General features: G+C 55.6%; 49 protein-coding genes, 2 rRNA genes and 1 riboswitch (2 of these 52 only partly in view). Of the genes, 32 read left to right on the forward strand and 19 right to left on the reverse strand.

What is annotated here, in order from left to right; genetic code table 11:
- From AC6I8J_RS01235 to aceK, 6 genes are all read left to right on the forward strand, one after another.
- Positions 1-130, forward strand: a 23S ribosomal RNA gene (locus tag AC6I8J_RS01235) (it extends 2,778 nt beyond the left edge of the window).
- A 91-nt stretch (positions 131-221) separates the two neighbouring features.
- A 5S ribosomal RNA gene (rrf, locus tag AC6I8J_RS01240) occupies positions 222-337 on the forward strand.
- 179 nt (positions 338-516) lie between these two features.
- Positions 517-1,446, forward strand: a complete 930-nt coding sequence (metA, locus tag AC6I8J_RS01245) for a homoserine O-acetyltransferase MetA (protein ID WP_010252696.1) — start codon at positions 517-519, stop codon at positions 1,444-1,446.
- A gap of 263 nt (positions 1,447-1,709) precedes the next feature.
- Positions 1,710-3,308 (forward strand): malate synthase A, encoded by a 1,599-nt coding sequence (aceB, locus tag AC6I8J_RS01250; RefSeq protein ID WP_253420713.1) that lies wholly within the window; start codon positions 1,710-1,712, stop codon positions 3,306-3,308.
- A 17-nt stretch (positions 3,309-3,325) separates the two neighbouring features.
- Positions 3,326-4,627 (forward strand): isocitrate lyase, encoded by a 1,302-nt coding sequence (aceA, locus tag AC6I8J_RS01255; protein WP_480344064.1) that lies wholly within the window; start codon positions 3,326-3,328, stop codon positions 4,625-4,627.
- Positions 4,628-4,689: 62 nt separating this feature from the next.
- Positions 4,690-6,438, forward strand: a complete 1,749-nt coding sequence (aceK, locus tag AC6I8J_RS01260; RefSeq protein WP_222924731.1) for a bifunctional isocitrate dehydrogenase kinase/phosphatase — start codon at positions 4,690-4,692, stop codon at positions 6,436-6,438.
- On the opposite strand, the gene iclR is transcribed toward aceK, so the two are convergent.
- On the reverse strand, positions 6,413-7,240 hold the full coding sequence (iclR, locus tag AC6I8J_RS01265) for a glyoxylate bypass operon transcriptional repressor IclR (protein WP_222924730.1): 828 nt from the start codon (positions 7,238-7,240) through the stop codon (positions 6,413-6,415). The genes aceK and iclR overlap by 26 nt on opposite strands.
- A 194-nt stretch (positions 7,241-7,434) precedes the next feature.
- Here iclR and metH point away from each other — a divergent pair, with 194 nt between their 5' ends.
- On the forward strand, positions 7,435-11,118 hold the full coding sequence (gene metH / locus AC6I8J_RS01270; protein ID WP_497825009.1) for a methionine synthase: 3,684 nt from the start codon (positions 7,435-7,437) through the stop codon (positions 11,116-11,118).
- Between the two features lie 320 nt (positions 11,119-11,438).
- Here metH and AC6I8J_RS01275 read toward each other — a convergent pair whose 3' ends face one another.
- From AC6I8J_RS01275 to pgi, 5 genes are all read right to left on the reverse strand, one after another.
- The gene (locus AC6I8J_RS01275) at positions 11,439-13,529 is read right to left on the reverse strand and encodes a YjbH domain-containing protein (RefSeq protein ID WP_222924728.1); all 2,091 of its coding nucleotides are present in this window, start codon (positions 13,527-13,529) and stop codon (positions 11,439-11,441) included.
- The gene (locus tag AC6I8J_RS01280; protein ID WP_161733487.1) at positions 13,529-14,272 is read right to left on the reverse strand and encodes a capsule biosynthesis GfcC family protein; all 744 of its coding nucleotides are present in this window, start codon (positions 14,270-14,272) and stop codon (positions 13,529-13,531) included. Before AC6I8J_RS01280 ends, AC6I8J_RS01275 begins: the two co-directional genes overlap by 1 nt.
- A complete protein-coding gene (locus AC6I8J_RS01285; RefSeq protein ID WP_161733489.1) occupies positions 14,269-14,916 on the reverse strand; it encodes a YjbF family lipoprotein in 648 nt (215 codons plus the stop codon). Before AC6I8J_RS01285 ends, AC6I8J_RS01280 begins: the two co-directional genes overlap by 4 nt.
- A 196-nt stretch (positions 14,917-15,112) precedes the next feature.
- Positions 15,113-15,370 carry an exopolysaccharide production protein YjbE gene (yjbE, locus tag AC6I8J_RS01290; protein ID WP_161733491.1) on the reverse strand — a complete coding sequence of 86 codons (258 nt, stop codon included), beginning with the start codon at positions 15,368-15,370 and terminating at the stop codon, positions 15,113-15,115.
- Positions 15,371-15,936: 566 nt separating this feature from the next.
- A complete protein-coding gene (gene pgi, locus AC6I8J_RS01295; RefSeq protein ID WP_161733493.1) occupies positions 15,937-17,583 on the reverse strand; it encodes a glucose-6-phosphate isomerase in 1,647 nt (548 codons plus the stop codon).
- A gap of 391 nt (positions 17,584-17,974) precedes the next feature.
- Positions 17,975-18,167, forward strand: a riboswitch (Lysine riboswitch).
- A 113-nt stretch (positions 18,168-18,280) separates the two neighbouring features.
- On the opposite strand from pgi, the gene lysC reads away from it, so the two are divergent.
- From lysC to panS, 3 genes are all read left to right on the forward strand, one after another.
- Positions 18,281-19,633, forward strand: a complete 1,353-nt coding sequence (lysC, locus tag AC6I8J_RS01300) for a lysine-sensitive aspartokinase 3 (RefSeq protein WP_497825010.1) — start codon at positions 18,281-18,283, stop codon at positions 19,631-19,633.
- 239 nt (positions 19,634-19,872) lie between these two features.
- Positions 19,873-20,565, forward strand: a complete 693-nt coding sequence (gene aqpZ / locus AC6I8J_RS01305) for an aquaporin Z (protein ID WP_161733497.1) — start codon at positions 19,873-19,875, stop codon at positions 20,563-20,565.
- Positions 20,566-20,748: 183 nt separating this feature from the next.
- Positions 20,749-21,666: a ketopantoate/pantoate/pantothenate transporter PanS gene (gene panS / locus AC6I8J_RS01310; RefSeq protein WP_161733499.1), complete on the forward strand. Its 918-nt coding sequence runs from the start codon at positions 20,749-20,751 to the stop codon at positions 21,664-21,666.
- 86 nt (positions 21,667-21,752) lie between these two features.
- Here panS and AC6I8J_RS01315 read toward each other — a convergent pair whose 3' ends face one another.
- The 6 genes from AC6I8J_RS01315 to AC6I8J_RS01340 form a co-directional block, all read right to left on the reverse strand.
- Positions 21,753-23,378 carry a Na/Pi cotransporter family protein gene (locus tag AC6I8J_RS01315; RefSeq protein ID WP_161733501.1) on the reverse strand — a complete coding sequence of 542 codons (1,626 nt, stop codon included), beginning with the start codon at positions 23,376-23,378 and terminating at the stop codon, positions 21,753-21,755.
- 110 nt (positions 23,379-23,488) lie between these two features.
- Positions 23,489-24,481 (reverse strand): ABC transporter ATP-binding protein, encoded by a 993-nt coding sequence (locus tag AC6I8J_RS01320; protein ID WP_497825011.1) that lies wholly within the window; start codon positions 24,479-24,481, stop codon positions 23,489-23,491.
- Between the two features lie 2 nt (positions 24,482-24,483).
- Positions 24,484-25,269 carry an ABC transporter permease gene (locus tag AC6I8J_RS01325; RefSeq protein ID WP_161733505.1) on the reverse strand — a complete coding sequence of 262 codons (786 nt, stop codon included), beginning with the start codon at positions 25,267-25,269 and terminating at the stop codon, positions 24,484-24,486.
- An 11-nt stretch (positions 25,270-25,280) separates the two neighbouring features.
- Positions 25,281-26,126 carry an ABC transporter permease gene (locus tag AC6I8J_RS01330; RefSeq protein WP_161733507.1) on the reverse strand — a complete coding sequence of 282 codons (846 nt, stop codon included), beginning with the start codon at positions 26,124-26,126 and terminating at the stop codon, positions 25,281-25,283.
- Positions 26,123-26,935, reverse strand: coding sequence for an alkaline phosphatase family protein (locus AC6I8J_RS01335; protein ID WP_260059110.1), 813 nt, complete (start codon positions 26,933-26,935; stop codon positions 26,123-26,125). The genes AC6I8J_RS01330 and AC6I8J_RS01335 overlap by 4 nt, the downstream gene beginning before the upstream one ends.
- Before the next feature lie 20 nt (positions 26,936-26,955).
- Positions 26,956-28,017, reverse strand: a complete 1,062-nt coding sequence (locus tag AC6I8J_RS01340; RefSeq protein ID WP_161733511.1) for an ABC transporter substrate-binding protein — start codon at positions 28,015-28,017, stop codon at positions 26,956-26,958.
- A 206-nt stretch (positions 28,018-28,223) separates the two neighbouring features.
- Between AC6I8J_RS01340 and AC6I8J_RS01345 the strand changes: the two genes are divergently transcribed.
- The 4 genes from AC6I8J_RS01345 (at position 28,224) to ubiA (ending at position 30,906) form a co-directional block, all read left to right on the forward strand.
- Entirely contained in the window at positions 28,224-28,931 is a 708-nt protein-coding gene (locus tag AC6I8J_RS01345; RefSeq protein WP_497825012.1) for a UTRA domain-containing protein, read from the forward strand.
- Positions 28,932-29,001: 70 nt separating this feature from the next.
- A complete protein-coding gene (psiE, locus tag AC6I8J_RS01350) occupies positions 29,002-29,412 on the forward strand; it encodes a phosphate-starvation-inducible protein PsiE (protein ID WP_013359769.1) in 411 nt (136 codons plus the stop codon).
- Between the two features lie 86 nt (positions 29,413-29,498).
- Entirely contained in the window at positions 29,499-30,011 is a 513-nt protein-coding gene (gene ubiC, locus AC6I8J_RS01355; protein ID WP_161733513.1) for a chorismate lyase, read from the forward strand.
- Positions 30,012-30,039: 28 nt separating this feature from the next.
- Positions 30,040-30,906, forward strand: a complete 867-nt coding sequence (gene ubiA / locus AC6I8J_RS01360) for a 4-hydroxybenzoate octaprenyltransferase (RefSeq protein ID WP_202604921.1) — start codon at positions 30,040-30,042, stop codon at positions 30,904-30,906.
- Positions 30,907-31,241: 335 nt separating this feature from the next.
- Here the strand turns inward: ubiA and plsB are convergent, their stop codons facing one another.
- The gene (plsB, locus tag AC6I8J_RS01365; protein WP_497825627.1) at positions 31,242-33,665 is read right to left on the reverse strand and encodes a glycerol-3-phosphate 1-O-acyltransferase PlsB; all 2,424 of its coding nucleotides are present in this window, start codon (positions 33,663-33,665) and stop codon (positions 31,242-31,244) included.
- A gap of 128 nt (positions 33,666-33,793) precedes the next feature.
- Here plsB and AC6I8J_RS01370 point away from each other — a divergent pair, with 128 nt between their 5' ends.
- The 4 genes from AC6I8J_RS01370 (at position 33,794) to AC6I8J_RS01385 (ending at position 36,685) form a co-directional block, all read left to right on the forward strand.
- Positions 33,794-34,162 (forward strand): diacylglycerol kinase, encoded by a 369-nt coding sequence (locus AC6I8J_RS01370; protein ID WP_161733515.1) that lies wholly within the window; start codon positions 33,794-33,796, stop codon positions 34,160-34,162.
- A gap of 105 nt (positions 34,163-34,267) precedes the next feature.
- The gene (gene lexA / locus AC6I8J_RS01375; protein WP_013359774.1) at positions 34,268-34,882 is read left to right on the forward strand and encodes a transcriptional repressor LexA; all 615 of its coding nucleotides are present in this window, start codon (positions 34,268-34,270) and stop codon (positions 34,880-34,882) included.
- 100 nt (positions 34,883-34,982) lie between these two features.
- The gene (gene dinF / locus AC6I8J_RS01380) at positions 34,983-36,305 is read left to right on the forward strand and encodes an MATE family efflux transporter DinF (RefSeq protein WP_497825013.1); all 1,323 of its coding nucleotides are present in this window, start codon (positions 34,983-34,985) and stop codon (positions 36,303-36,305) included.
- 167 nt (positions 36,306-36,472) lie between these two features.
- Complete coding sequence (locus tag AC6I8J_RS01385; RefSeq protein WP_013359776.1) at positions 36,473-36,685, forward strand: CsbD family protein; 213 nt, start codon at positions 36,473-36,475, stop codon at positions 36,683-36,685.
- Between the two features lie 89 nt (positions 36,686-36,774).
- Here the strand turns inward: AC6I8J_RS01385 and zur are convergent, their stop codons facing one another.
- Positions 36,775-37,296: a zinc uptake transcriptional repressor Zur gene (zur, locus tag AC6I8J_RS01390; RefSeq protein WP_285086705.1), complete on the reverse strand. Its 522-nt coding sequence runs from the start codon at positions 37,294-37,296 to the stop codon at positions 36,775-36,777.
- A 451-nt stretch (positions 37,297-37,747) separates the two neighbouring features.
- Between zur and AC6I8J_RS01395 the strand changes: the two genes are divergently transcribed.
- From AC6I8J_RS01395 to pspG, 3 genes are all read left to right on the forward strand, one after another.
- The gene (locus AC6I8J_RS01395) at positions 37,748-38,998 is read left to right on the forward strand and encodes a conjugal transfer protein TraF (RefSeq protein ID WP_161733521.1); all 1,251 of its coding nucleotides are present in this window, start codon (positions 37,748-37,750) and stop codon (positions 38,996-38,998) included.
- Positions 38,999-39,104: 106 nt separating this feature from the next.
- Positions 39,105-40,097 (forward strand): tRNA dihydrouridine(20/20a) synthase DusA, encoded by a 993-nt coding sequence (dusA, locus tag AC6I8J_RS01400; RefSeq protein WP_161733523.1) that lies wholly within the window; start codon positions 39,105-39,107, stop codon positions 40,095-40,097.
- 178 nt (positions 40,098-40,275) lie between these two features.
- Positions 40,276-40,542: an envelope stress response protein PspG gene (gene pspG, locus AC6I8J_RS01405; RefSeq protein WP_161733525.1), complete on the forward strand. Its 267-nt coding sequence runs from the start codon at positions 40,276-40,278 to the stop codon at positions 40,540-40,542.
- Between the two features lie 222 nt (positions 40,543-40,764).
- Here the strand turns inward: pspG and AC6I8J_RS01410 are convergent, their stop codons facing one another.
- Positions 40,765-41,748, reverse strand: a complete 984-nt coding sequence (locus tag AC6I8J_RS01410; RefSeq protein WP_161733527.1) for a quinone oxidoreductase — start codon at positions 41,746-41,748, stop codon at positions 40,765-40,767.
- Positions 41,749-41,844: 96 nt separating this feature from the next.
- Here AC6I8J_RS01410 and dnaB point away from each other — a divergent pair, with 96 nt between their 5' ends.
- The 6 genes from dnaB (at position 41,845) to AC6I8J_RS01440 (ending at position 46,810) form a co-directional block, all read left to right on the forward strand.
- Entirely contained in the window at positions 41,845-43,251 is a 1,407-nt protein-coding gene (gene dnaB / locus AC6I8J_RS01415; RefSeq protein ID WP_010252197.1) for a replicative DNA helicase, read from the forward strand.
- Positions 43,252-43,380: 129 nt separating this feature from the next.
- Positions 43,381-43,860 (forward strand): Lrp/AsnC family transcriptional regulator, encoded by a 480-nt coding sequence (locus tag AC6I8J_RS01420; RefSeq protein WP_161733529.1) that lies wholly within the window; start codon positions 43,381-43,383, stop codon positions 43,858-43,860.
- A 240-nt stretch (positions 43,861-44,100) separates the two neighbouring features.
- Positions 44,101-44,715 carry a YitT family protein gene (locus tag AC6I8J_RS01425; RefSeq protein ID WP_033734896.1) on the forward strand — a complete coding sequence of 205 codons (615 nt, stop codon included), beginning with the start codon at positions 44,101-44,103 and terminating at the stop codon, positions 44,713-44,715.
- 40 nt (positions 44,716-44,755) lie between these two features.
- Positions 44,756-45,949 carry an amino acid aminotransferase gene (locus tag AC6I8J_RS01430; RefSeq protein ID WP_161733616.1) on the forward strand — a complete coding sequence of 398 codons (1,194 nt, stop codon included), beginning with the start codon at positions 44,756-44,758 and terminating at the stop codon, positions 45,947-45,949.
- 121 nt (positions 45,950-46,070) lie between these two features.
- The gene (locus tag AC6I8J_RS01435) at positions 46,071-46,490 is read left to right on the forward strand and encodes a secondary thiamine-phosphate synthase enzyme YjbQ (protein WP_161733533.1); all 420 of its coding nucleotides are present in this window, start codon (positions 46,071-46,073) and stop codon (positions 46,488-46,490) included.
- Entirely contained in the window at positions 46,490-46,810 is a 321-nt protein-coding gene (locus AC6I8J_RS01440; protein ID WP_161733535.1) for an MmcQ/YjbR family DNA-binding protein, read from the forward strand. The genes AC6I8J_RS01435 and AC6I8J_RS01440 overlap by 1 nt, the downstream gene beginning before the upstream one ends.
- 52 nt (positions 46,811-46,862) lie before the next feature.
- On the opposite strand, the gene AC6I8J_RS01445 is transcribed toward AC6I8J_RS01440, so the two are convergent.
- Positions 46,863-47,927 (reverse strand): NAD(P)-dependent alcohol dehydrogenase, encoded by a 1,065-nt coding sequence (locus AC6I8J_RS01445; protein ID WP_161733537.1) that lies wholly within the window; start codon positions 47,925-47,927, stop codon positions 46,863-46,865.
- A 232-nt stretch (positions 47,928-48,159) separates the two neighbouring features.
- Positions 48,160-50,988 (reverse strand): excinuclease ABC subunit UvrA, encoded by a 2,829-nt coding sequence (gene uvrA, locus AC6I8J_RS01450; RefSeq protein ID WP_161733539.1) that lies wholly within the window; start codon positions 50,986-50,988, stop codon positions 48,160-48,162.
- Between the two features lie 225 nt (positions 50,989-51,213).
- Here uvrA and ssb1 point away from each other — a divergent pair, with 225 nt between their 5' ends.
- Positions 51,214-51,768, forward strand: coding sequence for a single-stranded DNA-binding protein SSB1 (ssb1, locus tag AC6I8J_RS01455; RefSeq protein WP_161733541.1), 555 nt, complete (start codon positions 51,214-51,216; stop codon positions 51,766-51,768).
- Between the two features lie 69 nt (positions 51,769-51,837).
- Here the strand turns inward: ssb1 and AC6I8J_RS01460 are convergent, their stop codons facing one another.
- On the reverse strand, positions 51,838-52,359 hold the full coding sequence (locus tag AC6I8J_RS01460) for an isochorismatase family protein (protein ID WP_260059107.1): 522 nt from the start codon (positions 52,357-52,359) through the stop codon (positions 51,838-51,840).
- Between the two features lie 119 nt (positions 52,360-52,478).
- Here AC6I8J_RS01460 and AC6I8J_RS01465 point away from each other — a divergent pair, with 119 nt between their 5' ends.
- Both AC6I8J_RS01465 and AC6I8J_RS01470 read left to right on the forward strand, forming a co-directional pair.
- Positions 52,479-53,306 carry an AraC family transcriptional regulator gene (locus AC6I8J_RS01465; RefSeq protein WP_260059106.1) on the forward strand — a complete coding sequence of 276 codons (828 nt, stop codon included), beginning with the start codon at positions 52,479-52,481 and terminating at the stop codon, positions 53,304-53,306.
- 77 nt (positions 53,307-53,383) lie between these two features.
- Entirely contained in the window at positions 53,384-54,343 is a 960-nt protein-coding gene (locus tag AC6I8J_RS01470) for a DMT family transporter (RefSeq protein WP_161733548.1), read from the forward strand.
- 923 nt (positions 54,344-55,266) lie between these two features.
- On the opposite strand, the gene AC6I8J_RS01475 is transcribed toward AC6I8J_RS01470, so the two are convergent.
- Positions 55,267-55,662 (reverse strand): transposase, encoded by a 396-nt coding sequence (locus AC6I8J_RS01475; protein ID WP_013359793.1) that lies wholly within the window; start codon positions 55,660-55,662, stop codon positions 55,267-55,269.
- A gap of 524 nt (positions 55,663-56,186) precedes the next feature.
- Here AC6I8J_RS01475 and AC6I8J_RS01480 point away from each other — a divergent pair.
- Together AC6I8J_RS01480 and AC6I8J_RS01485 are read left to right on the forward strand one after the other, a co-directional pair.
- Entirely contained in the window at positions 56,187-57,443 is a 1,257-nt protein-coding gene (locus tag AC6I8J_RS01480; RefSeq protein WP_013359794.1) for an oligosaccharide flippase family protein, read from the forward strand.
- Positions 57,444-57,451: 8 nt separating this feature from the next.
- Positions 57,452-57,671, forward strand: partial view of an ATP-grasp fold amidoligase family protein gene (locus AC6I8J_RS01485; protein ID WP_440829828.1) — the start only. Its footprint extends 731 nt past the window's final position; only the first 220 of its 951 coding nucleotides appear in the window; the start codon lies at positions 57,452-57,454; its stop codon lies beyond the right edge, outside the window.

Genomic DNA, 57,671 nt, shown 5'->3' on the forward strand with positions numbered 1-57,671 from the left:
GAGATGAGTTCTCCCTGACTCCTTGAGAGTCCTGAAGGGACGTTGAAGACTACGACGTTGATAGGCCGGGTGTGTAAGCGCAGCGATGCGTTGAGCTAACCGGTACTAATGACCCGTGAGGCTTAACCTTACAACGCCAGAGGCGTTTTTGAGAGACACGATTTTCAGCCCTGTTCCGGATATTCTGCGTGGCCTTACGGGCGGCGCGGAGACAGAATTTGCCTGGCGGCTTTAGCGCGGTGGTCCCACCTGACCCCATGCCGAACTCAGAAGTGAAACGCCGTAGCGCCGATGGTAGTGTGGGGTCTCCCCATGCGAGAGTAGGGAACTGCCAGGCATTATATAAGTGAAGAAGCCCCGCACGCGAGTGCGGGGCTTTTTTACGTCTGTTGTTTGCCACGTTAAGCTGAAACATTTTCATTTTCTGCATCAAACCTCGACAATCTCTGCTGATCACTATAATGTTGGGCATCCAGATGTCTAAACGTTTATATGGTTGCGAGAGGTGAGCAGGTTATGCCAATCAGGGTTCCCGACGAATTACCGGCAGTGAATTTTTTGCGTGACGAAAATGTCTTTGTGATGACATCGTCGCGCGCCAGTGTTCAGGAGATCCGCCCGCTTAAAGTGCTCATACTGAATCTGATGCCGAAAAAGATCGAAACGGAGAATCAGTTTCTGCGTCTGCTTTCCAACTCGCCCTTACAGATCGATATTCAGCTGCTGCGCATCGACAGCCGCGAGTCACGCAATACGCCCACTGAGCACCTCAACAACTTCTACTGCAATTTTGAAGATATCCAGCATGATAACTACGATGGCTTAATCGTGACAGGTGCACCACTCGGGCTGGTTGATTTTAATGATGTCGCTTACTGGCCACAGATTCAGCGCGTTCTGCACTGGGCAAATGAGCATGTCACCTCAACCCTGTTTGTCTGTTGGGCGGTTCAGGCCGCGCTTAACATTCTGTATGGCATCCCCAAGCAAACCCGGCATAACAAACTGTCTGGCGTCTATGAGCATCAGATACTGCATCCCCATGCGTTACTGACCCGTGGTTTTGATGATAATTTCCTCGCACCGCACTCACGCTATGCTGATTTTCCCACTCATTTGATTACGGATTACACCGATCTTGAGCTGTTTGCTGAATCGGAACAAACCGGTGCCTATCTGATGGCGAGTAAAGACAAACGTCTGGTGTTTGTTACCGGTCACCCGGAATATGATGCCCTGACATTGTCTGGTGAGTATCATCGCGATTATGAAGCGGGGGTGAATCCGGAAGTCCCTTATAACTATTTCCCGCAGGATAATCCGGTATTGCCACCCCGCGCCACCTGGCGCAGTCACGGCAATCTCCTGTTCTCGAACTGGCTCAACTACTACGTTTACCAGATCACGCCGTTCGATCTGCGTCACATGAACCCAACGCTGGAATAGTCCCGTCTGAAGATCAACGGAACCGTGTTAGCCGATGGCAACACGGTTTTTTTTCGCCTTCATAACGTTAAATGAAAGCGATTCCTTTAATGGATGAAAATTTTATTTTTGATAAAACATAAGGATAAGTTGATTTTTATTTAAAAATGGAAATAGCTTTTGATTTATAAAAATAAATGATTATGCTCTGATCCTGTCGCTCACAAAACGAACACCGTGTGGATCCGCTGCATTCGATCCTTTGAATACAGGAGAAAGCCAGCATGACAGACTCAGTGATCAGCCATACCCTCTCTTTCAGCCAGCCCTTTAATCATGCCGAACAGCAGCTGTTAACGCCCGAGGCCGTCTCTTTCTTAGAGGGGCTGATTGCACGCTTTGCACCACAACGCGACGTGCTGTTGTCGGCTCGCCAGCAACGTCAGCGTCGATATGACGAGGGCTATCTTCCAGACTTCGATATGGAAACCGCTTCCATAAGAGCCAGCGCGTGGCGTATTCAACCCATTCCGGCAGATTTAAAAGATCGTCGGGTTGAGATCACCGGTCCACCCGAGCGAAAAATGGTGATTAATGCCCTGAATTCAAACGTAAAGGTTTTTATGGCCGACTTTGAGGATTCGCTGTCACCGGAGTGGTCAAAGCTGATTGACGGGCAGCTTACTCTGCGCGAAGCAGTGCTGGGTACGCTGAGTTACACCAGCGACACTGGCAAAATTTATCAGCTCGGCGCTAATCCAGCGGTGCTGATGTGTCGGGTTCGCGGCCTGCATCTGTCAGAAAAACATGTCAGCTGGCAGGGCGAGGCGATTCCGGGTGGGCTGTTTGATTTCGCGCTCTATTTCTTCCACAACGTCCGTCCTTTACTGGCTAAGGGCAGCGGACCTTACTTCTATCTGCCTAAGACTGAGAGCTGGCAGGAGATCGCATGGTGGCGTGAGATCTTCAGCTTCAGCGAGGATCAGTTCGATCTGCCGCGCGGCACGATCAAAGCGACAGTGCTGATCGAAACCTTACCCGCCGTGTTTCAGATGGATGAGATCCTGTGGAATCTGCGCGATCACATTGTGGGCCTCAATTGTGGCCGCTGGGACTACATCTTCAGCTACATCAAAACCCTGAAACAACATGCGGATCGCGTACTGCCGGATCGCCAGTCTGTCACCATGTCTCAGCCGTTTCTGGATGCTTACTCGCGCCTGCTGATTAAAACCTGTCATCGCCGGGGCGCTTTTGCGATGGGCGGGATGTCTGCGCTGATCCCCGCTAAAGATCCGACGCGCAATGCCTGGGTGCTGCAGCGCGTAACGGAAGATAAAGAGCGGGAGGCGGACAACGGGCATGACGGCACCTGGATTGCGCATCCGGGCCTGGCAGATACCGCCATGGCGGTCTTCAATGCTGCGCTGGGTGACCGGCCGAATCAGCTGCATATTCTGCGCGAAGAAGATGCCCCCATCACGGCGGAGCAGTTACTGGCGCCCTGCCAGGGCGAGCGCACTGAAGCCGGAATGCGCGCCAATATCCGCGTCGCACTGCAATATCTTGAAGCGTGGATTAGCGGCAACGGCTGTGTGCCAATTGACGGACTGATGGAGGATGCCGCGACTGCTGAGATCGCACGCACCTCAATCTGGCAATGGATTCGCCACCAGCAAATGCTGAGCAGTGGCCAGCAGGTCACGGCCGAACTGTTTCTGCGCTGGCTGAATGAAGAGCTGCATCTGCTGCAAAACGCGCTGGGCGAAGCCCGTTTTAGTGCCGGTCGCTATGACGACGCGGCACAGTTGATGGCGCAGATCACTACCGAACGCGAGCTGGTTTCCTTTCTTACCCTGCCAGGCTACCGCCTGATCCCCTGAACAGAGGAGCTATTGCCATGACACGTACTCAACAGATAGATCAACTGGAACAACTCTGGCAGACCGCACGCTGGCAGGGCATTACCCGCCCTTACAGCGCAGCAGAGGTTGTCAATCTGCGCGGTTCTGTTCTTCCCGCCTGTACGCTGGCAGAGCGCGGTGCGGAAAAATTATGGACGCTGCTGAACGGGGAGGCGAAGAAAGGGTACATCAACAGTCTGGGTGCGCTCAGCGGCGGGCAGGCACTGCAGCAGGCCAAAGCGGGCATTGAAGCAATTTACCTTTCTGGCTGGCAGGTGGCTGCGGATGCCAACGTGGCAGGGCAGATGTATCCCGATCAGTCTCTCTACCCGGTGAACTCGGTGCCGGAAGTGGTGACCCGCATTAATCAGACCTTTCAGCGTGCCGATCAGATTCAGTGGTCCAGTGGCATCGAAAAGGATGACAGCCGGTACACCGATTTCTTCCTGCCGATTGTTGCCGATGCGGAAGCCGGTTTTGGCGGCGTACTCAATGCGTATGAGCTGATGAAGGCGATGATTCAGGCGGGCGCGGCTGCGGTCCACTTCGAAGATCAGCTGGCGGCGGTAAAAAAATGCGGTCACATGGGCGGTAAAGTGCTGGTACCGACTCAGGAAGCGATTCAGAAACTGGTGGCGGCACGGCTGGCTGCGGATGTAATGGGCGTACCCACCGTGCTGCTGGCCCGCACTGACGCCGACGCCGCTGACCTGATTACCTCAGACTGCGATGAATACGATCGTCCCTTTATCCCTGGTGACCGGACGGCAGAAGGCTTTTTCCGCACCCACGCTGGCATTGAACAGGCGATCAGCCGCGGGCTGGCCTATGCACCTTATGCTGACATCCTGTGGTGCGAAACCTCGACGCCGGATCTGGCGATGGCACAGCGCTTTGCCGACGCCATTCATGCGCGCTTCCCGGGCAAACTGCTGGCTTACAACTGCTCACCGTCGTTCAACTGGAAGAAGAACCTCGACGATCGCACCATCGCGAAGTTCCAGCAGGCGCTCAGCGACATGGGCTATCGTTTCCAGTTCATCACGCTGGCGGGCATCCACAGCATGTGGTTCAACATGTTCGATCTGGCGCATGCCTACGCCCAGGGCGAAGGCATGCGTCACTACGTGGAAAAAGTGCAGCAGCCTGAGTTCGCTGCCCGCGATCGCGGTTACAGCTTCTCGTCACATCAGCAGGAAGTGGGCACCGGTTATTTCGATCAGGTGACCAACATCATTCAGGGCGGTAAGTCTTCAGTCACCGCGCTTACCGGTTCGACCGAAGAGCATCAGTTCTGACGCTTCTTCTATGACGGATTCCCCGCCCGCACCACGTGGGCGGTCATTGACCGGAGCTGACTATGCCGCCACGCGAATCTCTGATCGCCCACACTATCCTGCAGGGTTTTGATGCGCAGTATGGCCGCTTTCTGGATATTACGGCCGGGGCGCAGCAGCGGTTCGAGCAGGCGGATTGGCAGGCAGTGCAGCATGCCATGAAGGCCCGCATTCATCTCTATGATCATCACGTCAGCCTGGTGGCCGATCAGCTGCGGGTGCTGAATGGCGCGGCCAGCTGGGATGAGATTTTCTGGCTGCGGGTCAAGGATCACTATCAAAGCCTGCTGCCTGGCTATCCACGGCATGAGATCGCTGAAAGCTTCTTTAACTCGGTTTACTGCCGGTTGCATGGACATACTGACCTGCAACCGGATCGGCTATTTATCTTCAGCTCTCAGTCCCAGACCGCACCAATCACACCTTTGAGGCCGTTGTCGCGCCATTATCAGCCGGAGCGGGGCTGGCGGGCATTAGTGGATCAGGTGCTGGGAGATTTACCGCTGACGCTGCCGTGGCAGCACCGCGCGCGCGATGTCGGCTGGATTGTCCGCCACCTGCAGTCGTATTTCCCCCGGCTGGATCAGGGCTGGCTGGAGGTCAACAGTGAACTCTTCTATCGCAACAAAACCGCCTGGCTGGTGGCGCGCCTGCATCTGCCGGAGGGCATTTTTCCCTGTCTGCTGCCGATACAGCGCACTGAAAGTGGCGAGCTGTGGATCGACACCTGCCTGACCGATGTGAATGACGCCAGCATTGTCTTTGGTTTTGCCCGTGCCTATTTCATGGTGTATGCCCCGGTGCCTGCGGCGCTGGTGGCCTGGCTGCAACCGATTCTGCCCGGCAAAACGCTGGCGGAACGCTATATGGCGATTGGCTGCCAGAAGCACGGTAAAACCGAAAGCTATCGCGAATATCTTCAGGCGCTGGCAGAGAGTGAGACGGCCTTTGAGATCGCGCCTGGCGTGCGGGGCATGGTGATGCTGGTCTTCACGCTGCCGGGCTTTGACTGGGTGTTCAAGGTGATAAAGGATCAATTCGCGCCGCAAAAAGAGGTGACGGAAGCGCAGGTCCGCGCCTGTTATCAGCAGGTCAAAGAGCACGATCGCGTGGGTCGGATGGCGGATACGCAGGCGTTCGAGCAGTTTGTGCTGCCACTGTCGCGTATCTCACCGGCGCTGCTGACGGAACTCCACGCCTGCGTGGCAGAAAAGCTGCATATCGAAGGTGATCGCCTGATCATTCGTCACCTGTGGCTGGAGCGTCGTATGCAGCCGCTTAACCTCTACCTGGCGCAGGCCAGCGACGCTGAGCGACGACACGCCATTGAAGAGTATGGCCACGCGATTAAACAGCTGGCAGCCGCCAACATATTTCCTGGCGACATGCTGTTTAAAAACTTCGGCATAACCCGTCATGGCCGGGTGATTTTCTACGATTACGATGAGATCCGCCCGATGCAGGCGCTGAATTTCCGCGAGGTGCCCGCGGCGCGCTATGAGGAAGATGAACTTAGCGCTGAGCCGTGGTACAGCGTCGGACCGGATGATGTCTTCCCGGAAACCTTCCGCTATGCGTTATGCAGTGAAGCCGCGACTGGCGCCTTACTGCTACAACTGCATCCGGAGATATTCGACGCCCGCTGGTGGCGCGCGCAGCAGCAGCGCCTCGCTCATGGCCATGTTGAAGAGGTCATCGCCTGGCGGCAGACGCAGCGTTTCAGCGTCTGCTACGCGTCAGAGGCTATTAACGGCCGCTGTACGCCAGCGTAACCTGACGCGCTTCGCGGATGACCAGCGCACCTAATTCCGTAATCCGATCGTCTGTCATGCGAGCGATAGGGCCGGAAATCGAGAGCGCGGCAAACGCCTCGCCATGTTCATCGTAGAGGGGCGCGGCGACACAGCGCAGTCCAAGTGCATGCTCTTCATCATCCAGCGAAAAGCCCGCTTTGCGTACCTGCGCCAGATTCTCTTTCAGGCTCTGCGGCGACATCAGGGTCTTCGGCGTGTAGTAATGCAATCCTTTCTGATGCAGCAGGGTGGTAACCTGTTCATCACCCAGATGCGCCAGAAACGCTTTGCCTGCGCCTGACGCATGCATCGGCAGCTTGCCGCCTATCGGCGCGGACATCCGCATCAGCTGGGTGCACTGTACCTGATCAATGATCACCGCCTGGTGGTCACTGAGATCCAGCACCGCCAGATTTACCGTTTCACCGGACTGCTCCATCAGGCTCCGCAGCACCGGGTGGACCAGCGCCAGCAGATTCCGGCTTTGCAGGAAACTGCTGCCGACCACAAAGGCATGCGCGCCGATTGTCCACAGTCCGAGATCGCCCACCTGACGGACAAAACCCTGCTGTTGCATGGTGCTGAGCAGGCGATGCGTGGTGGAGTTGGGCAGGCCCGCCTGCTGTGCCAGCTCGGTCAGCGCCACGCTGCCATGTGAGTCAGCAATCAGCTCCAGCAATGTCAGGCCGCGCGTCAGCGATTGAACCTGACCGCCCGCAGGTGCGGCGACAGGGGTGCCGCGGGGTTTCTTACCGCGTTTAACGGGAACGGGCGTTGCCATCGTTGTCTCTCCTTTTGCATTGTGGAAATCATTTTCGTTTTAATCACGCCGTTTGCAAATGCTGGTTTTCTGGTCAGACCTGTGAAGCCGTGACCTGCACCTGTCGCAGAAGAGGTTACTTTGTCGCCAGAGAGGCTTGTGCCAGAATGAAAAACAGGGTTTTCCGCCAGCAGACTGACGTGAATGGGGCAACAGTGAGCACTAAAATCGACGCGCTACATCAGCAGCTCGCACAACGCATTATGGTGTTGGATGGCGGCATGGGCACCATGATCCAGAGCTACCGGCTGGAGGAAGAGGATTATCGCGGCAGCCGTTTTGCTGACTGGCCCTGCGATCTCAAAGGCAACAACGATCTTCTGGTACTGAGTAAACCGTCGGTGATCCGCGAGATCCACGACGCTTATCTGGCTGCCGGTGCGGATATCCTCGAAACCAACACCTTCAACGCCACGTCGATTGCGATGGCGGATTACCAGATGGAAAGCTTGTCGGCGGAGATCAATTTCGAAGCGGCCCGGCTGGCGCGCGTCTGCGCCGATGCGTGGACGGCGAAAACGCCGGATCGTCCGCGTTACGTTGCGGGTGTGCTCGGCCCGACTAACCGCACCTGCTCGATCTCACCCGACGTTAATGATCCTGCTTATCGCAACGTCACCTTTAATCAGCTGGTGGAGGCGTACCGCGAATCGACTCGTGCGCTGGTGGAGGGCGGTGCTGACCTCATCATGATCGAAACGGTGTTCGATACGCTGAATGCCAAAGCGGCTGTCTATGCGGTGAAGACCGAGATGGACGCGCTGGGTGTGAAGCTGCCGCTGATGATCTCCGGCACCATCACTGACGCCTCCGGCCGGACGCTCTCCGGTCAGACCACTGAAGCGTTTTACAACTCCCTGCGTCATGCCGAACCGCTCTCTTTTGGCCTGAACTGCGCGCTGGGACCGGATGAGCTGCGTCAGTATGTGGCGGAGCTGTCGCGCATCGCCGAGGGCTACGTCACTGCCCATCCCAATGCGGGTCTGCCCAATGCCTTTGGCGAATACGATCTCGATGCGGCACTGATGGCGGAGCAGATTAAGGAATGGGCCACCTCGGGCTTCCTGAACATTATTGGCGGCTGCTGTGGCACTACGCCGCAACATATTGAAGCTATGGTCGCGGCGGTTGAAGGCGTCGCGCCGCGCAGGTTGCCGGTGATTCCGGTGGCCTGTCGCCTTTCCGGTCTGGAGCCGCTGAACATCACCGCTGAGTCGCTGTTTGTTAACGTCGGTGAGCGCACCAACGTCACCGGCTCAGCAAAATTTAAGCGGCTGATTAAAGAAGAGAAGTACAACGAAGCGCTGGAGGTAGCGTTGCAGCAGGTGCAGAGCGGCGCACAGATCATCGATATCAACATGGATGAAGGGATGCTCGACGCCGAGGCGGCGATAGTGCGCTTCCTGAATCTGATTGCGGGTGAACCCGATATTGCCCGCGTGCCGATTATGATCGACTCCTCGAAATGGGCGGTGATTGAGAAAGGGCTGCAGTGCATTCAGGGCAAAGGAATTGTGAATTCGATTTCGATGAAAGAGGGGGAAGCGGCCTTTATCCATCATGCGCGCCAGGTCCGGCGTTACGGCGCGGCGATGGTGGTCATGGCATTTGACGAAGTGGGCCAGGCAGATACCCGCGCCCGTAAAATCGAAATCTGTCGCCGCGCTTACCGGATCCTGACCGAACAGGTCGGCTTTCCGCCGGAAGATATCATTTTTGATCCCAACATCTTTGCGGTTGCCACCGGCATCGACGAGCACAACAACTACGCGATGGATTTCATCGGTGCCTGTGAAGACATCAAGCGTGAACTGCCCCATGCGATGATTTCCGGCGGCGTCTCCAACGTCTCGTTTTCCTTCCGTGGCAACGACCCGATGCGTGAAGCGATACACGCGGTGTTCCTCTACTACGCCATCCGAAATGGCATGGATATGGGCATCGTCAACGCAGGCCAGCTGGCCATCTATGACGATCTGCCGGCAGAACTGCGCGAGGCGGTAGAGGATGTGATCCTTAACCGACGGGATGATGGCACCGAGCGGCTGCTGGCGCTGGCGGAGAAATATCGTGGCGGCAAAAGCGAGGGTGCGCAGGACAAGCAGCTCGCCGAGTGGCGCAGCTGGGACGTGGTGAAGCGGCTCGAATATTCGCTGGTCAAGGGCATCACGGAGTTTATCGAGCAGGATACCGAAGAGGCGCGCCAGCAGGTGCCCCGTCCGATAGAGGTGATTGAGGGGCCGCTGATGTCCGGCATGAACGTGGTCGGCGACCTGTTCGGCGAAGGCAAAATGTTCCTGCCGCAGGTGGTGAAATCGGCGCGCGTGATGAAGCAGGCGGTGGCGTATCTGGAGCCGTTTATCGAAGCCAGCAAAGAAGCAGGGCGCAGCAACGGTAAAATCGTGCTGGCCACCGTCAAAGGCGACGTGCATGACATCGGCAAGAATATTGTCGGCGTGGTGTTGCAGTGTAATAACTACGAAATTATCGACCTTGGCGTGATGGTGCCGGGCGAGAAAATCCTCAAAACAGCGCGTGAAGTGAAGGCAGACATCATCGGCCTGTCAGGGCTGATTACGCCGTCGCTGGATGAGATGGTCAATATGGCGAAAGAGATGGAGCGTCAGGGCTTTACCTTACCGCTGCTGATTGGCGGCGCGACCACCTCGAAGGCGCATACTGCCGTCAAAATTGAGCAGCACTACAGCGGCCCGACGGTCTACGTGCAGAACGCCTCTCGCACCGTTGGCGTGGTGTCGTCGCTGCTCTCCGCCACATTAAAAGACGATTTTGTCGCCCGAACGCGCAAAGAGTACGAAACCGTGCGCATCCAGCATGCACGTAAAAAGCCGCGCACGCCACCGGTCTCGCTACAGATGGCGCGCGATAACGCCACTTCAATTGACTGGGAGAGTTACACACCGCCGGTGCCGCATCGACCTGGTGTCAGTCAGGTGGAGGCCAGCATTGCCACGCTGCGCCACTACATCGACTGGACGCCGTTCTTTATGACCTGGTCGCTGGCGGGTAAATATCCCCGTATTCTGGAGGATGAGGTGGTGGGTGAGGAGGCGCAGCGTCTGTTTGCCGATGCCAGTGCGATGCTCGACAGATTAAGTGAGGCGTCGCTGCTGAAGCCGCGTGGCGTGGTCGGTATTTTCCCGGCTAACCGGGTTGGTGATGATATCCATATTTACCGTGACGAGCGACGCGATGAAATTTTGTGTGTGAGTCATCACTTACGTCAGCAGACCGAGAAAACCGACTTCGCTAACTATTGTCTGGCGGATTTTGTGGCCCCAAAAACCGCCGGAAAAGCGGATTATCTCGGCGCGTTCGCAGTGACAGGCGGACTGGAGGAGGATGCGCTGGCGGAGGCCTATGATCGTCAGCACGATGACTACAACAAGATTATGGTGAAAGCGCTGGCTGACCGTCTGGCGGAAGCCTTTGCTGAATATCTGCACGAGCGGGTGCGTAAGGTGATTTGGGGCTTTGCGCCCAACGAAAATCTCAGCAATGAAGCGCTGATTCGCGAAAATTATCAGGGAATACGTCCGGCGCCAGGCTATCCGGCCTGCCCGGATCACACTGAAAAAGCTGCCATCTGGCGTCTGCTGGCAGTGGAAGAGCAGACCGGCATCAAACTGACCGAATCCTTTGCCATGTGGCCGGGCGCGGCGGTGTCCGGCTGGTACTTCAGCCATCCTGACAGCCGCTATTTCGCCGTGGCGCAGATTCAGCGTGATCAGGTGGAAGATTACGCAGCACGCAAAGGGATGTCGGTCACGGAAGTGGAGCGCTGGCTGGCGCCGAATCTCGGCTACGATGCGGATTAAATAAAAAAGCGGCCGGGGGCCGCTTGAAGGGAGGGGAATCAACTCGGGCCCTGTCAGCTGTGATATCGAGCCAGCGCAGGAAACACGGTCAGATTCACCCTGTTTCGGCTTTTTTTCAGCGGTCTGAAGCGTTCAGATGGTCGCCTGAAACGCGCCGGAGTCAAAGCGATGGGAGCATACGCCCGGACTAAAGCATCGCGGGCCAGGGATGGCCCGCGCTGAGCATGCCACGGATGGCGTTTTTGCGTCTTTACGCAGGGCGTTTGCTCCCTGAGCCTGCTTCTGTAAACAGCGTTGAGCGGCCCGAAAGCCGCCTCTGCTTAGTTAAAGCGCGCGTCGCGATCGGACGTCAGATCATACAGCTGGTACTTACGACCCAGCATCTGACCGCCATCACGCGTCAGCGGCACCCAGTTGACCTGCGCGCGACCGCGTGTTGGCGTCACGGTGAACAGATCCATCGGCACGGAGATATAGAAGCCTTTGGTGAAGTCACCCTCGCCATACTCTTCCGACGACACGTTGGTTTTGGTGGCATAAACACCGACCATCACGCCGCTGTCGAAGCGCTTCGACACATCGACCGTCACGCCTTTATCTTTTGCCAGATACTGTCCTACGCTGGTTTTCACCAGCACATCCTGCATGAACCACGGACGCCAGTAACCGGTCAGGTTGCCGGTGGTCGCTTTATAGCGGTTAAACTGCATCATATTGTCCCAGTCACGCTGACGGACGTAGTTGGCATCGACACCTACCGCCCAGTTCGCATCGACCGGACGATAAAGCAGCTCGCCGCCCACGCCGCCGTACATCGTCTCCAGATAGCCGCCGTAGACCTGACCATAGAAGCCGTTACCGAGGTGGCCCATATAGTTCGCCTGCAGATCATTGACATAAACGTTGTTCTCAACGTAATCGCGGATATGAGTACGCACGCGCGGCAGCGAAGAGTCCGCCGGTGCGCCGTTGTAGTTGAACTTGTCGTAGTTGTTGGCGAGGTTACCAAACAGACTGCCGCCCACCAGCAGGTGATCCGTCAGCCAGTAATCCGCATTGGCCATGACGCCAACCTGATACATGTAGAAGCTTTCCGGGCCACCCACCGACTGATTCAGCACCGGCGACAGGCTGTAGTTCAGCCGATCTTTACGGATAAACATACCCTGCTCAGTGTTACCCGGATCGATCGGTTCTTTGCGGGTCTGTTGCAGCGGCTGCTCGTGGCCCAGCGGGTAGCCTTCCAGCTCGTTACGCAGACTGGCAACTTTCGTTTCAGTGGTCACCTGCGGCATGTTAAAGCGCGACTCGGTCACATTAATGGTGTCGATGCCGTCCGGCAGGTGGTTCATGATAATGCGATTAGCGCGATCCACCCCTTCACGGGTATCACGGTACTTCGTCTGCTCGCCTGACACATACAACGTGTGGCCCTGAGTCTGAATCCGCGGACCATCAAGACCCGCGTTGTATTTCAGATCGGTCAGCTGAGTGCCGACTACCGTCGGCTCCAGCAACGGCGGCTGCGGCTGTGGATTATAGGCCGGCTTCTCGCTGTCGATGTGCGCCTGACGCAAATCATTGAAGTTGGTACGGATGGTGACACCAAACATAAACGTATTGCCGCGTTCGTAGCTGGCGTTGATGTCAGCCCAGTCGGTCACACGATAAATCGCGCCGACGTTGAGCTTGCTGCGCTGATCAAGGCGGCCAGCAAAGTCATTCTGGTAGTCGTTGCCCTCATACTCCATCTTGAGTCGCAGCGGCTGCCAGGGCGTCTGATACTCCACGCCGCCGAAAAATGCTGTCGGACCGTGGAACATCTGCGAGCCATTGATGGAACCCGCTTCGCCTACCTGTGGACGCTGGCAATAGCTGTCGCTGTAGGAGCAGAACGGGTTCTTCACGGTGCCGCTATTGCCGAGATAGCCCCAGCCGAGGCCCAGGGTGAAGTCGAATGGTCCCCAGGCTTTGGTTCCCACCACATATTCACTGTCGAACAGGCCGGTACCACCGAGATCGCGCGTTCCCACCGCCACTTCCGGCAGCCAGAAGCCTTCCTGCCACAGACGCAGTTTCAGGTCGAAGGCTTTATCCTTATAGCTCTGCGTGCCGCTGAATTCTGACACCGCACTGTACTGCCGGGTGCGCACGTCGGTATAACGCACGGTCGTCTCAAGCCAGGGAAAGAGCTGCAGTGACGCAGAGTAGTAGCGGTACTGATCGTTGTCGCGCGCATTGAGGCTGAACTCGCCTTCTCTGGACATGCGCGCTGTCGGCACCTGCATCAGGCCCACACCACCGAAATCAGATTGTGACGGGCCCACCGGCGCGGGGAAGGTGTCGGCCTGCGCCTGACAGGCTGCCGCCACGGAAACAGCCAACAGGCTGAAGAGATAACGTTTTTTCATCAGTCTGGTATCCGGTGAGTCAGTACGGAAAGGATGCGATCGTTCAGATCTTCATAGCTGCCTGGCAGGCTCCATGAGGAAAAGCCGAGCCAGATAACGCTGCCTGGCTCCACTTCCGCGTGGCGATGATTCCAGTATGCAACCGGCACCTGCTGTGTGGCGCCGGAAGGCGCAATCACCGTGACAAAATTGCGTTCTGCGCCGGAGAGTGACGGGTGACCCTCCAGATAGTCGCGTACTGATTTACCCGGCTGCCAGCTCACTTTGCCTGCACCGCTTAATGCGCCGAGCAGCAGCACTGAATCGGATGGCGCCTGCAGCCAGAGGTCATAGCTACCTTCCAGCCGACGGTTGTCCGCCGGATGGAGACGGATCCAGTCCGGGTCAAGCGGGGTGAACTGGCGACCTGTCACGTTGATGGCGCTCAGCTGGCGGATGACCTCAGCAATGGCCGCCGCCCTATCGCCACTGCTGTCAGCACGCCAGGCACGTAACGCGCCCAGCGTCTGTTGATATTGCTGCTGTGCGACGGCGCTGGCACCGCGCTCGGCAATAACGGTACGGCGCCAGTCCGTGTTGGTCTGCAGCGGAGGCAGTGTCACCAGCTGTGACAGATCCGCGATCTGGCTCAGCTCAGCCTGACCGCCGTTGTGCGGAGCATGAACGATAACCTGCGCAGTCGCCTGCGCTTCTGCGGCGCTGAACAGGCTCAGCCCGGCCAGCAAAATAGTGATTTTTTTCATGATTTCGCCGGCTTCAGAATAGTGATATCGACAGGGAAGGCATCGGCCGCCAGCATCTGATGGGCCTGCACCACATCACCGCTGCTGTTGTCGATCCAGAAGGTGTTCTCCCACTCGCGGTTACTGCTGTCGATGCTTACCTGCTCATGCCAGACACGGCACGGAATGCGGTTGCCCGCCACGGTCAGCACTTCGTCGGTGCCACGCTGGAAGGTGGAGCGCACGGTCGCGCCGCGAACCTTGCCCTGCTCGGTCCACTGCACAATGCGGGTCCAGCCTGCGCCATTGCTGATATGCAGGCTGTCAGCAAGCGGATCCTGTTGCAGATTGCTGACGCTCAGCAGGTTATCCGGTAAGCCCAGGGTTTTAACCAGGCGGCCGTGCTGTGTCACCAGCATCGCCTGATCCTGCGTAACCCATTTCTGCTGCCCCTTCTCGTTGTAGCCCAGCACCACAAAAATGCGCGGACCCTCATTCAGACGAGCATAGAGACTGGCATAGGGAAGATTGTTGACCTGTTGATCGGTGACGGTCACGTCATCCGGACCGTTAACCGCGAGCAGCAAAGTCTGTTCAAGACCTTTTTGCGTTTGTGTACAGGCCTGCAGCAGCAGGCAAGCGAGCAGCAGAGGAAGTCGGCGCACTGTGTGTCCCTGATAAGTCATGCCAAAGTAAAAAATAACCACACAGGCGTGTGGTTATGTTTAAAGGTGCTCTGCCCGTCACGGCTGGCTGCAGAGATACAGGTTACGTGGCTTAGCGTCATCACTTACCGAAGTCAGTGTTTCAGCCGCAGCCCGTTTGCTGTAAATCAGCAATCAGACGGGAGACGGGCATCCATCAACGAGTGGTGCTCGTCGTGGTCGTGGTTGTTGTACCGGTATTTGCACCGTCACCACCGCCAGAAGCAGCAATGCCGAGCCCGACCAGCGCGCCAAGTGCGCCGACACCGACAGCCGTGGACGTGCCAGCAGAGATTGCTCCCGCCTGCGCGCCAGCTGCAGTACCTGCTTCACCTGCTTCCTGCGGCGCAGCAAATGCGCTGGAAGAAGCGGCAACGAGGATCAGGGCTGCACCGGCAACCATAGTTTTTTTCATAACAACGTTTCCTGCATTGAGTGAATGAAGGATCTCTGACCGGCGACAAGGGCAATACAGACAGGCTGCAGCCAAAGCGACGGACAGTCCCATTGCGGGCGCGTTCATTATAGGGCAACAAAATATCAGAGTTCAGTGCCATAAAAACCAGGGTAAATAGCGGGGCAATTGCGTGATTTAATCAGCTGAATTGGGGATAACTACTTTTTAAATCGGAGGTTTTCTGGTTGATACCCTATATTTCGCTACAGGTAAGGCGAATGCAAAGCGGAATGTTCTTTTTTAGTTATATCTGGTACGGAATAAGAATAATCAGAATTTACTCAGAAGGGCTTAAATTAAATATGGCTATAAATCAATAGCTAACCCTGTTGTCCGTTAGTTTTTAGGTCCATTTTATACTGGATATCACACTGTTTTATCGCCAGATGTTCAGAATTATCTTAGGGTATTTTAAGACTTTTCCCGCACTGGCGTGAATGACAAAATCGATAATCAGGCCACCTGGATGGAAAAAGAGACAAAAAAAGGGCGGCAACGTTGCCGCCCGATGAAATTAACGCCGATTAACGCCAGGATTTATAGCGGTTAATTAAGGCATTAGTGGAACTGTCATGAGAGGTAATTTCGTCCTCATTTTCCAGTTCCGGCAGAATACGGTTCGCCAGCTGCTTACCTAACTCCACACCCCACTGATCGAAGGTGAAGATATTCAGGATGGCACCCTGCGTGAAGATTTTGTGCTCGTACAACGCAATCAGCGCACCCAGGCTGTACGGCGTAATTTCACGCAGCAGAATGGAGTTAGTCGGGCGATTACCTTCAAACACCTTGAACGGCACAATGTGGGCTACAGATTCTGCCGATTTGCCGGCATCGGTAAACTCTTTCTCCACGACGTCGCGTGACTTACCAAACGCCAGCGCTTCGGTCTGGGCAAAGAAGTTAGAGAGCAGCTTCGGATGGTGGTCCGCCAGCGCGTTATGAGTAATCGCCGGGGCAATGAAGTCACACGGAACCAGTTTGGTCCCCTGATGGATCAGCTGATAAAACGCGTGCTGACCGTTGGTGCCAGGTTCGCCCCAGATAATAGGGCCAGTCTGGTAGTCCACCGGATGACCGTCGCGATCCACATACTTGCCGTTTGACTCCATATTTCCCTGCTGGAAATAGGCGGCAAAGCGGTGCATGTACTGGTCGTAAGGCAGAATCGCTTCGGTTTCGGCACCAAAGAAATTGTTATACCAGATGCCAATCAGCGCCAGCAGCACCGGCAGGTTCTGCTCCGCCGGGGTAGAGGCGAAGTGCTGGTCCATGGCATGTGCGCCGCTCAGCAGTTGCCCGAAGTTATCGAAACCAATCGAGAGAATGATCGACAGGCCGATCGCTGACCACAGTGAATAGCGGCCGCCAACCCAGTCCCAGAATTCAAACATGTTATTGGTGTCGATACCGAATTCACCCACCGCTTTGGCGTTAGTCGACAGGGCAGCAAAGTGTTTCGCTACGTGCTGTTGATCGCCTGCGGTTTTCAGGAACCAGTCGCGCGCACTGTGGGCGTTGGTCATGGTTTCCTGGGTGGTGAAGGTCTTCGATGCGACCAGGAACAGGGTGGTTTCCGGGCTGAGATCTTTCAGCGTTTCGGCGATGTGGGTGCCGTCTACGTTAGAGACAAAATGCATGTTCAGATGGTTTTTGTACGGGCGCAGTGCTTCCGTCACCATAAACGGGCCAAGATCGGAGCCGCCGATACCGATGTTCACTACGTCGGTGATCGCTTTACCGGTATAGCCTTTCCATTCGCCGCTGATGATGCGCTCTGAGAAGCCTTTCATCTTGTCCAGCACAGCGTTGACCTCTGGCATCACATCTTTGCCATCCACCAGAATCGGCGTGTTACTCCGGTTACGCAGTGCGACGTGCAGCACCGCACGATCTTCGGTACGGTTAATCTTCTCACCCGAGAACATAGACTTAATGGCACCGCTGAGATCGGTCTCTTTAGCCAGCGCCTGTAACTTATCGAGGGTTTCCTGGGTGATGCGGTTTTTGGAGAAATCCACCAGCATCTGATCATCAAAGGTGGCAGAGAATTTGGCAAAACGATCGGCATCCTGGGCGAACAGATCGGCAATTTCTACCGATTTCATCTGCTCAAAATGCTGTTGCAGCGCTTTCCAGGCTGCGGTTTGTGTCGGATTGATATTTTTCATGGCAACACTCTTGTTGATATTAAGAACCGTCATTCCATCGGAGGCACATCATGCCCGTTTAGCGTTTCAGTATGACCACACTTGTAACTGAAAGGAAAAATTTTGTCAGCGCACGCCGCGCAGACGAGGTAAACGCTGCGGTCTGTCGTCAGCATTCACTGGCGCGAACAGCCTGAGAATGGCAGCAGTATCACGCGCTAAAGTGTGACGCGAAAGTCTGCGCAAAACGTTGTGCCGTGTCAGGGATTGTTGCAGGGGCTGAACCCATTAAGCACTGTAGCCGCTGCGGCGCAGGGCAATTTGTTTTCTGATGCGGCTCTGCGGCCATCGCTGACATTGACAGCAGGTCCAGAAAAGGCTAGATCTATGCGCCTACTTGCGCACCTGTGTGCAAGCCAGAAGAGGCGCGTCGCCCAGGCAGTGTGTTGGAGGAACCGTATCCGGTGAAAACACATCATGGGGAGCGACGCCGAGGTGGGTCAGCACGCGGTGTGCTGCCTGTCGGCTACAGGGGCTGAATCCTCTGGGTTGTCACCAGAAACGTCTGCAGTCGACGTTTTGCAAGGTGGGGCGCTTCTGGGTGACTCGTCTATCCGATCTTGTCCGCCCGTTTCTGCTCTTTCCTTGTGCCTGGCTGAAAGCATGTTTCTCGACCCTTTCATCGGCGAGAACAAGATAACCTGACACGAGGTCCTACATGTCTCAAACTCTGATAGTGGCAAAATTTGGCGGCACCAGCGTAGCCGATTTTGAAGCGATGAACCGCAGCGCCGATGTGGTGTTGCAGGACGCCAGCACGCGTCTGGTAGTGCTCTCTGCCTCGGCAGGCATTACCAATCTTCTGGTTGCGCTGGCTGAAGGCCAGCAGGCACCCCAGCGCGCTGCTCTGCTTGATGATATCCGCCGTATCCAGTACGCCATTGTCGATCGCCTGCAGCGTCCGGACGTGATCCGCGATGAAATTGATCGGATGATCGACAATATCAGCATGCTCTCAGAAGCGGCGTCACTCGCCACCTCAAATGCCCTGACCGATGAACTGGTCAGCCACGGCGAGCTGATGTCTTCACTGCTGTTTGTTGAAATTCTGCGTGAACGTCAGGTGAATGCAGAGTGGTTTGATGTTCGCAAAGTGATGCGCACCGACGATCATTTTGGCCGGGCAGTCCCGGATGTTCAGGTGCTGGCGGAGCAGGCGACGGCGCAGTTACAACCACGTATCGCGCAGGCGCTGGTGATAACTCAGGGCTTCATTGGCAGCGAAAGCGAAGGGCGCACCACCACCTTAGGGCGTGGCGGCAGTGATTATACCGCCGCGCTGCTGGGCGAAGCGCTGAACGCGGCGCGCGTCGATATCTGGACGGATGTGCCGGGTATCTATACCACCGATCCACGCGTGGTGCCGACGGCGAAGCGTATTGATGAAATCACCTTTGAAGAAGCCGCTGAAATGGCGACGTTTGGTGCAAAAGTCCTGCATCCGGCGACGCTGCTGCCCGCCGTGCGCCGGGGTATTCCGGTCTTCGTCGGATCCAGCAAGGATCCGGCAGCGGGCGGCACCCGCGTCTGCAACGAAACCCGCAACCCGCCGCTGTTCCGGGCGCTGGCGTTACGCCGTAAGCAGACGCTGTTAACGCTGCACAGCCTTAACATGCTGCATACGTTTGGTTTCCTCGCCGAACTGTTTAACATTCTGGCGCGTCATAACGTCTCCGTTGACCTGATAACTACCTCCGAAGTCAGTGTGGCGCTGACGCTGGACACTACCGGCTCGACCTCAACCAGTGCCAGTCTGCTGACCCAGGCGTTGCTGACTGAACTCTCGTCGCTGTGCCGGGTAGAAGTGGAGGAAGATCTGGCGCTGGTGGCGATTATCGGCAATGAGCTGTCAAAAGCGTGTGGTGTTGGCAAAGAGGTGTTTGGTGTGCTCGATCCGTTCAACCTGCGGATGATTTGCTATGGTGCCAGCAGCTACAATCTCTGCTTCCTGGTGCCGGGCAATGATGCGGAAAGCGTAGTCCGTACGCTGCACCGCAATCTGTTCGAGTAAATTTATCTGCTGTTCAGGCCGCGTCTGCGCGGCCTGAACAGTGGCAAAAAAGGTTCAGTTCGTCCTGATCTCCCTGTGGTTTGCTTCTTCCAGACAGTTCCATCAATACAAAGGCTTATTGCCACTATTGCCAAATGGCAACCCCTTTCTTTGCGCATTTCGTGTACCGGCGTTGCGCTCCCTTTCCTCAGATTTATAATCCCGCCGCTGAATCCATTCACCTAAAGTTAGGAAATATCATGAAAAGGTTAGTCGCAGAGGCGCTGGGGACTTTTGTACTGGTCGCAGGCGGTTGTGGTAGTGCCGTACTGTCAGCGGCGTTCCCGGAACTGGGCATTGGCTTCATGGGCGTGGCGCTGGCTTTCGGGCTGAGCGTGCTGGTCATGGCGTATGCGGTCGGTCACATCTCAGGCGGTCACTTTAATCCGGCAGTTACCCTGGGATTAGTGGCAGGCGGACGTTTCTCCGCCTCGCAGGCCATTCCTTACATCATCGCGCAACTGGTGGGCGGCATTGCGGCTGGCGCGGTGCTTTATCTGATCGCCAGCGGTAAAGGCGACTTCAGCGCAGCGGCCAGCGGCTTTGCGGCGAACGGCTACGGTGAACACTCACCGGGTGGCTTCAGTTTGCAGGCAGGCATGATCACTGAGGTAGTGATGACGGCTATCTTCCTGATTGTGATCATGGGCGCTACCAGCGAACGCGCGCCAAAAGGCTTTGCCCCGATTGCGATTGGCCTGGCGTTAACCCTGATCCACCTGATCAGCATTCCGGTGACTAACACCTCTGTTAACCCGGCACGCAGCACCGCAGCAGCCCTCTTCCAGGGTGACTGGGCGATCTCTCAGCTGTGGATGTTCTGGTTGATGCCGATTATCGGTGCCGTGGTTGGTGGTTTGATCTACCGCGGTTTAGAGGAAAAAGCAGCGTAATTTCGTCGATATTCAGCGGATCGGCAGCAGTCGATCCGCATTTTCCTGTCTCGCCCCATCTTCGCCTTACGCCATGATAATGAAATGTTATGATCCCGCCTTCGTCACGGCAGTCGTTCCTGCATGATGACGCTCTATGGCAAATCTGCACTAAACATAACATTCTTATAAGGAAGTCTGGCTATGCTCGCCACGTTAACCCGCCTGTTCCCGCTCTGGGCCGTGCTGCTGTCTGTCGCCGCCTATTACTCTCCAGGTACCTTTCTCGGCATCGGACCCTGGGTCACTTATCTGCTGATGCTGATTATGTTCGGCATGGGTGTCACCCTGAATATCGACGATTTCAAACGGGTGCTGACCCGGCCTGCGCCGGTGATTGCCGGCACCTTTCTGCACTATCTGGTGATGCCGTTAGCCGCCTGGGGGCTGGCAAAACTGTTCCATATGCCGCCCGATCTGGCCGCCGGTATGATTCTGGTCGGCTCAGTTGCCAGCGGCACCGCCAGCAACGTCATGATCTATCTGGCGAAAGGGGATGTGGCGCTGTCGGTAACCATTTCTTCCGTCTCCGCGCTGGTGGGCGTGTTCGCCACGCCGCTGTTAACCCGCTTTTATGTGGATACCCACATTCAGGTTGATGTGGTGGGCATGCTGCTGAGCATCGTGAAGATCGTCGTGATCCCGATTAGTCTTGGACTGATCATTCATCACAGCATGAACAGCGTGGTTCGCCGGGTGGAGCCGTGGCTGCCTGCGTTTTCGATGGTCTGCATTCTGCTGATCATCAGCGCGGTGGTGGCAGGCAGTCAGAGCTTTATCGGATCGGTGGGTTTGATGGTGATCGCGGCGGTGATCCTGCATAACGCGATTGGCCTGCTTGGCGGCTACTGGGGCGGCAAACTGTTTGGCTTTGATGAGTCAACCTGCCGTACGCTGGCACTGGAGGTCGGCATGCAGAACTCCGGTCTGGCGGCGACGCTGGGCAAACTCTACTTCTCGCCGCTGGCGGCATTGCCGGGCGCACTCTTCTCGGTGTGGCACAACCTGTCAGGTTCACTGCTGGCGGGTTACTGGTCCGGAAAGCCGATTAAGAAGAAGTAACCGTGGCGGCGCATTATTGCGATGCGCCGCTTCTCACTGCTGTTACGCCGGACGATTGCTCCGGCGTAACTGTCTGTTCACACGCTTTATTCATAATCCCGTTCATCGTCGGGCTGGTCCAGCACGGTATAGGCCACGCTGCAGAAGAGGGAATTCAGGCGCTTCATATCGCCGAGTAAACCAAGGTGCAGCGAGCTGGTCTCAATGCTCTGCACGTTCTGCTGATGCAGGCGATCAACGTGGGCATGAGAGTAGCGGCGAATCATCAGGCGGAAGCGATGTTTCGCGCGGCGCAGTCGCCTGGCGCTGGTGACATCGTGCGACAGAAATACCGACAGGCTCATTCTGAGGTTGGCGATTAACAGCTCCTGCAACTCCTGCAGCTCCTTTAAGCCCTCTGCAGAAAACGCACGGCCCGCTGCCAGCGACTTGTCAGCGACATCGCCGCTCATCCGCTCAATAATGTCACCGGCCTGCTCCAGATTCAGCGACATCTCAATGATTTCACCCCAGCGGCGCGAATCCTCTTCCGGCAAATCCTCTTTGGGCATCCGCGCCAGATAGAGTTTGATGGCGGTATAGAGCACATCGACATCATCATCAAGCCGCCGCACCGTGCGCTCCTCGCGGGACTCACCATGTATGACTTTATTAAACGCTTCCAGCATCTGTTCCAGCACGTCACCCATGCGCAGCGCTTCGCGGGCGGCATTCACCAGCGCCAGCGCCGGGGTATCCAGCGCGCTGCGATCGAGGTGCTTTGGCTTAAGCTGCAGCGCGTTGTCGACGTCGTCGGCAATGAGTCGACGGCAGAGGCGCGCCATCAGGTCAGCAAACGGCACCATCGCCACACAGCGGATCAGGTTGTAAAACACATGGAAGAAAATCACTAACTCTTCATCGTTGACCGGCAGCTTATCGAGCCAGGTCGCCACAATATCGACAAACGGCAGGATCAGGACGCAGCCAATGAACTTGAACAGCAGGCTGCCGAGCGCTACGCGCTTACCGGCAGCATTCGAGCTGCTGGCGTTGATCATCGCCAGCAGACCGCTACCGAGATTGGCACCGATCACCAGACAGAGCGCGACCTTGAACGAAATCACGCCGGTTGCAGTCAGTGTCGCGGTGATCAGCACCGCGGCCAGACTGGAGTAACTGATAATGGCAAACACTGCGCCCAGCAGCGCATCGAGCATCACGTCGCCCGTCAGGCTGGAGAAGAGCACCTGCACACCCGCGGCCTGAGTAATCGGACGCGCCGCTTCGACAATCAGCTGCAGCGCCAGCAGTATCAGGCCCAGGCCGATACTGGCGCGGCCTAACTGACCCGCACGGGTCTGTTTGCGGCTGAGGAAGAACACCACGCCAAAGAAGATAAACAGCGGTGAGAGCCAGGAGAGATCAAAGGTCAGAATACGGGCCATGATAGCGGTACCGACATCCGCGCCCAGAATCACCACCAGTGCGGGCGTCAGGCTGACCAGATTCTGCGCCACAAACGAGGTGACCAGCAATGTCGTGGCGTTGCTGCTCTGCACCAGCGTGGTCACGCCGATACCTGCCAGAAACGCCATCGGTTTTTTTTCGATGCTGCGGCTCAGCACGCGGCGCAGATCGGCACCGTAGACCCGCATGATGCCGGTTCGCACGATATGCGTGCCCCAGACCAGCAGGGCCACTGCAGAAAGTAAATTAAGCAGGGTTAACACGGGGTATCGCTCCTCGTTTGTCAGGCTTCAAACAGCACAGACTGCCAGCCTGACAGCGAGAGCAATCTGTGAAGGGGATTGCCGTGCTATGCGTGATTTTTTCCTGTGTTTTAAGCCACCTGGCGCAAAGTCGACAGCTCTAATTGTAGACCAATCTTCCTGCCAGCGGGATGCAAATCCGCCGCCGATCGATTAAGTACATCGACCGAAAGCTCCACGTCATGCGCCCGGATACGGTAGCGGATGACGTTGCCCAGCAGGCTGTGGCTGAGGATTTCCGCAGGAATACCCTGGCCTGGCACGGTAAACAGCATCGATTCCGGGCGAATAGCCACCTGACTGTGGAAAGGCTGGCCGGTCAGCCGCGTCGCCTGCTCGGCACTCAGCAGATTGTAGTTGCCAATAAATCCGGCGGCAAAGAGATCGACCGGCTGTGTATAGAGCGCTTCGGCATCGCCGTTCTGGACGATTTTGCCCCGGTTCATTAGCACGATGCGATCGGAGAGCGTCAGCGCCTCCTCCTGATCGTGGGTCACGAAGAGGGTGGTGAGATTCAGCTCGCGCTGAATGCGCCGGATTTGATCGCGCAGATGGCGACGGATACGTGCATCCAGCGCCGACAGCGGCTCATCCAGCAGCAGCAACCGCGGACGCGTGACCAGTGAACGCGCCAGCGCCACGCGCTGACACTGGCCGCCTGACAGCTGATGCGGATAACGGCGCGCATACTCACTAAGTTCCACCAGCTCCAGCACCTCCACTACCCGCTGGCGGATCTGCGCCTCGGGCAGTTTCTGCATCTTCAGGCCAAACGCGACGTTCTTCTCTACCGTCATGTTGGGAAACAGCGCATAGCTCTGGAACACCATGCCGATGGCGCGCTTCTGCGGAGCCAGCGGCACGATATCCTTGCCCTCCAGTCTGATTTCACCGCTGTCGACATCGGTTAATCCCGCCAGACAGCGCAGCAGCGTCGATTTGCCGCAGCCGCTGGGGCCGAGCAGGGTGACAAATTCCCCTTCAGCGGCGCTAAAATCGATCTGCTCAAAAATCGGCGTCGGTCCATAGAACTTGTTCAGCTCTCTGACCTCAAGATAACTCATATTCAGCCTCGTTCGGGATTCAGGGCGTTAGCCAGCCAGGTGACCAGCAACACCACAAAGAAGTAGGAGATCACCAGTGCGCTGGTGAAGTGACCGCTGCCGTTGCGCATGTTGAAGAGGTAAACCTGCAGGGTTTCATAACGGTTGCCGACCAGCAGGTTAGCGAAGACAAATTCGCCAATCAGAAAGGAGAACGAGAGCAGCACGGCAATCAGCATCCCTTTACGCAGGTTAGGCAGCACTACCCACAGCGCTGCCTGCCAGGTGCTGGCACCCAGCAGCTGTGCAGCATCAATCAGCTCTTTAAGGTTGATTGCCTGCATATTGTTCGCCAGCGCCCGATAGATAAAGGGCAGTGCGATGGTGAAATAGCAGCCGATTAAGATCCACGGCGTGCCGGTCAGCATCAGCGGTGACGAAGAGTAGAGCTGGAGTAATCCCACGGATGACACCACCGGCGGCACGGCAAAAGGCATCAGGATCAGGATGTTCATCACCGAATCGAGTCGGGGAAAATAGTAAGCGATTACAAACATAGCAGGCAGCACCAGCATCAGCGAGAACAGCAGCGCACCAAAGCAAATCAGCAGCGAATGACCCAGCGCCGTCAGAAAACGCGGGTCGCTCCAGAGCTGAATGAACCATTTCAGGCTATAGCCCTGCGGCAGAATGGTATTACTCCAGTCGGACGAGATCGCATAGAGCAGCGTGGCCAGCAACGGCAGCGCCAGCAGGGTAAAAAGTAATCCGACCATGATCCGGTGATAGAGGTGCTCAGCACGTGACATGACGGCTCCTTTCATGGCTGTTTCGCATTGAGATAGCTGCGGCGCACCAGATACTGCTGCACCAGGGTGATGAGCGCCATAATGGCCACCAGCAGCATCGCCAGCGCGCTGCCGGTGTTGGGATCGAGCGAAATATCACCCGAGACCAGCGCGGCGATGCGCACCGGTACCACGTTGAAATTACCGGTGGTCAGGGCGTAAATCGTGGCGTAAGCGCCCAGCGCATTTGCCAGCAGGATGACAAAAGTACCGAGCAGGGCCGGGAACAGAATCGGCAAACCGATATGCCACCAGTAGCGCCAGCGGCTGGCACCCAGCAGCGCAGCGGACTCCTGCCACTCCTTTTTCAGCCCGTCGAACGCCGGATAGAGCAGCAGCACGCCCAGCGGGATCTGGAACCAGGTGTAAACCAGCACCATGCCGTTGCGCGAGAAGAGTCGGAAGCTCTCAATCACGCCATAATGGCGCAGCAGCAGCGTCAGACAGCCGTTCAGCCCCAGTAGAATCACAAAGGCAAACGCCAGCGGGACACCGGCAAAATTGCTGGTCATGTTGGTAAAGGAGATAAGAAAACGCTGCAGTCGTCCGCTGCCGAGCTGATGCAGCGAATAGCCGGTGATGAGCGCAATCAGCAGTCCCCAGACGCTGGACCAGAGCGAGATATCCAGTGAGAAGCGGAATGCCTGCTGGTAGAAAGGCGAGGTGAGAATGTCCTGATAGTTATCCCAGCCCCACTGGCTGTTCATCTCACTCCAGAAGCTGTTGATGGCGATCCACAACAGCGGGGCCAGTTGAAAGGCGACCCAGAACAGAGTGAAAGGCAACAGCAGCAGCAGTGCGAACCCTTTTCCCTTCATCTTTGCGGCTCCGCCAGCAGGCCGCGACAGACCGGCTTGTCATGGGCCACTTCCAGCAGTTCACACAGCGTGCCGCACAGGTCGGTTTGCTGCGGCGCGAGGTCAGGCTGCAGCGAGAAAGCCCGGCCAAAGACAAACAGCGGCACCGTGGTCTCTTCCGGCAGAATCCCGCCGTGGGAGCGATCGTCATTCATGCCATGATCGGCCGTTACCATCACCTGATAGCCTCCGGCCAGCCACAGCGGCATCCACTGCGACAGCAGGCCGTCGGCAATGCGCGCCCGGTTGCGGTACTGCGGCGAGGAGAGCCCCGACTTATGACCGGCATCGTCGATATTCATCGGGTGGATCAGCAGAAAATCGGGATCGTGACGCAGCCGCAGGCTCTCTGCATCTTCAAACAGATGCGAGTCAGGATAGCTATCGTCAGAATAAAAATGCCCATACTGAATCGGCAGGTCCGGCGCGTCGGTGTGACGATCGCGCGCCGGAACGAACGGGGTGCGGTTATAAAGCTCACTCACCCAGTGGTAGGCCGCCGCCGCCGTTGTCAGTCCCGCCGCGCGCGCAAAGTGGAACACGCTGCGCTCGCGACTTAACCGGCTGACGCCGTTATGAATAATACCGCTTCTGACCGGCGGAACCCCGGTCAGAATGCACTCATAAAGCGGGCGCGACAGCGACGGTAACTCACAGGTCATTCGGTAATAGGACCCGTTGCCCTGCGAACATTCGGCATGCAGGTAACCCATTGCATGTTGTGCGACCTGATTGCTCAGCCCGTCCAGTACCACCAGGATGGTCTTCATTCCGTTCTCCCTGCCGCGAACTACTGCTGCATGTTAATGATGACGTTTTCCTGCCACAGGCGCGGCAGCATTTTCGACGATTTATCCCAGGCAGCCTGATCCTTAACCGGACGGGCATTTTTATATTCGGACTGCGGCAGCAGGCGAGCCTGAACGTCCGCTGGCAGCGTCAGATGCTCGGCACGAATCGGGCGCGCATAGCCTTTCGCCAGATTGATCTGGCCCTGGTCTGAGAAGATATATTCACGCGTCAGTTTTGCGGCGTCAGGATGTTTCGCATATTTGTTAATAAGGGTGGTGTAGCCGGAGGTGACTGAGCCATCAGACGGGATTACCACTTCGTAGCGGTTTTTGTCGATCTGGTCACGGTAGTTCAGAGCGTTGAAGTCCCACACCACCGCCATCTGTACTTCGCCTTTTTCGATGTTAGCGATCACCGGATCGGTCACGCCAAGACGACCCTGCTTAGCCAGATCGGCAAAGAACGCCAGCGCCGGTTTCAGGTTCTTCTCATCACCGCCTAAAGCGTAGTTGGCAGCCAGTACGCCATTAGCCGCCTGAGCAGCTACGCCGACGTCACCGATAGTAACCACATACTTACCTTTTTTCAGATCGGCCCAGCTGTGGGGAATATCTTTCACCTGCTGCTTGTCGATCAGAAAGGCAATGGTGCCGGTATAGGCCAGCGCCCAGTGACCCTCTTTATCTTTAGCCCAGGCCGGAATCTGATCCCAGTGCGTGGGTTTATAGGGCTGGGTCACACCTTTAGCGACAGCGATCGGGCCAAAGGCGGCGCCCACGTCACCGATGTCAGCGCTGGCGTTCGCTTTCTCTGCATCGAATTTCGCCAGCTCCTGCGCCGATGACATATCGGTATCGCTGTGCTTAAGGCCATATTTGCTGCTGATGTCGTTCCAGGTATCTTTCCAGTTGGCCCAGCTATCCGGCATCCCGACGCTGTTGACCTGACCTTCACTGCGCGCGGCTTTTTCCAGCGCAGCGAGGTCGTTATCGGCGGCCTGCGCAACGGGCAGGGTGAGAACTACAGCACTGGCTACTACAGAGGCGATAAACGCTTTCATCTCAGTTGCTCCGGGTGTAAGTTGATGGGCCTGGCTGGTCTAGTCCAGCAAGAACCGAGCCAATGTAGCCCCTGTATATGAACGATTTATGACAAGGCGGCGCGGTGCGGGGAAGGGGCGACAAAAGAGGCGACCCGTTCGCCTGCCACAGGCGCATTTACCTGAACAGCAAGAGTGCGGAGTCGCACCAAAATGAGGCTACTGTTGTGGAGTCGATAGCACTCAAAACGGCGGATGCGATAGCCAGCGCAATGCTGACGCGCATTCAGGCGGGGGAGTTCAGCGGCGGGCGGCTGCCGGCGGAGCGTGCCTTAAGCGAGGCGTTCAGCACCACCCGGATTACCTTGCGGGAAGCACTGGGCAAGCTGGAAGCCCAGGGAATGATCTACCGGGAACTGCGCCGCGGCTGGTTTATCGCGCCACCACGTCTGATTTACAATCCGCTGCATCACAGCCACTTTCATGCCATGGCGAGGGAGCAGGGACGGCAGGCGACCACTGAGGTGATCGCCGCTGAGCAGGTTGCGGCGCACGACAGCGTCGCGACCGCGCTGCGGCTGGCACCCGGTTCGGCGGTTTACTGCATCCGCCGCCTGCGCCGCATCGACGGGCGCGCCGTACTCTATGTAGAACACTACCTTAATCCGCGTTTCTTCCCTGGCCTGCTCGATGAAGATCTGACCCGCTCCCTGACCGATCTCTATGACCAGCGCTACGGTATTCGCTACGGCGGCGCGCGCTTCACCATTCTGCCTGGCCCGTTGCCGGAGATTGCCGCACCTACGCTGAATGTGGCGCCGGGCAGTCCCGGTCTGCTCATCACCCGTATCAACCGCAATCAGCTAAAAGAGGTGATTGATTGCGACTGTGAATACTGGCGGTACGACGCGCTCTGTGTGGATGTAGAAACTTAGGGTTATTGTGATTTGCATCACACTGACGCATGATATCGCGCGCTGATAACTCCTTTTTAAAAGGCGCAACATGAGTGACAAAAATCCTTTGGCCCGCCACCTTGCAACGGTATTGCAATGGGTGCTGAATCTGGGTCTGCTGAGTCTGGCGATCATCCTGATCGTCTTTTTAGGCAAAGAAACTATCCATCTGGCAAACGTTCTGTTTAACACCGGTGAGCAGGCCTCTTCTTACCTGCTGATTGAGGGAATTGTTATCTATTTCCTCTACTTCGAATTTATTGCCCTGATTGTTAAGTACTTTCAGTCGGGCTATCACTTTCCGCTGCGCTACTTTGTCTATATCGGTATCACGGCCATCATCCGCCTGATTATCGTCGACCATAAAAATCCCTTCGATACCCTCTGCTACTCAGCGGCGATTCTGATTCTGGTGGTCACGCTGTGGCTGGCCAACAGTAACCGGCTGAAACGCGAGTAATCCACCTGCCGTCTGACACGACGGCAGGTGTTCGCATCGCCGCTCTGCGCTAAACTAGCGTCCTGAAAATTATCGGGAGTGGTGCCATGTCGCAAGACGCACTCAGCTTATTACGTTCGCTCAACTGGCTTTCTCCGTCGCAGGCCACCCTTGCGCCGCCTTTGCTCGACTGGCTGATGGAGGAGGATTCGATGACGCGCCGCTTTGAACAGCACTGTCAGCGGGTCACGGTTCAGCCGCTGCGTGAAGGCTTTATTGACGCCAGCGAGCTGGGTGAGGAAAGGGCATTGTTGCCAGACGATGAACGCTTCTGGCTGCGCGAAGTGCTGCTGTCCGGCGACGATCAGCCCTGGCTGGCGGGTCGCACGCTGGTGCCGGAAAGCACCCTCAATGGGCCGGAGGCGATGCTGCAACAGCTCGGCACCCGTCCTCTGGGGCGCTATCTTTTTTCGTCGTCGACGCTGACCCGCGATTTTATTGAGCCGGGGCAGGTGGACGGATTATGGGGACGGCGTTCCCGCCTGCGTCTCTCTGGCAAACCGCTGCTGCTGACTGAACTGTTTTTACCGGCATCGCCGCTCTATCGCGATCTGGTCTGAGGATTTTGTGGTGCAAACGAGCTTAAGTATGAATAAATGGCGGGCCTACGCTCGCCTGATGCGTATCGACAAACCGATTGGGACGCTGCTGCTGATGTGGCCCACGCTCTGGGCATTATGGCTGGCTGACATGGCGATCCCGCCGCTGCCGGTGCTGGTGGTATTCGTTGCCGGAGTGTTTGTGATGCGCGCGGCCGGTTGTGTGATCAATGACTACGCCGACCGTAAAGTAGACGGTCATGTCGAACGTACGAAGCACCGGCCACTGGCCAGCGGCGCGGTGAGTGCCAAAGAGGCGAAGCTGCTGTTCGTGATCCTGGCGCTGATAGCTTTTGCGCTGGTGCTGACCATGAACCTGATGACGATAATGCTCTCCGTCGTGGGGCTGGCGCTGGCCTGGGTCTATCCCTTTATGAAGCGTTACACCCATCTGCCGCAGGTGGTGCTGGGGGCCGCATTTGGCTGGGCGATTCCTATGGCATGGTCCGCAGTTAGTGAGTCCTTACCTCTGGTATGCTGGCTGGTGTTTATTGCCAACATCTGCTGGACGGTCGCTTACGACACGCAGTATGCGATGGTCGATCGGGACGATGACCTGAAGATTGGCGTCAAGTCGACGGCGATTTTATTTGGCCGTTTCGACAAGCTGATTATTGGGTTGCTGCAACTGGCCACTCTGCTGCTGATGGCGCTGGTGGGCATGATGCTGCATCTGAATGGCGCCTTCTACTGGACGCTGCTGCTTGCGGCTGCGCTGTTTGTTTACCAGCAGAAGCTGATCGCCGGGCGTGAACGCCAGCCCTGTTTCCAGGCTTTCCTGAATAACAATTATGTCGGGATGGTGCTGTTCCTTGGCGTACTGATGAATACGCCGCCGTTCAGTCAGCTGTTCTGATAGAGAGTTTTGGGCGAAAAAAGGCTGATTTAGCGGCGAAATCGAGCGTGCGCAGGAAACACGGTCAGATCGGAAAGACGCAAAAGCCGCCATCCCTGGCATGCTCGGCCCGGCTACGGGCGCACCTCATCCCTGAGGTGCGCCCGTAGCCGGGCCAACGCGTTGCGTTGTTCAAAAACGCCTGGCGTTTTTTTCCGGGCGGCGAGACGCTTTCCTCTTCTGACCCTGTTCCCAGCGTGTTGAGCTTATTCATTGCTTCCAGAATTCTTCTGCTCCGAAGTTTTGGGCATAAAAAAGGCGACCTCATGAGGTCGCCTTTTTACTGTACGCAGGGGTCAGTCGTGCGCCACCGCGGTTTCAATCGTCATGCGGACATCACTGGTGACCAGGTCAGCCAAAATGTGCCAGGTCGCCAGCGTCTGTGCGACATTGGCATCCCCGCTGTCGCTGATATACCCTTCATCGCGTAGCGTCAGTACCAGCGAGGTAAAGACCGCTTTGTCGAAGAACTCCGGCGCATTGATCCCGTGCAGCACCGACAGACGCTGTGCCAGCGTCCGGCTCTCTTTCTCCAGCGTGCCGCGGTTAATCGTCGGCTTGGCGCTGAGAATGGAGAACGTAATGGCGTAGCGCTGCAGCGTTTCACGCACACCGGCAGCCAGCAGTTGCAGCGTGCGATAGCGCGCTGAGGAAAAGCGCAATTCGCCGGCTTCGAACGTAATCAGGCCCTGACGCGCCAGCTCCTGACTCAGTTCGGTCAACAGTTGCGGCAGCTCATCGGTCTGCCAGCGCAGGAACAGCTCACTCTTCAGCATCGGGTAGATCAGGCTTACCTGACGCAGCAGTTCTGCTTCGCTCAGCGTCTGATGCTGCTGAACAATGGCGGCAATCAGCGACGGCATCACCAGCATGTGATGAATATTGTTGCGATAGTAGGTCATCAGCACCGCCTGCTCACGCGGCAGAATGATGATGTCGCCAATGCTGTCCTTTTCGCTCTCAAACTTATTCATACCCATGGCGTGATCCAGCAGCGCTTCCGCGGAGAGATCGGGTACGGTCGCATTTGGCGAGTAAGGCACGTTGCGCAGCAACTGGGTATAGGACTCCAGTTGTTCAATCAGCTGTTCACGGGTGAGTGAGCGCTGACGTGACGCCAGCAGGGCGGTGACACAGAGGTTCATGGCGTTAGCCGCGCCCGCTTCATTGATACGCACCATCAGGCTGGCAGCAATATCGTTGACGGTTGGGGTTAACCAGCTGGGACGCTGCGGCTCAATCGGATCGATGGCATCGCGCCATTCCGGCACCCGCTTGTTGAGATAGTTGACCAGCGGCAGGGGTTCGCCAAAGTTCACGTAACCCTGACCGAGATTGCGCAGCTTGCGTAAGCCGCGCACCATCTGCATGAAGCCCTCTTTCTCTTTGGCTGCGCCGCGCAGTTCTTTGGCGTACGTACCCACTTCCATCACATGTTCATAGCCGATGTAGATCGGCACCAGCGTGATCGGGCGATTGCCGCCGCGCAGCATCGCCTGCAGCGTCATAGCTAAAGTGCCGGTTTTCGGGTCCAGCAGGCGACCGGTACGAGAACGGCCACCTTCAACAAAGTATTCAACTGAATAACCGCGGGTGAACAGCTCGCCGAGATATTCGCGGAACACCGTGGCGTAGAGCTTGTTGCCTTTAAAGGTACGACGAATAAAGAACGCGCCCAGACGACGGAAAATCGGGCCGGCTGGCCAGAAGTTGAGATTGATACCGGCAGCAATGTGTGGCGGCACCAGGCCCTGATGATAGAGCACATAGGAGAGCAGCAGATAATCCATGTGGCTGCGATGGCACGGCACATAGACAATCTCGTGGCCATCCTGCGCCAGCTGACGAACTTTTTCGCCGCCATTGACGTTGATGCCCTGATAGAGACGACTCCAGAGCCAGCCCATCACGCGGTCGGTGACGCGAATCGCTTCATAAGAGAAGTTGGCGGCAATTTCTTCCATCATCTCAACGGCATTCTGCTGCGCTTTCTCATGGGAGATTTTTTTGCTGCGTGCTTCATCTTCGACGGCTTTTTCAATCGCTTTGGATTGCAGCAGACGGTTGAACAGATCCTGACGCGCCGGTAAACGCGGGCCAATCGCCGCCAGCCGCTGACGGGCAAAATGGATGCGCGCCACGCGAGCCAGCTTCTGGGCGATCGACTTATCCGTACCGTGCTCCGTGGCCATACGGCGCAGTGAGACGGTCGGCGAGAAGCGAACAAAGCTGTCGCGTCCGTGCCAGATCACCGCAAAGAACTTCTGTACACCGTTCAGCACACGCAGGTGTGGCGTGGCTTCGCCCTGGACTTCACGTCCTGGTGCGCGGCCAAACATTACCGTGACCGGCAGCATCTGGATATCGAGCTTAGGATTATTGCGATGCAGATCGAGGTAATCGTGAAAGATTTTCACCGATTCGACGCTGGGCACAAAGTAGGGGAATACGCGCGGGCCATCGTGGATAAATACGTGGCGCGGCAGCAGTGAACCATCAATCTCCAGCGGAGAGAGCGGATCAGGCAGATGATGCCGCAGACACTGCGCGCGTAAAGTCAGTAAGTCGGCCTTCGAATCGTAAGGCAAAACATACATAATAGGTCGGGTCGGATCCAGACCATGTTCAGACACGGGATCGGCCGGAATGGCCTTACTTTTTACCAAAAACGACAGTGGTAAATTAAGCAATTTGTAATAGAGTTTACGCCAACCTGACATAGACAACATGAAGCCTCTTGTTAGCAAAGCGCCGCAAGCATACCAGAAAGTGCAGCGAAGATCTGTGGTGGTGCCAATTGCACGCAGCCCAGACATTGACGTCAATCCGATAAAAGGGTTCCCACATCATGGCAAATAATGCCACCGGACTTATCAGAATAATTAAAGCCGCAGGTTACTCCTGGCAGGGACTGCGTGCCGCCTGGCAACATGAAGCGGCGTTTCGTCAGGAAGCCCTGGCTGCGCTGGTCGCCATTATTATCGCCTGCTGGCTGGATGTCGATGTGGTCTCACGCATCCTGATGATTGGGTCGGTGGTGCTGGTGGTCATTGTCGAAATCCTTAATAGCGCCATTGAATCCGTGGTCGACCGCATCGGTCAGGAGCATCATCCGCTGGCGGGCCGGGCCAAAGATATGGGATCTGCGGCAGTACTGATCAGCATCTTACTGGCACTCTTTGTCTGGATCGCGCTGCTCTGGACACATTTGCGATAAGCGTTCCATATCGCGCCGGAAGCCGCGTTTTGCCTGACAATCGGTTTCCATTTCGCCAATACCTGTATATACTCACAGCGACTGTATAAACAACCAGGGGGCGGGATGAAAGCATTAACCAGCAGGCAGCAGCAGGTCTATGACCTGATTCGCGACCATATTTCTTCAACAGGCATGCCGCCTACGCGCGCAGAGATTGCTGCACAACTGGGCTTCCGCTCACCGAATGCGGCAGAAGAGCACCTGAAAGCGCTGGCGCGTAAAGGCGTCATTGAGATCGTTTCCGGTGCATCGCGCGGCATTCGCCTGCTAATGGAAGAAGAAGCCTCAGAAGGCATACCGTTGATTGGCCGGGTTGCTGCCGGTGAGCCAATCATGGCGCAGGAACATATCGAAACCCACTATAAAGTGGATCCGGGCCTGTTTAAGCCCTCTGCCGACTTCCTGCTGCGCGTCAGCGGAATGTCGATGAAAGATATCGGGATTATGGATGGCGACCTGCTCGCGGTACATAAAACCCAGGATGTGCGCAATGGCCAGGTTGTCGTTGCCCGCATTGATGATGAAGTCACCGTTAAGCGCTGGAAAAAGCAGGGTGCTATCGTGCATCTGCTGCCTGAAAACAGCGATTTCGACCCGATTGTTGTCGATACCCGTGCACAGTCCCTGACCATTGAAGGTCTGGCGGTTGGCGTGGTGCGTAACGGCGAGTGGCTCTGATTCTGAGGGCTGCGTGCATTCGCTTTCTCTGATGCTATTCTGTCTGCCCTAATTTTGTCGCTGCCTGTTTTGCGCAGCGACACTGAGCACGGAACGGCGAATGCGCTTTCTCACGGCAACGGATAAAAATCTCTGGCGGCTTGCGCTGCCGATGATCCTTTCAAATATCACCGTTCCCTTACTGGGCGTGGTCGATACTGCAGTTATTGGTCATCTCGACAGCCCTGTCTATCTTGGCGGGGTTGCGGTCGGGACCACTGTGACCAGTTTCCTCTTTATGCTGCTGCTTTTTCTTCGAATGAGTACGACTGGCCTGACGGCGCAGGCGTTTGGTGCCGGTGATAAAATGGCGCTGGCACGTGCGCTGACCCAGCCGCTGATGATTGCGCTGCTGGCAGGTGTACTGTTCATCGCTTTACGTTATCCGATTATTCAGCTGGCGACCCATCTGGTTGGCGGTAATCCCGCGGTACTGGAACAGGCGGCGCTGTTTATTCAGATTCGCTGGCTCAGTGCACCCGCCACGCTGGCAAACCTGGTCATTCTGGGCTGGCTGCTGGGCGTGCAGTATGCGCGCGCGCCAGTGATCCTGCTGGTGGTAGGCAATCTGGTTAACATCGGGCTCGATCTCTGGCTGGTGATGGGACTGCACTGGGGTGTCGCGGGGGCGGCAACCGCCACGGCGCTGGCGGAGTACATCACGCTGGGTGTCGGCGGTATCATGGTCTGGCGAGTCCTGAAGCTGCGCGGTATTACGTTAAGCCTGCTGAAGCAGAGCTGGCGCGGTGACAGCGGCCGGCTGCTGCGGCTGAACCGGGACATCATGCTGCGCTCATTGATGCTGCAACTCTGTTTCGCCTCGCTGACCGTGCTGGGCGCGCGGCTGGGCCCGGATGTGGTGGCGGTTAACGCGGTATTGCTGATGTTCATTACGTTCACGGCCTATGCGCTGGATGGCTTTGCCTACGCAGTTGAAGCTTTTGCCGGCGAGGCCCATGGTGCAAAAGATGGCGGCAAACTGCTGCGTGTCTGGCACTCTGCCTGTCGGCAGGCGGTGGTGGTAGCGCTGTTCTTTTCCCTGACCTATGCCATTGCTGGCCCGCAGATTGTTACCCTGTTGACCTCTCTTCCTTCGCTGCAACAAAGTGCTGACCGCTATCTGGTCTGGCAGATCGTTATGCCGCTGATCGGCGTCTGGTGTTATCTGCTGGATGGGATGTTCATCGGCGCAACACGCGGACGTGAGATGCGTAACAGCATGGTGGTGGCAGCAGCAGGCTACTTTCTGATGCTGCTCAGCGTACCGGCGCTGGGTAATCACGGACTGTGGCTGGCGGTAACGGTTTTCCTGGCGCTGCGCGGCCTGTCGCTGTGGCTCATCTGGCGTAAGCACTGGCGTCAGAACAGCTGGTTTGATGCCTGAGTCAGTCGTGGCTGCACGCAAGCCGATACAGATTATTCTGTATTATTCCACGGTTAATAAATTGGCTACTATAATTAACTCTATGCAGCGCAGTTAACCAGCGCTTTATATCGTTATTTTGTTAAGTAACAAGATAATCATTAAACCCCGAGGATTGGAGGTCTGCCATGAATAAAGATGAAGCCAGCGGCAACTGGAAGCAGTTCAAAGGCAAAATGAAAGAGAAATGGGGCAAGCTGACCGATGACGACATGCAGGTTATCGAAGGTAAACGCGATCAGCTGGTCGGCAAAATCCAGGAACGTTATGGCTATGCGAAAGATGAAGCAGAGCGTGAAGTAACCGACTGGGAAGGTCAGAACAAAGATCACCGCTGGTAATCTGATACCAGGCTGATAATCAGCTAAAAGCTTTCCGGCGCGCCCGCCCCGGAACGGCACAGGGACGGAACAGCACAAGGATGTGCAGATTACCCGCGTTTGCCCCGCTTTTTACCCTCATCCTGATGGTCATGCTCGCAGCTTTCATGGTGCGTACAGGCTTCGACCGCAGCACAATTTTCACATAAACCATGCGCTTCAATCACGCTATGACGTAAAGCGAACTGTGCTTCACCCGCCAGCGTTGCGATAATCTTCTCCACGCCCTGCGCCTGTTTCTCCGTTACCGCAGCACAGCGGTCACAGACCAGCATCACCGATGTATGTGCCGGTGCCTCAAAATGGTGGCACATGACGTAGCTGTTGTTGGATTCCACCCGATGAATGAAACCCTGCTCCAGCAGGAAATCCAGCGCACGATAGACCGTGGGCGGCTTAGCCTGTGGTTCGCTGATGCGGAGCTGATCCAGCAGATCGTAAGCGCTGATCGAGCCAGGCTGTTCGGCCATCAGGCGCAACACCTCAGCACGCTGCGAAGTCAGACGTACACCGCGCTGCAGGCATATCTTTTCAGCCTGAATCAAAATTTGCTGCGACGTCATGTTTGTCATGAAAAATTCTCCGCTGGATAAGTGATGTTATTTTATCACACATAGTTTTTCGGCGCTGATGTTCGTTTTCGCCTGGTAAAACAGCATTATTTGCCTGATAAAGCAGCATTTTAAGCATTTCAGCCGCTATCTATCTCAAATCTGACGAGAAATCAGATCCATTTTCAATCGACCTGAAGCGGAATTTGTTGGTATTTTGCTTTGCATCTCACTGAGTTAAGAAGTAATGTTCAGAAAGACTTAAGGAAAGTCTGGCATTATTTGAAATACCCCGACGCAGTTTGAACAATTACAACGGTTTTTTGATTGGAAAACGTCCAATCCTTTGAATTAAGACACTGTTTCCTTTGAATTCACAGCAATAACGCGTTAGCCAGGGTTCACAATAGGGCTAACAAACTATTCAGTCGTTGAATGTTTCAATGACAATTTCTCAGGTGATGGCAGGCAAATGGTGAAAAAATCCGCTCAACGTTCAGCGCTGAAGTATTCCGCTGCAGCGACCGCGCTTTTCCTTTCTTCTTCCGCCATGGCGGCAGGGACCTGGTATGATGCACGTAATGACGCCATGGGCGGGACCGGCGTAGCATCTTCTGTTTATGGCTCAGCAGTGCTGGCGAACCCGGCATTAATGACGCGTGCTAAATCTGACGATAACGTCAGCATTATTTTCCCTTCAGCGGGAATTCAGGTGACTGACAAAGATAAGCTGATCGATAAAGTCGATGATATTACGGACACCGTAGATCGCTATCGTGACGTGATTGGTAATCTGACTTTTGCAGATTATCTGCGTGGCTACCCTGAACTGCGTGCTGCCTCCGGCGATGTTGCTGACAAGCTCAGCGATTTGCGCGGTAACAAAGCTCACGGCAGTGCAGGCGTGGCCGTGGCCGTCACGATCCCCAATGAGACTCTGCCTTTTGCGTTTATTACCAAAGCCTACGGTACGGCGCACGTCCGTGCCAACGTGGTCCAGGGTGATATCGACTACCTGCGCGGTGTCGCTAACGGAACGGTGCTGCCACGTCCGGGCGATCAAAATAACCTTCGTTCCAGTGCGAATGGCTTAGCGGCACTGACCATTGATTATGGTGTGGCGGTGGCGCATGAGTTCACTATCGCCGGTCAGCCGGTCTCAGTGGGCGTGACGCCGAAAGTGCAGAAAACCTCGCTCTATAACTATACTGCCAGCATCTATAACTATGACAAGAACGACATCAACAATAGCCAGTATCGCAGCACCGACACCGGCTTTAACGTTGATGCCGGTCTGGCAACCACCTTTGCTGAAAACTGGACGCTGGGTGTGACCGGACAGAACCTGGTTTCGCGTGATCTGCAGACCAAAGAGGTCAACGGGTTCCGTGATACCTACCAGATTCGCCCGCTGGTCACCACCGGCCTGTCCTGGGATAAAGGTCCGTTTACCGTGACCGGCGATGTGGATCTGACGGAAACCAAACGCTTCAAAACGCAGGATAACAGCCAGTATGCGGCAGTGGGCGCGGAATACCGCGTGCTTGACTGGCTGCAGCTGCGTGCCGGTTATCGTGCGGACATGCGGTCTAACGACGAAAATGTTGCCACCGCAGGTTTTGGTCTGTCACCGTTTAACAAAGCTGTCCATCTGGATCTGGCCGGCTCTGTGGGGGCTAACAATACCTGGGGCGCGATGATGCAGCTGGGCTTTAACTTCTAAGCACGTTATTCAGGCTGTTCGGGGGCGGGCGATGCACTATCGCCCGCCCTTGTGTTATCCTTGCACAGAATTCCATCACCCTTAATTACCGGATTGTCTGCGCTTCATGCCTAATTTCTCTTCGCAACGTTTCTCTATCGCCCCCATGCTCGACTGGACCGATCGCCACTGTCGCTATTTTCATCGTCAGCTGACCGGCGACACGCTGCTCTACACCGAAATGGTGACCACGGGCGCGATCATTCATGGCAAAGGGGATTACCTGGCTTACAGCGAGGCGGAACATCCGGTCGCGTTGCAGCTTGGCGGTAGCGATCCGGCGGCGCTGGCGCAGTGTGCGAAGCTGGCAGAGCAGCGTGGCTACGATGAAGTGAACCTGAATGTCGGCTGTCCTTCGGATCGGGTTCAGAATGGCCGATTCGGTGCCTGCCTGATGGCCGAGGCGAATCTGGTCGCGGATGCGATTAAAGCGATGCGCGACGTGGTATCGATTCCGGTGACGGTGAAAACCCGCATCGGGATTGATGAGCTGGACAGCTATGAATTCCTGACCGACTTTATCGGCACGGTGGCCGGTCGCGGTGAATGCGAGACATTTATTATCCATGCGCGCAAAGCCTGGCTCTCTGGCCTCAGCCCCAAAGAGAATCGCGAAATTCCACCGCTGGATTATCCCCGCGTCTGGCAGCTGAAACGCGATTTTCCGCATCTGACGATCGCGCTCAATGGTGGTGTGAAAACGCTGGAAGAGGCACTGGCTCATCTGCAGCACCTTGACGGCGTAATGATGGGACGTGAAGCCTATCAAAACCCCGGCATTCTGGCGCAGGTCGATCAGACGCTGTTTGGTCGTCAGCATCCGGCGGCTAACCCGGTGGACGTAGTGCGCGCAATGTATCCCTATATTGAAGCGGAGCTGGCGAAGGGCACGTATCTGGGACACGTCACACGCCATATGCTGGGATTATTCCAGGGAATTCCGGGCGCTCGCCAGTGGCGACGTCACCTGAGTGAAAACGCCCACAAGCCGGGCGCTGATGTTCGCGTACTGGAAGCGGCGCTGGCGCTGGTTGCGGATAAGGTCCCGCAGGAAGTCTGATGTCTGCCCTGAACAGGAAAGCCAGCTTTTAAAGCTGGTTTTTTTTACGCCATAATGTGGTTTTTATCACCAGGTTATGACACTTTTTTTAATCCTTATTAGCGTTAAATCAATAAGTTATCGGTTGGCACGTTTCTTGTAATAGCTATAACAATCAATCTCAAAAAGGAGCGCTGACGTGGAAATTTTATTCGTATTGGGTTTTTTCCTGATGCTATTGCTGACCGGCGTTTCACTGCTGGGCGTGCTGGCGGCACTGGTGGTCGCAACCATCGTGATGTTTGTCGGTGGACTGTTTGCAATTGTTATTAAAGTGTTGCCGTGGCTGGTGCTGGCGGTGATTGCTGTGTGGCTGCACCGTGCCCTTTTTGGCGACAGCGAGGCGCGAGCGCGCCGTAAGCTGAGGCGTAAGATCAGCAGGTTAGACCGCAAAGGCTGGCGCTAAATGCGGTAGCGATCACAGTGTGAAAGATTGCTCGGCACTGATCTGCAATTAAACATATTTTTTACTTATGTTTTCTGGCAGGATGCCTGTCGTCAAATCGATGTGCCATCGACTCGACACGAATTCATCGCCGCTGTCCCTACACCAGCGCGAACAAAAAATAAAAAAAAGAAGAGGGCTTCCCAGGGGAAGCCCTTTTTGTTGCTTACCGGGCGCTGACTGTTACGGAATTAACAGACAGGATCCCTGCGTGGCCCGGCTCTCCAGCATCTGGTGCGCCTTACTGGCCTCTTTCAATGCAAACTTCTGCTGCTCTGGTACATCAATCTTAATGGCGCCGCTCGCCAGCAGCGAGAACAGCTCGGCACTGGCGGTTTCCAGCTCCTGCCGATTGGTGATATAACCAAACAGTGAAGGGCGAGTCACAAACAGCGAGCCTTTCTTATTCAGAATGCCCAGATCAATCCCGGTCACCGGACCCGACGCATTACCAAAACTGACCATCAGACCGTGACGACGCAGCGAGTCCAGCGACGCTTCCCAGGTGTCTTTGCCCACCGAGTCATACACGACGCCCACTTTTTTTCCGTCGGTCAGTTCGCTGACGCGCTGTGCAATATTCTCTTCGCGGTAGTTAATGGTCGCCCAGGCACCGGCGTTCTTCGCCATCGTGGCTTTTTCTTCGGAACCCACCGTACCGATTAAATGTGCACCCAGCGCTTTTGCCCACTGGCAAGCGATAAGCCCGACGCCGCCCGCGGCCGCATGAAACAGAAAGGTCTCACCGGCGCTGATTTTATAGGTCTGGCGCAGCAGATATTGCGTGGTCAGCCCTTTCAGGTAGCTGGCTGCGCCCTGCTCAAAGCCGATCGCCTCCGGGAGATGCATCAGGCGATCTTCCGCCACGTTATGCACTTCGCTATAGGCCCCCATCGACGCCAGACAGTAGACCACGCGATCGCCGGGCTTAAATAATGTCACGCCACGTCCAACCCGCGACACGACGCCCGCGGCTTCCGTTCCCAGGCCAGAAGGAAAAGCGGTAACCGGATAGAGCCCGCTGCGAACATAGGTATCGATGTAATTAATCCCGATAGCGCGATGCTCTACCTGCACGTCATGTTCAGCCGGGTCAGCGGGTTCAAAATCTGTCCACTCTAAGACGTCCGGGCCGCCATGCGCGCTGAACTGAATACGCTTTGCCATTCTGACTCCTGTGATTGTTTCATCATGAGGGTGAGGCGCGCACCTCAACTAAGGTATACTTGCGCGTCCCCACAGAAGATCGGTAATGCATTCACTATGGCAGGAAATAAACCCACCAACAAATCGAACGAAACGCAGGATCGCCAGCTCGCAGGCGTGAAAATGCCCCCGCATTCTCTGGAAGCGGAGCAGTCGGTGCTCGGTGGGTTAATGCTGGATAACGAGCGCTGGGATAACGTCTCTGAGCGCGTCGTCGCGAATGATTTTTTCAACCGCTCGCATCGGCTGATTTTTTCCGAGATGCAGCGGCTGCTTGAAAACAGCAAACCTATCGACCTGATTACGCTCTCTGAATCGCTGGAAACCCGGGGCGAACTGGAGATGGCAGGCGGCTTCGCCTATCTGGCTGAACTGGCGAAAAATACACCGAGTGCGGCGAATATCGGTGCTTATGCCGACATCGTGCGTGAACGTGCGGTGGTGCGTGAGATGATCGCCGTCGCCAACCAGATTGCCGATGCCGGTTACGATCCGCAGGGACGTAACAGCGAGGAGCTGCTCGACTTCGCAGAGTCGAACGTCTTTAAAATCGCGGAAGCGCGCGCAGATAAAGATGCTGGCCCGAAAAACATTGAGCAGATTCTGGAATCGACCGTCTCCCGTATCGAATCGCTCTATCAGACCCCGCACGATGGCGTCACCGGCGTCGATACCGGCTATCAGGATCTGAATAAAAAGACCGCGGGCCTGCAGGGTTCTGACCTGATTATTGTCGCCGCACGTCCGTCAATGGGCAAAACCACCTTCGCGATGAACCTGTGCGAAAACGCCGCCATGCTGCAGGAGAAGCCGGTGCTGATCTTCAGTCTGGAGATGCCCAGCGAGCAGATCATGATGCGTATGCTTGCGTCACTTTCCCGCGTCGATCAGACGCGCATCCGAACGGGACAGCTGGATGACGAAGACTGGGCGCGTATCTCCGGCACCATGGGCATCCTGCTGGAGAAGAAGAACATGTACATCGATGACTCTTCTGGCCTGACGCCTACCGAAGTGCGCTCGCGCGCCCGACGTATCTACCGTGAAAACGGTGGCTTAAGTATGATCATGATCGACTATTTGCAGCTGATGCGCGTACCGTCATTGTCGGACAACCGTACGCTGGAGATTGCGGAGATCTCCCGCTCGCTGAAAGCGCTGGCGAAAGAGCTGAATGTGCCGGTGGTGGCGCTGTCGCAGCTTAACCGCTCACTGGAGCAGCGTGCTGACAAGCGTCCGGTCAACTCGGATCTGCGTGAATCGGGTTCGATCGAGCAGGATGCGGATTTGATCATGTTTATCTATCGGGATGAGGTTTACCACGAAAACAGCGATCTCAAAGGAATCGCGGAGATCATCCTGGGTAAACAGCGTAATGGCCCCATCGGTACAGTGCGCCTGACCTTTAACGGTCAGTGGTCGCGCTTTGATAACTACGCGGGTCCGCAATACGACGACGAATAATCCCGCTTTGTGCTGTCATGCACGATCTGTGCATGACAGCCCCCATCATCATAAAATAGTGTTGGACAACCTCTCGGGTTATCGGGTTATCTGTAACAAAGCGACGCCTGGCACCGATGTGGAAACGGAATGACTCACGTAGACGATTACGACCTTAAAATCCTGACTTTATTACAAGCTAACGGCCGTCTGACCAATCAGGAACTCAGCGATCTGGTCGGCCTTTCTGCCTCACAATGTTCGCGCCGCCGTATTAATCTGGAACAGGCTAACCTCATCCTGGGTTATCACGCCCGGCTGTCACCCGATGCCATCGGGCTTGGCATGGTGGGATTGATTGAGGTGCGCTTAATCAACCACACCGCTGAATATGTTGAGAGCTTTCACCGGATGGTGGAGCAGGAGCAGGCGATCGTGGATGCCTATAAAACCACGGGCGATGCAGACTATCTGCTCAAAGTGGCAGTAGCCGATCTTAATTCCCTCAGTGCGTTAATCAGCCAGTTAGTCGCGGGCCACCAGAGCGTTTCCCATGTGAAAACCTCAGTGGTGCTGGGAAGAATGAAAGAGAACGGGCTGATGATGCTGCCTGAGCAAAAGACGCGCTAAAAGGGTGCGCGCTGTGCGGTTTTGGTGCACACTTGCGGTAATAAATGCAATTAACGCGCATCAAAACGGAGCCAGACGCATAGATTGACGGTATCAGTCGAAATCTATGCATAAAGTTATGTTTAAAGCGCCTTAGATATCAACGGGATATCGCTGGCATCCGCTTTACAGCTGTTCAGTGCTGTGACGATGGTGCGTTTTTTGCATGGGAACCGCATCATTTGCACTGAGAAAACCCCCATGGATAACATCGCAGAACCTACCCGCGTCCCGCATTCGCGCATTGAAGATGCGCTGGCGATGGTGCTCGGCACTCTAATGGTCTCGTTCGGCGTCATTATGCTAAAACAGGCCGGTGCGCTGACGGGCAGCACCGCAGGTATCGCTTTTCTGATTAGCTATCTCTCGCCGCTCTCATTCGGCAGCGCATTCTTCCTGATCAACATCCCTTTCTACTGGCTGGCGGTAAAACGCATGGGCTGGGAATTTACCCTGAAAACCTTCTGCGCCGTCGGGCTGGTGTCGCTGTTCACTCAACTGCACCCGCTGTTCGTCCACTTTTCTGACCTTAATCCCTTCTATGCGACACTGTTCGGTAACGTCATCATGGGAATCGGGTTTATAGTGTTATTTCGTCATAAGGCGAGCCTGGGCGGCATCAATATTCTGGCGCTGTGGCTACAGGATCGCTTTGGGATCCGCGCGGGTAAACTGCAGATGGCAGTCGATACCTGCGTCGTGCTGGCGTCACTGTTTGTGGTGAGTGGCCCCATCCTGCTCGCGTCGATTGCGGGTGCGGTGATCCTGAACCTGATTATTGCAATGAACCACCGTCCGGGACGCTATCGGGTTTAATCCGCCGCTTACCTCTGGACCAATCATGGAGACCTACACCGTGTTTCAAAACGTTGATGCCTATGCGGGCGATCCGATTCTGTCGTTGATGGAAGCGTTCAAACAAGACCCACGTGAACACAAAGTTAACCTGAGCATCGGGCTCTATTACGACGAACAGAACATCATCCCGCAGCTGAAGGCTGTAGCGGCTGCTGAAGAGCAGCTTTATGCTGAGCCGCATCAGGCATCGCTCTATCTGCCAATGGAAGGGCTGAACAGCTACCGCAGTGCGATTGCACCGCTGCTGTTTGGTGCCGATCATCCGGTGTTAAAGGCGGGCCGTATTGCGTCGATTCAGACTCTTGGCGGTTCTGGCGCGTTGAAAGTGGGTGCGGATTTCCTTAAGCGCTACTTCCCGCAGTCTGCCGTCTGGGTCAGCGATCCGACCTGGGAAAACCACGTCGCGATTTTTAATGGCGCAGGTTTTGACGTCAATACCTATCCCTGGTATGACGCAGAAACTCACGGTGTGCGGTTTGATGCCTTTATCAGCACCCTGAAAACCCTGCCTGCGCAGAGCATCGTGTTGCTGCATCCCTGCTGTCATAACCCGACCGGCGCTGACCTGACGGATGCGCAGTGGGATCAGACCGTTGAGGTGCTGAAAGCACAGCAGCTGATTCCTTTCCTGGATATCGCCTATCAGGGCTTTGGTGCCGGTATGGAGCAGGATGCGTATGCACTGCGCGCGGTCGCCGCGGCGGGTCTGCCTGCGCTGGTCAGCAACTCCTTCTCCAAAATCTTCTCGCTCTATGGCGAGCGCGTAGGCGGTCTCTCTATCGTGTGCGACAGTGCCGAAGAGTCAGCACGTGTGCTGGGCCAGTTAAAAGCAACCGTTCGCCGTAACTACTCCAGCCCGCCGAATTTCGGTGCGCAGGTTGTCGCACGCGTCCTCAACGACGAGGCGCTGAAGGCCAGCTGGCTGGCTGAAGTGGAGGCGATGCGTCTGCGCATTCTCGCGATGCGCCAGTCGCTGGTGGACGTACTGAGCACCGCGCTGCCAGGTAAAAACTTCGACTATCTGCTGAAGCAGCGTGGCATGTTTAGTTATACCGGTCTGAGTGCGCAGCAGGTTGATCGCCTGCGTAACGAATTTGGCATCTATCTGGTGGGCAGCGGTCGCATGTGTGTGGCCGGTCTGAACAGCAAAAATGTGCATCAGGTAGCGGAAGCGTTTGCCGCCGTGATGTAACAGCAGCCAGGTTGTAAACAAGACCGCCAGCGTTTTCTCTGGCGGTTTTTTTATGGGTCAGGGTTTACCTTTCGGCGACATGCTGCACACTTAAACGGGATAACCGTTTCAGGAATAAGCTATGTGGCATCAACAAACTATTACGCTGAGCGCGAAGTCGCGTGGGTTTCATCTGGTCACCGATGAGATCGTCAACTCGCTCTCCGGACTGCGTGATATCAAAACCGGTCTGCTGCATCTGCTGTTGCAGCACACTTCGGCGTCGTTAACCTTAAATGAGAATTGCGACCCGACGGTGCGCAGCGACATGGAGCAGCATTTCATGCGGTACGTGCCCGAGAATGCGCCTTATCAGCACGATTACGAAGGGCGTGATGATATGCCGGCGCACATCAAATCGTCGATCTTAGGGGTTTCGTTGTTATTACCGGTTCAGCGGGGACGTCTGGTGCTGGGCACCTGGCAGGGGATCTGGCTGGGCGAGCATCGCATTGAGGGCGGTGCCAGGCGGATTGTCGCCACGTTACAAGGGGAATCGTAATGAATAACTCAGATTTACTGACCTATTGCATGAGCAAGCCGGGCGCGGAGCAGAGCGTCCACAGTGACTGGAAAGCTACGCAGATTAAAAGCAACGGCGTGCTGTTTGCGATGGTACATGAGGCGAAAGGGCGGCCCGCGGTCTCGCTGAAATCGACGCCTGCGCTGGCCGAATTACTGCGCGAAGAGCACAGCGATATTATTCCCAGCGAGCATCTGAATAAGTCTCACTGGAGCACGCTGTTCCTCGACGGTTCGCTGAAAGATTCGCAGATCTACTATCTGGTCGATGCCTCATACCAGCAGGCGGCTACCCGTTAAACGGCAATAAAAAACCCTCTTACCTGAGCAAGAGGGTTTCAGATCAAGCAGCTTACGCGGCAGACTGAGCGCGCAGCGTGTTGATATCGATAACAAAGCGATACTTCACATCGCTTTTGAGCATGCGCTCATAGGCTTCGTTGATCTGGTCCATCGCGATCAGCTCAATGTCTGACGTAATCCCGTGCTCGCCACAGAAATCGAGCATCTCCTGGGTTTCCGCGATGCCGCCAATCAGTGAACCGGCGATGCTGCGACGTTTAAAGATCAGGTTAAAGACCTGCGGTGCCGGATGGTCGTGCTCCGGTGCACCAACCAGCGTCATGTTGCCATCCAGTTTCAGCAGGGTGATGAACGGGTTGAGATCGTGCTGAGCCGCCACGGTGTTCAGGATGAAGTCAAAGCTGTTCGCGTGCTGCGCCATCTGCTCCGGATCTTTGGAGATCACGACTTCATCGGCACCCAGACGTTTGCCATCTTCAATTTTGGATGGCGAGGTGGTGAACAGCACCACATGCGCGCCCATGGCATGCGCAATCTTCACGCCCATATGGCCCAGGCCGCCTAAGCCTACGATACCCACTTTTTTGCCAGGACCGACATTCCAGTGACGCAGCGGCGAATAGGTGGTGATACCGGCACACAGCAGCGGTGCAACGCCCGCCAGCTCCAGGTTCTCGGGAATGCGCAGCACAAAGCTCTCATCAACCACCATCGACGTTGAGTAACCGCCGTAGGTAATAGCGCCGGTTTCGCGATCTTCGCCGTTATAGGTGCCGACAAAGCCGTTTTCGCAATACTGCTCCAGACCCTGCTGACAGCTTGGACAGCTGCGGCAGGAATCAACCATGCAGCCGACGCCAACCAGATCGCCGACTTTGTATTTCTGCGTCTGTGGACCAACAGCAGTCACGCGACCCACAATTTCATGACCCGGAACCACGGGAAAAATGGTGTTTTTCCACTCATTACGGGCCTGATGCAGGTCTGAGTGGCAAACGCCACAGAACAGCACCTCAAGCTGAACGTCATGGGCGCGCAGCTCACGCGGCTTAAAATCGAACGGTGCCAGTTTGGATTTTGCATCCTGAGCAGCATACGCATGCGTAATATTCATGGTGTCTCCAGTTTCGATGTGTCGTGAGTGTTTTTTGATGATGTGCAGCAGCGTGGATGTGCTGCGAAAACAGGGCGACGCCAGGGGCGTGCCAAAGAGGAACCGTTTAAGGATAGTCAGCGTAGTGAGAAGCGTATATGCCTATACATGTCTGAATCTTGCCTGATTCTGCATTTTTCTGGCTGAATCGGCAGGGGTAAAAAAAGGCCCGCACGCGGCGGGCCTGAAAGAATTACTTCTGTAACAGGGGCTTCAGGAAGCGCGCAGTGTGGGATTTCTCACACTCCGCCACGGTTTCTGGCGTACCAGCCACCAGGATTTCACCGCCGCCGCTGCCGCCTTCCGGACCGAGATCGACAATCCAGTCTGCGGTTTTGACCACATCAAGGTTGTGCTCAATTACCACGATGGTGTTGCCCTGATCGCGCAACTTATGCAGCACTTCCAGCAGCTGCTGGATATCGGCAAAGTGCAGGCCGGTGGTCGGCTCATCCAGAATGTAGAGCGTCTGACCCGTGCCACGCTTCGACAGCTCACGCGCCAGCTTCACACGCTGGGCTTCACCGCCGGACAGGGTGGTGGCGGACTGACCGAGGCGGATGTAGGTGAGACCTACATCGATCAGCGTCTGCAGCTTACGCGCCAGCGCTGGTACGGCATCGAAGAACTCACGGGCCTCTTCGATGGTCATCTCCAGCACTTCGTGGATGCTCTTGCCTTTGTACTTCACTTCCAGCGTTTCACGGTTATAGCGTTTGCCTTTGCACTGGTCACACGGCACATAAATGTCCGGCAGAAAGTGCATCTCGACTTTCAACACGCCATCGCCCTGACAGGCTTCACAGCGTCCGCCCCGCACGTTGAAGCTGAAGCGACCCGGATTGTAACCGCGCGAACGCGCTTCCGGCACGCCCGCAAAGAGTTCACGCACCGGGGTAAAGATACCGGTGTAGGTGGCCGGGTTGGAGCGCGGTGTACGACCAATCGGGCTCTGATCGATGTCGATCACTTTGTCGAAGTGCTCCAGGCCTGCCACGTCACGGTAAGGTGCCGGTTCGGCGATGGTCGCACCGTTCAGCGCCCGCTGAGCAATCGGGAACAGCGTATCGTTGATCAGGGTCGATTTACCTGAACCGGACACACCGGTAATACAGGTGAACAGTCCGACCGGCAGCGTCAGCGTGACATCCTTAAGGTTGTTGCCGCGTGCGCCGGTAATCTTCAGCACTTTGGCCGGATCGCCTTTGACGCGCTCCTCTGGCACCACAATGCCACGCTTGCCGCTCAGGAACTGGCCGGTCAGGGATTCTTCCTGCGCCATAATCTGATCAACGGTGCCTTCCGCGACGACCTGGCCGCCGTGTACGCCTGCACCCGGACCGATGTCGATCACATGGTCTGCGGCACGAATCGCATCTTCATCATGCTCAACCACGATCACGGTGTTACCGAGGTCGCGCAGATGAATCAGGGTGCCGAGCAGCCGTTCGTTGTCACGCTGGTGCAGGCCAATAGAAGGCTCATCCAGCACATACATCACACCGACCAGACCCGCACCGATCTGGCTGGCCAGACGGATACGCTGTGCTTCACCCCCGGACAGGGTCTCAGCGGAACGTGACATTGAGAGATAGTTCAGGCCGACGTTGACCAGGAAGCTCAGGCGATCGCCAATCTCTTTCAAAATTTTCTCGGCAATCTGCGCACGCTGGCCGCTGAGTTTCATGTTTTCAAAGAAGGACATCGCATGACCGATGCTCATCTCAGAGATAGTCGGCAGCGTGGTGTTCTCCACGAAGACGTGGCGCGCTTCACGACGCAGACGGGTGCCTTCACAGCTGGCACAGGCGCGGTTGCTGATAAACTTCGCCAGCTCTTCGCGAACCGCAGAGGATTCCGTCTCTTTATAGCGGCGTTCCATGTTATTGAGCACGCCTTCAAACGGATGACGGCGAACCGAGGTATCGCCGCGATCGTTGATGTACTTAAATTCGATGCTCTCTTTGCCTGACCCATACAGAATCACCTTCTGCACGTTGTCTGGCAGGCTGCCGAATGACGCTTCGATATCAAAATCGAGGTGTTCCGCCAGCGAACGCAGCATCTGGAAATAGTAAAAGTTACGGCGATCCCAGCCGCGGATAGCACCGCCCGCCAGCGAAAGTTCAGGATTCTGCACGACGCGGTCAGGATCAAAATATTGCTGTACGCCCAGGCCGTCACAGGTTGGACAGGCGCCCGCCGGGTTGTTAAACGAGAACAGACGCGGTTCCAGCTCACTCATGCTGTAACCGCAGATGGGGCAGGCGAAGTTAGCCGAGAAGAGCAGCTCTTCTGCGTCGCTGTCATCCATGTCCGCCACGATAGCCGTGCCGCCGGAAAGTTCCAGCGTGGTTTCAAACGACTCCGCCAGACGGGTTGCCAGGTCTTCACGCACTTTAAAGCGGTCAATCACCACTTCAATGGTGTGCTTCTTCTGCAGCTCAAGCTTTGGCGGATCGGAGAGGTCACACACTTCGCCATCAATACGCGCACGGATATAACCTTGCGTTGCCAGATTCTCCAGCGTTTTGGTGTGCTCACCCTTACGATCTTTCACTACCGGGGCCAGCAGCATCAGGCGACGACCTTCCGGCTGCGAGAGCACCTGATCCACCATCTGACTCACGGTCTGCGCCGCCAGCGGCACATCATGATCCGGACAACGCGGTTCGCCTACGCGGGCAAACAGCAGACGCAGATAATCGTGAATCTCAGTGATGGTTCCCACGGTCGAACGTGGGTTATGCGAGGTGGATTTCTGCTCAATGGAAATGGCGGGCGACAAACCTTCGATATGATCGACGTCCGGCTTCTCCATTAACGAAAGAAACTGGCGCGCATACGCAGAGAGCGACTCCACATAGCGGCGCTGACCTTCCGCATACAGCGTATCAAACGCCAGTGAGGATTTACCGGACCCTGACAGGCCGGTTACCACAATGAGTTTGTCGCGTGGGATGGTCAGGTTGATGTTTTTCAAATTATGGGTGCGGGCACCACGAACTTCGATCTTATCCATTCACCTTTCCCGGATTAGCTGCACTCACCGTGCCTTGCCGACACGGCCAGAATAAACGTGTCATTATGGCACAAAAAATAGACTGAATATATATCCAGTACTCTCAGGCCTGGAAGCGGAGAGGGATTAAAACTGGAACCCCGCTCGAAAGTGGGAAACAGTCCGCAGGACGTGTTAGAATTGAGAGATTAGACTGTATGCATTAACTCATCGGGAGACAGCAACATGGCCAGTCGTGGCGTTAACAAAGTGATTCTTGTCGGGAATCTGGGTCAGGATCCGGAAGTACGTTACATGCCAAATGGTGGCGCGGTTGCCAACATTACGCTGGCTACGTCGGAAAGCTGGCGCGACAAGCAGACCGGTGAAAACAAAGAGATCACTGAATGGCACCGTGTGGTGCTGTTTGGCAAACTGGCTGAAGTCGCAGGCGAATACCTGAAAAAAGGGTCGCAGGTCTACATCGAAGGTCAGCTGCGTACCCGTAAATGGCAGGATCAGGGCGGCCAGGAACGTTACACCACCGAAGTCGTGGTCAACGTTGGCGGCACTATGCAGATGCTGGGTGGCCGTCAGCAGGGCGGCAACGCGGGTGCACCAGCAGGTGGCGGCGCGCAGGGCGGTGGCAACAACAATGGTTGGGGTCAGCCGCAGCAGCCGCAGGGTAACAACAATCAGTTCAGTGGTGGCGCGCAGTCCCGTCCACAGCAGCCACAGAGCGCGCCGGCCAGCAGCAACAACGAACCACCAATGGATTTCGACGACGATATTCCATTCTGATTCTGTTGATCAGAGAGTGTAAAAAAGCCCGCTTATGCGGGCTTTTTTATGTGCGGCTTTCGCAGGCGGTTACGACCATTCCGCCACAATCTCGTCTGTGCGCAGCACACGCGGCACGTTGCCGGGAATCGACAATGAGGACCAGACCTCATTGTGCTGGTTTATCAACGCTTCAGCGCTGACCCAGTGACGATCGGCGGTGGTGTGCGCATCCGCAGCAACCGTAATGGCATAACCTGCACTGGCACCCACTTTTATGGTGGTATCCAGACAGTAGTCAGTGGCACAACCGCACACCACAAACTCTTCCACCGCCAGCTTCTTTAACAGTGCGGCCAGCTCAGTCTGCCAGAAGCTGTCGCAAGCGGTTTTTGTCACGTAATATGCGCCAGCAGGCTGAATCAGTTCCGGCAGCAGATTAAAAGCTTCATTTCCCTCGCACATCGCGCCTTCGCGGTGCTGGATAAAAATGGTGATATCGGCGCGTTCAGTCAGTCGGTTAATCTGCGCCACCCGACCCGCCTGGTCGAAGCGCGGCGAGATGAAGACCCCATTCTGCATATCGATAATCACTGCCACACGCTGTGCCATGCTTAACCCCATCCGTCTGAAAAAAGCAGTGTTACCCGCGGCGTTGCAGATAGCAATCTTTTGCATTTTAGCCCCGGTCGCAGGCATGCTTAGCAGACTGGTTAAATAAGGAGAGAGAAGTGGACGGTGTTCCGGCAAGTTTCCCCTGTGAGAAAGATCGCGCCCGGTTCCGGCAACTCGCAGAGCTGCCGGGTGTGGAACTCTATCAGGCCCACATCTCCCGCTATGCCTTTGAACCTCATACCCATGAAGCCTTTGGGATCGGCACCATTGAAGCGGGCGCACAGCGCTTTCGCTATCGCGGCACCGAATATACTGCGCCGGAGAACTCACTGGTCATGATGAACCCGGATGAGCTGCACACGGGTGAGTCAGCGTGCGAAGAGGGCTGGCGCTATCAGATGATCTACATTCAGCCGCAGCTGATGGATGAACTGACCGGCGACCGCGGCTGGTGGTTTAACGAGGCGCTGCTGACCGATCCGCGCGTGGCGCAGCCGCTCTCCCGCACGCTTGCCGCACTCTGGCAGGCAGAGTCTGAACTGGCGCGCCAGAGCCTGATTGCTGAGCTGCTGCTGCAAATCCGTCCGCTGGCGCGTATGTCCTCACAGCGCAGACCCGATGCCCGGCATCGTTTTGATCAGGTCAGAGATTTTTTGCGCGCAAACCTTGCAGAACCGGTGCGGCTGGAGGAGCTGGCCGCATTGGCTTCACTGTCGCCGTGGCACTTCTTACGTGCTTTTCGCCAGCACTATCACGTTACGCCGCATCAGATGCTGATGGCTTTCCGGCTCTATGACGCCAAGCAAAGGCTGGCGCAAGGTGAGGCGGCCGCCAGCGTCGCGGCGGCGGTTGGATTGACCGATCAGGCTCATCTCACCCGCGCCTTTGCTCACCGTTATGGCATTACGCCGGGCCGCTATCAAAAGCAGGTTCGCCAGCCCTGATAACACCGCAATCTGCTACAAGCATTTCCCGCCGGAACCCGCCACACTCTGCCAAAAGTCTGTATAAGGAAGAAATCATGTTTGCGGGAATTATGTTTGCCGTCACCGCCGGGTTGCTGTGGGGGCTGATCTTTGTCGGGCCGCTGCTGGTGCCGGACTATCCTGGCGCCCTGCAATCGGCGGGACGTTACGTGGCGTTTGGGCTGATTGCGCTGCCGCTGGCCTGGCACAGCCGTCGTCGGCTGCGTCAGCTGTCACGCGCTGACTGGCTTGAGGCCGTGAAGCTCTCGTTGGTGGGAAACCTCTTCTACTATGCGTTTCTGGCGAACGCCATTCAGCGTACCGGCGGGCCGGTCTCCACCATGATTATCGGCACGCTGCCGGTGGTGATCGCCGTCACGGCTAACCTCTGTTATGGCCATCTTGAAGGACGGCTGCCGTGGCGGCGGCTGTTCCCGGCACTGGTCATGATGGCGGCTGGCTTGCTCTGCGTGAACGCAGCGGAGCTGCAGAGCCAGGGCGCCACGCTGGATCTCAGTCGTTATCTGACCGGTATCGTGCTGGCACTGTTGGCGGTAATCTGCTGGACCTGGTATCCGCTGCGTAATGCCCGCTGGCTGCGCACGCATCCTGAACTGCGCCCCTCAACCTGGGCTACCGCGCAGGGGCTGGTGACGCTGCCGATGGCACTGATCCTGTACGCGCTGGTCAGCGTTCAGCTCGCCTGGCAGCAGCCCGATTTTTCGCTGCCGTTCGGGCCGCGTCCCACGGTATTCATCGCATTGATGCTGACGATTGGCCTGCTCTGCTCCTGGCTTGGCACCTTATGCTGGAATGCTGCCAGCCAGCGTCTGCCCACCGTACTGATGGGGCCGCTGATCGTTTTCGAGATACTCTTTGGCCTGTTATGGACTTTTCTCTGGTATCAACGCTGGCCGCCGCAGCTCACCCTGACAGGCATTGTTTGTCTGATGGCGGGTGTGATCTGGGCAATGCGCATCAAACCGCACCCGCAGGTAGTTACGATTAAAGAGTAAACCGTAAAACTCACCTGAATGCCTTTACCGCGCGGACAACACACCGCGCGGCTTTTTAAGATTAAACCCTATCCTGATTTGCTCGCTCTTCGGCAGATTTATACCGCGAAATCGATTTCATGGTTCCGCACTGTTGTCCGGTATTCTCCGATAACCTCATTCATCCTTCCTTTGTCAGTAAAAAAACGGTCCTTTCTGGCACCTGAAAGTTGTCTGTTTCAGCTCTGGCAACCTTTCACTGGTCAGATATCGGTCATTAATCAGGAAAAATAGCGCAGCATTATGGACGTTACGCTTTTATCCGCTGCTGTTTATTGCGTTAGGGTCCTGAGAAAAGGGGACTAAAAACCACCATTAACTTCACTCAGTGATAAATGAGTAAGAGAATTCCGCCGCTGCGTTATTAATTAAAGATTAATCTCTGGCATCAATGATGTGCAATGGAGAGAGTGAAAAGATAGACCCATAACGTTAGTGATAAGGAGCAATAAACTATTTAACCCGGATTAATCCTGGAGAAAGTTAATGCAATAAAGCCATCATCGGGAATTAAAGCGCAACCGCAAAATTTGAGTCAGGGCCACCATTAACTCAAATGTACGTTGATTATTGTTTGTGCGATGTTTAAAGCGGCTTAATGGTGTTGAGAGGATTTAGTTCCGACGATTAGCAGGGCTAAACTAAAAAAGGGAAGGCCCAATCCCGCATAAAGGGGATTGGGAGGGGAAGATAAGGCGTGGAATGCGAGACTTTTGCTGTTGTGAATCAATTTTACCGCAAAAAAAGAAGCTTAGCTGTGAAGCCATTCATTAGTTATAAATGGAGCGGAAAAGGGGGCCGCAATTGTCCTGTTAAATGATCTTCATCTCTTCTGGTAAGAACAAATCTCAGCGTTAAGTCTAAAAAGCGCGGTAGCATTAGGTTTAGCGATTCTCCGTGCCTGACGGATAGTGGTATACGCTGCGGCTGATATCTAATAAGCGGCAGCTGCGACGGGTGCCAATGTCAAAGGTGGTCTGCAGGAAATCTACAGCCTGTCGTTTTTCATTAGTCGTAAAGAAGTGCTTCAGAACGCTCTGCAGCATCTCTTTGTCCGAGTTGAGCGTCTGCAGTTCACGTGTGACATTCTGCAGTTTTTCTTCCAGCTCCTTGATTTTTCTGCCTTCTTCCGAAGACAACCCAGAAAACTTCTTTTTCCAGCTATAGAACGTGGCTTCAGAGATGCCTAACTCTTCACAAATCTCTCTGACTTTCACGCCCGATTCAGAAGCTTTAATGGCATTTGTGATTTGATCTTCGCTGTATCGTGACTTTCTCATAAATGCTCTTACCTTTCTTATCGATTAATGGATGAGAATGACTTTAATAATTTCTGGCACTGTAAGATTTTATTAAGGCAGTATTAAAGTGCGCGAATTGAATTGCGAAGCCTAAATTAAGATATTTAGAAGAAATATCATCATGGGATAAATCTTATTTTATTCTTATCCGGGGAGCGTGCCTTCCTGGAGGCGGGTTTTTGTTATAAATTCATCGCATCCAAAATACGAAAAAATTCTACGTACACTGGATATTTAGCTTCGCCGACTTGATTAATATGCCGGTATAGCTCTTTAAGGTTGTTTTATTTTCAGCCTGAAATCGTTTCCATTTGAAGTGATTCGCGCCATTTATAATAAGAATTATCCTGAATTCACTCTCCGGATCATGATTTACATCTCAATTTTCGGACCAGCTTGGTCTGAAGTCATACATTTTCGCCAGGCCCACTGAGCGCTTATTAATTCGTTACAGGGATGTTGTACCGAAGCGGTTGTAGTTGAGTAATACTAAGGAAGAGTCGATGAAATTGAGCGTAATGTCTAATGCCGCCTGGATGATGTCTGAGAAGATCATCTCCGTTTTTGGCGTCATTTTTGTGACGTCTTACGTGGCTAAATCCTTTGGTCCAACGGTGTTTGGCCAGATGGCGTTTTCTACTTCACTTTTTGCAATGGTGCAAACCGTCGCAATCTTTGGCACCGAAACTATTCTGTTTAAGCGCGTCAGCAAAAATGCGTCGAAAGGTCTTCGACTGATGACCATCGCCCGTACGCTGCGCATGGTGCTATTGCTGGTCACTTCGGTGCCAGTCTTAATTTGGGTCTGGTACAACATGCAGGAAAACTTCCTGGCGTTTGCACTGGCCTCATTTGTTGCCTCGGTTTTTGTCACCCAGGACACCTTCAGCGTTTATAACAACGCGCGTCTTGCCTCGCGTCTTAACACTATCGCTAACGCTGTGGGCATGCTGCTGAGTTTCGGCATCAGCTTTACCGTGGCCTGGCTGCGTCTTAATCCGCTCTGGCTGACGCTGTCGATTGTTGCCGTGACACTGGTGCCTTACCTGATCAAGCGTCACAACTTCTATCAGGACCACCAGGATCAGATGCCACCGCGCGAAAAGCGCACCGCCTATCTGCGCTATCTGATGTATGCCGGTCTGCCGCTGGCGATCTCCAGCATCTTTATCTCGGTGCAGGTCAAAGCGGCGCAGATGTTTCTGGCAGGCACGGCGCCTGCGCGCGACCTCGGTCTCTTTGCGGCGGCGAATACTATTTCCGCCTCCTGGATTTTTATCCCGGTTGCGCTTATCACCTCCTGCTTCACTGAAATCTTCAGGGAGCGCGGCGAGGTCGCCATTAAGCTGGCTGCCCGGCTCAATGGCTACGTTATGGCGGTTTCATTGCTGATGCTGCTTGTCATTTCGCTTTACGGCGAGCAAATCATCATCGCGTTGTACGGACCGGAATACACACAGTCAGGAAGTCTCATTACGTTGCTGTCGATAGCGACCAGCTTTTCGGCAATGGGGACCGTAGCGTATCGCTACATGGTCAAAGAGGGAGGATTTAACTACTTGCTGAGGAAAATCATCTGCCTGATGGTCATCAGTCTGCCGCTCTCCTGGTGGTTGATCCAGGGTCACGGCATCATGGGGGCCGCGTGGAGCGTTTTCCTTTCAGAACTTTTGTCCCTGACCGTAATGAATTACTTCTTTAAAAACGGCGTCATTCAAAAGATTCAGGTTTCCTCACTCAACTACAAAACATACAAATGAGGTCAGATATGCTCAAGTTGAAAGAAGAACTCAGAAAAAGTGTGCAGTACTTTATCAAGAAGATGCCCTGGGCTTATCAGGACCGCATCTACTACTTCCATAAGTTCAGAAAGCTGCCCAATCTGCGTCAGCCAAAAGTGTTCAACGAGAAGGTGTTGTACCGTAAGTTTATCTTCGGCGATTACCAGAACTACGGTCGTCTGTCAGATAAGTACTCGGTACGCGAAT

This window comes from Pantoea sp. X-Soil-ISGK-355, from assembly GCF_059730805.1.

Bases quoted from the DNA above. Each gene is read 5' to 3' on its own strand.
- metA (WP_010252696.1), top strand. From the start codon at position 517: ATGCCAATCAGGGTTCCCGACGAATTACCGGCAGTGAATTTTTTGCGT.
- aceB (WP_253420713.1), top strand. From the start codon at position 1,710: ATGACAGACTCAGTGATCAGCCATACCCTCTCTTTCAGCCAGCCCTTT.
- aceA (WP_480344064.1), top strand. From the start codon at position 3,326: ATGACACGTACTCAACAGATAGATCAACTGGAACAACTCTGGCAGACC.
- aceK (WP_222924731.1), top strand. From the start codon at position 4,690: ATGCCGCCACGCGAATCTCTGATCGCCCACACTATCCTGCAGGGTTTT.
- iclR (WP_222924730.1), bottom strand. From the start codon at position 7,240: ATGGCAACGCCCGTTCCCGTTAAACGCGGTAAGAAACCCCGCGGCACC.
- AC6I8J_RS01275 (WP_222924728.1), bottom strand. From the start codon at position 13,529: ATGAAAAAACGTTATCTCTTCAGCCTGTTGGCTGTTTCCGTGGCGGCA.
- AC6I8J_RS01280 (WP_161733487.1), bottom strand. From the start codon at position 14,272: ATGAAAAAAATCACTATTTTGCTGGCCGGGCTGAGCCTGTTCAGCGCC.
- yjbE (WP_161733491.1), bottom strand. From the start codon at position 15,370: ATGAAAAAAACTATGGTTGCCGGTGCAGCCCTGATCCTCGTTGCCGCT.
- pgi (WP_161733493.1), bottom strand. From the start codon at position 17,583: ATGAAAAATATCAATCCGACACAAACCGCAGCCTGGAAAGCGCTGCAA.
- lysC (WP_497825010.1), top strand. From the start codon at position 18,281: ATGTCTCAAACTCTGATAGTGGCAAAATTTGGCGGCACCAGCGTAGCC.
- aqpZ (WP_161733497.1), top strand. From the start codon at position 19,873: ATGAAAAGGTTAGTCGCAGAGGCGCTGGGGACTTTTGTACTGGTCGCA.
- panS (WP_161733499.1), top strand. From the start codon at position 20,749: ATGCTCGCCACGTTAACCCGCCTGTTCCCGCTCTGGGCCGTGCTGCTG.
- AC6I8J_RS01320 (WP_497825011.1), bottom strand. From the start codon at position 24,481: ATGAGTTATCTTGAGGTCAGAGAGCTGAACAAGTTCTATGGACCGACG.
- AC6I8J_RS01325 (WP_161733505.1), bottom strand. From the start codon at position 25,269: ATGTCACGTGCTGAGCACCTCTATCACCGGATCATGGTCGGATTACTT.
- AC6I8J_RS01330 (WP_161733507.1), bottom strand. From the start codon at position 26,126: ATGAAGGGAAAAGGGTTCGCACTGCTGCTGCTGTTGCCTTTCACTCTG.
- AC6I8J_RS01335 (WP_260059110.1), bottom strand. From the start codon at position 26,935: ATGAAGACCATCCTGGTGGTACTGGACGGGCTGAGCAATCAGGTCGCA.
- AC6I8J_RS01340 (WP_161733511.1), bottom strand. From the start codon at position 28,017: ATGAAAGCGTTTATCGCCTCTGTAGTAGCCAGTGCTGTAGTTCTCACC.
- psiE (WP_013359769.1), top strand. From the start codon at position 29,002: ATGAGTGACAAAAATCCTTTGGCCCGCCACCTTGCAACGGTATTGCAA.
- ubiC (WP_161733513.1), top strand. From the start codon at position 29,499: ATGTCGCAAGACGCACTCAGCTTATTACGTTCGCTCAACTGGCTTTCT.
- ubiA (WP_202604921.1), top strand. From the start codon at position 30,040: ATGAATAAATGGCGGGCCTACGCTCGCCTGATGCGTATCGACAAACCG.
- plsB (WP_497825627.1), bottom strand. From the start codon at position 33,665: ATGTCAGGTTGGCGTAAACTCTATTACAAATTGCTTAATTTACCACTG.
- AC6I8J_RS01370 (WP_161733515.1), top strand. From the start codon at position 33,794: ATGGCAAATAATGCCACCGGACTTATCAGAATAATTAAAGCCGCAGGT.
- lexA (WP_013359774.1), top strand. From the start codon at position 34,268: ATGAAAGCATTAACCAGCAGGCAGCAGCAGGTCTATGACCTGATTCGC.
- dinF (WP_497825013.1), top strand. From the start codon at position 34,983: ATGCGCTTTCTCACGGCAACGGATAAAAATCTCTGGCGGCTTGCGCTG.
- AC6I8J_RS01385 (WP_013359776.1), top strand. From the start codon at position 36,473: ATGAATAAAGATGAAGCCAGCGGCAACTGGAAGCAGTTCAAAGGCAAA.
- zur (WP_285086705.1), bottom strand. From the start codon at position 37,296: ATGACAAACATGACGTCGCAGCAAATTTTGATTCAGGCTGAAAAGATA.
- AC6I8J_RS01395 (WP_161733521.1), top strand. From the start codon at position 37,748: ATGGTGAAAAAATCCGCTCAACGTTCAGCGCTGAAGTATTCCGCTGCA.
- dusA (WP_161733523.1), top strand. From the start codon at position 39,105: ATGCCTAATTTCTCTTCGCAACGTTTCTCTATCGCCCCCATGCTCGAC.
- AC6I8J_RS01410 (WP_161733527.1), bottom strand. From the start codon at position 41,748: ATGGCAAAGCGTATTCAGTTCAGCGCGCATGGCGGCCCGGACGTCTTA.
- dnaB (WP_010252197.1), top strand. From the start codon at position 41,845: ATGGCAGGAAATAAACCCACCAACAAATCGAACGAAACGCAGGATCGC.
- AC6I8J_RS01420 (WP_161733529.1), top strand. From the start codon at position 43,381: ATGACTCACGTAGACGATTACGACCTTAAAATCCTGACTTTATTACAA.
- AC6I8J_RS01425 (WP_033734896.1), top strand. From the start codon at position 44,101: ATGGATAACATCGCAGAACCTACCCGCGTCCCGCATTCGCGCATTGAA.
- AC6I8J_RS01435 (WP_161733533.1), top strand. From the start codon at position 46,071: ATGTGGCATCAACAAACTATTACGCTGAGCGCGAAGTCGCGTGGGTTT.
- AC6I8J_RS01440 (WP_161733535.1), top strand. From the start codon at position 46,490: ATGAATAACTCAGATTTACTGACCTATTGCATGAGCAAGCCGGGCGCG.
- AC6I8J_RS01445 (WP_161733537.1), bottom strand. From the start codon at position 47,927: ATGAATATTACGCATGCGTATGCTGCTCAGGATGCAAAATCCAAACTG.
- uvrA (WP_161733539.1), bottom strand. From the start codon at position 50,988: ATGGATAAGATCGAAGTTCGTGGTGCCCGCACCCATAATTTGAAAAAC.
- ssb1 (WP_161733541.1), top strand. From the start codon at position 51,214: ATGGCCAGTCGTGGCGTTAACAAAGTGATTCTTGTCGGGAATCTGGGT.
- AC6I8J_RS01460 (WP_260059107.1), bottom strand. From the start codon at position 52,359: ATGGCACAGCGTGTGGCAGTGATTATCGATATGCAGAATGGGGTCTTC.
- AC6I8J_RS01470 (WP_161733548.1), top strand. From the start codon at position 53,384: ATGTTTGCGGGAATTATGTTTGCCGTCACCGCCGGGTTGCTGTGGGGG.
- AC6I8J_RS01475 (WP_013359793.1), bottom strand. From the start codon at position 55,662: ATGAGAAAGTCACGATACAGCGAAGATCAAATCACAAATGCCATTAAA.
- AC6I8J_RS01480 (WP_013359794.1), top strand. From the start codon at position 56,187: ATGAAATTGAGCGTAATGTCTAATGCCGCCTGGATGATGTCTGAGAAG.